The 57,109-nt window shown below is 61.8% G+C and carries 49 protein-coding genes and 1 pseudogene (1 of these 50 cut by a window edge); 23 read left to right on the top strand and 27 right to left on the bottom strand.

The features are described from left to right. Together NCN05_RS04330 and NCN05_RS04325 are read left to right on the top strand one after the other, a co-directional pair. On the top strand, nt 1-15 hold the final stretch of the coding sequence (locus tag NCN05_RS04330; protein ID WP_186496441.1) for a protein phosphatase. It extends 438 nt beyond the left edge of the window; 15 of the gene's 453 nt are visible here — the last part of the coding sequence; the start codon falls outside the window, past its left edge; the stop codon is at nt 13-15. After that, complete coding sequence (locus tag NCN05_RS04325) at nt 12-635, top strand: 2OG-Fe(II) oxygenase (RefSeq protein WP_114987741.1); 624 nt, start codon at nt 12-14, stop codon at nt 633-635. Before NCN05_RS04330 ends, NCN05_RS04325 begins: the two co-directional genes overlap by 4 nt. Here NCN05_RS04325 and NCN05_RS04320 read toward each other — a convergent pair. After that, nucleotides 615-919 (bottom strand): annotated as a pseudogene (locus NCN05_RS04320) (mechanosensitive ion channel family protein); the annotation flags it as partial. The gene NCN05_RS04325 and the pseudogene NCN05_RS04320 sit on opposite strands and share 21 nt — an antisense overlap. A 35-nt stretch (nt 920-954) precedes the next feature. Between NCN05_RS04320 and NCN05_RS04315 the strand changes: the two are divergent. Genes NCN05_RS04315 through NCN05_RS04295 form a run of 5 tightly spaced genes read left to right on the top strand, consistent with a single transcriptional unit; the run spans nt 955 to nt 6,921 of the window. Beyond that, nucleotides 955-3,699 (top strand): valine--tRNA ligase, encoded by a 2,745-nt coding sequence (locus NCN05_RS04315; protein WP_250397148.1) that lies wholly within the window; start codon nt 955-957, stop codon nt 3,697-3,699. Between the two features lie 4 nt (nt 3,700-3,703). Then, on the top strand, nt 3,704-4,678 hold the full coding sequence (locus NCN05_RS04310; protein ID WP_250397147.1) for an ABC transporter ATP-binding protein: 975 nt from the start codon (nt 3,704-3,706) through the stop codon (nt 4,676-4,678). Beyond that, nucleotides 4,678-5,475 (top strand): ABC transporter permease, encoded by a 798-nt coding sequence (locus NCN05_RS04305; RefSeq protein ID WP_250397146.1) that lies wholly within the window; start codon nt 4,678-4,680, stop codon nt 5,473-5,475. Before NCN05_RS04310 ends, NCN05_RS04305 begins: the two co-directional genes overlap by 1 nt. Next, nucleotides 5,475-6,263, top strand: a complete 789-nt coding sequence (locus tag NCN05_RS04300; protein ID WP_250397145.1) for an ABC transporter permease — start codon at nt 5,475-5,477, stop codon at nt 6,261-6,263. Before NCN05_RS04305 ends, NCN05_RS04300 begins: the two co-directional genes overlap by 1 nt. Before the next feature lie 34 nt (nt 6,264-6,297). Further along, nucleotides 6,298-6,921: a TVP38/TMEM64 family protein gene (locus NCN05_RS04295; protein WP_250397144.1), complete on the top strand. Its 624-nt coding sequence runs from the start codon at nt 6,298-6,300 to the stop codon at nt 6,919-6,921. Here the strand turns inward: NCN05_RS04295 and NCN05_RS04290 are convergent. The 3 genes from NCN05_RS04290 to NCN05_RS04280 are packed head-to-tail and all read right to left on the bottom strand — an operon-like array spanning nt 6,897 to nt 9,533. Then, the gene (locus NCN05_RS04290; protein WP_114987736.1) at nt 6,897-7,082 is read right to left on the bottom strand and encodes a hypothetical protein; all 186 of its coding nucleotides are present in this window, start codon (nt 7,080-7,082) and stop codon (nt 6,897-6,899) included. The two genes, NCN05_RS04295 and NCN05_RS04290, sit on opposite strands and share 25 nt — an antisense overlap. Continuing rightward, nucleotides 7,079-9,121 (bottom strand): NAD-dependent DNA ligase LigA, encoded by a 2,043-nt coding sequence (ligA, locus tag NCN05_RS04285; RefSeq protein ID WP_250397143.1) that lies wholly within the window; start codon nt 9,119-9,121, stop codon nt 7,079-7,081. Before ligA ends, NCN05_RS04290 begins: the two co-directional genes overlap by 4 nt. Continuing rightward, nucleotides 9,114-9,533, bottom strand: coding sequence for a hypothetical protein (locus tag NCN05_RS04280; RefSeq protein ID WP_114987734.1), 420 nt, complete (start codon nt 9,531-9,533; stop codon nt 9,114-9,116). The genes ligA and NCN05_RS04280 overlap by 8 nt, the downstream gene beginning before the upstream one ends. Nucleotides 9,534-9,612: 79 nt before the next feature. Between NCN05_RS04280 and NCN05_RS04275 the strand changes: the two genes are divergently transcribed. After that, nucleotides 9,613-10,155, top strand: coding sequence for a SprT family zinc-dependent metalloprotease (locus tag NCN05_RS04275; protein WP_115009846.1), 543 nt, complete (start codon nt 9,613-9,615; stop codon nt 10,153-10,155). Nucleotides 10,156-10,260: 105 nt separating this feature from the next. After that, nucleotides 10,261-10,797 (top strand): hypothetical protein, encoded by a 537-nt coding sequence (locus NCN05_RS04270; protein ID WP_186541508.1) that lies wholly within the window; start codon nt 10,261-10,263, stop codon nt 10,795-10,797. Here the strand turns inward: NCN05_RS04270 and NCN05_RS04265 are convergent. From NCN05_RS04265 to NCN05_RS04235, 7 genes are all read right to left on the bottom strand, one after another. Next, a complete protein-coding gene (locus tag NCN05_RS04265) occupies nt 10,794-11,231 on the bottom strand; it encodes a hypothetical protein (protein ID WP_250397142.1) in 438 nt (145 codons plus the stop codon). The genes NCN05_RS04270 and NCN05_RS04265 overlap by 4 nt on opposite strands. A 90-nt stretch (nt 11,232-11,321) precedes the next feature. After that, a complete protein-coding gene (locus NCN05_RS04260; protein ID WP_284500287.1) occupies nt 11,322-11,921 on the bottom strand; it encodes a chorismate lyase in 600 nt (199 codons plus the stop codon). Continuing rightward, nucleotides 11,918-12,595, bottom strand: a complete 678-nt coding sequence (locus NCN05_RS04255) for a pilus assembly protein PilZ (protein WP_250397140.1) — start codon at nt 12,593-12,595, stop codon at nt 11,918-11,920. Before NCN05_RS04255 ends, NCN05_RS04260 begins: the two co-directional genes overlap by 4 nt. 24 nt (nt 12,596-12,619) lie before the next feature. Further along, nucleotides 12,620-14,551: a tRNA uridine-5-carboxymethylaminomethyl(34) synthesis enzyme MnmG gene (gene mnmG, locus NCN05_RS04250; RefSeq protein ID WP_250397139.1), complete on the bottom strand. Its 1,932-nt coding sequence runs from the start codon at nt 14,549-14,551 to the stop codon at nt 12,620-12,622. A 21-nt stretch (nt 14,552-14,572) separates the two neighbouring features. Continuing rightward, on the bottom strand, nt 14,573-15,976 hold the full coding sequence (gene dnaB / locus NCN05_RS04245; RefSeq protein WP_250397138.1) for a replicative DNA helicase: 1,404 nt from the start codon (nt 15,974-15,976) through the stop codon (nt 14,573-14,575). A 71-nt stretch (nt 15,977-16,047) separates the two neighbouring features. Then, complete coding sequence (gene rplI / locus NCN05_RS04240) at nt 16,048-16,506, bottom strand: 50S ribosomal protein L9 (protein ID WP_115081280.1); 459 nt, start codon at nt 16,504-16,506, stop codon at nt 16,048-16,050. Nucleotides 16,507-16,584: 78 nt separating this feature from the next. Further along, complete coding sequence (locus tag NCN05_RS04235) at nt 16,585-17,442, bottom strand: acyl-CoA desaturase (protein ID WP_369792014.1); 858 nt, start codon at nt 17,440-17,442, stop codon at nt 16,585-16,587. Between the two features lie 201 nt (nt 17,443-17,643). On the opposite strand from NCN05_RS04235, the gene NCN05_RS04230 reads away from it, so the two are divergent. From NCN05_RS04230 to NCN05_RS04215, 4 genes are all read left to right on the top strand, one after another. Then, complete coding sequence (locus tag NCN05_RS04230; RefSeq protein ID WP_250397137.1) at nt 17,644-18,936, top strand: methionine gamma-lyase family protein; 1,293 nt, start codon at nt 17,644-17,646, stop codon at nt 18,934-18,936. Nucleotides 18,937-18,946: 10 nt separating this feature from the next. Then, on the top strand, nt 18,947-19,336 hold the full coding sequence (gene gcvH, locus NCN05_RS04225; RefSeq protein WP_115081278.1) for a glycine cleavage system protein GcvH: 390 nt from the start codon (nt 18,947-18,949) through the stop codon (nt 19,334-19,336). A gap of 70 nt (nt 19,337-19,406) precedes the next feature. Continuing rightward, nucleotides 19,407-22,277, top strand: coding sequence for an aminomethyl-transferring glycine dehydrogenase (gene gcvP / locus NCN05_RS04220; protein WP_250397136.1), 2,871 nt, complete (start codon nt 19,407-19,409; stop codon nt 22,275-22,277). A 129-nt stretch (nt 22,278-22,406) separates the two neighbouring features. Beyond that, a complete protein-coding gene (locus tag NCN05_RS04215) occupies nt 22,407-22,661 on the top strand; it encodes a hypothetical protein (protein ID WP_250397135.1) in 255 nt (84 codons plus the stop codon). A 2-nt stretch (nt 22,662-22,663) separates the two neighbouring features. On the opposite strand, the gene NCN05_RS04210 is transcribed toward NCN05_RS04215, so the two are convergent. The 6 genes from NCN05_RS04210 to NCN05_RS04180 form a co-directional block, all read right to left on the bottom strand. Continuing rightward, the gene (locus NCN05_RS04210; protein WP_250397134.1) at nt 22,664-22,870 is read right to left on the bottom strand and encodes a hypothetical protein; all 207 of its coding nucleotides are present in this window, start codon (nt 22,868-22,870) and stop codon (nt 22,664-22,666) included. Between the two features lie 89 nt (nt 22,871-22,959). After that, nucleotides 22,960-23,715: a pirin family protein gene (locus NCN05_RS04205; RefSeq protein ID WP_250397133.1), complete on the bottom strand. Its 756-nt coding sequence runs from the start codon at nt 23,713-23,715 to the stop codon at nt 22,960-22,962. A gap of 8 nt (nt 23,716-23,723) precedes the next feature. Further along, the gene (locus NCN05_RS04200) at nt 23,724-24,239 is read right to left on the bottom strand and encodes an NADPH-dependent FMN reductase (RefSeq protein ID WP_114987710.1); all 516 of its coding nucleotides are present in this window, start codon (nt 24,237-24,239) and stop codon (nt 23,724-23,726) included. Between the two features lie 36 nt (nt 24,240-24,275). Further along, nucleotides 24,276-24,989, bottom strand: coding sequence for a rubrerythrin family protein (locus NCN05_RS12500; protein ID WP_284500275.1), 714 nt, complete (start codon nt 24,987-24,989; stop codon nt 24,276-24,278). A gap of 92 nt (nt 24,990-25,081) precedes the next feature. Beyond that, nucleotides 25,082-26,884, bottom strand: a complete 1,803-nt coding sequence (locus NCN05_RS04185; protein ID WP_250397132.1) for a diflavin flavoprotein — start codon at nt 26,882-26,884, stop codon at nt 25,082-25,084. Next, entirely contained in the window at nt 26,884-28,632 is a 1,749-nt protein-coding gene (locus tag NCN05_RS04180; protein ID WP_250397131.1) for a diflavin flavoprotein, read from the bottom strand. Before NCN05_RS04180 ends, NCN05_RS04185 begins: the two co-directional genes overlap by 1 nt. Before the next feature lie 82 nt (nt 28,633-28,714). On the opposite strand from NCN05_RS04180, the gene NCN05_RS04175 reads away from it, so the two are divergent. Continuing rightward, nucleotides 28,715-30,010 carry an NRAMP family divalent metal transporter gene (locus tag NCN05_RS04175; protein ID WP_250397237.1) on the top strand — a complete coding sequence of 432 codons (1,296 nt, stop codon included), beginning with the start codon at nt 28,715-28,717 and terminating at the stop codon, nt 30,008-30,010. 127 nt (nt 30,011-30,137) lie between these two features. On the opposite strand, the gene NCN05_RS04170 is transcribed toward NCN05_RS04175, so the two are convergent. From NCN05_RS04170 to NCN05_RS04150, 5 genes are all read right to left on the bottom strand, one after another. Further along, a complete protein-coding gene (locus NCN05_RS04170; RefSeq protein WP_250397130.1) occupies nt 30,138-30,530 on the bottom strand; it encodes an Hsp20/alpha crystallin family protein in 393 nt (130 codons plus the stop codon). 166 nt (nt 30,531-30,696) lie between these two features. Then, entirely contained in the window at nt 30,697-31,176 is a 480-nt protein-coding gene (locus NCN05_RS04165; protein ID WP_250397129.1) for an MEKHLA domain-containing protein, read from the bottom strand. Between the two features lie 14 nt (nt 31,177-31,190). Beyond that, a complete protein-coding gene (locus NCN05_RS04160) occupies nt 31,191-32,078 on the bottom strand; it encodes an SWIM zinc finger family protein (protein WP_250397128.1) in 888 nt (295 codons plus the stop codon). A 2-nt stretch (nt 32,079-32,080) separates the two neighbouring features. Beyond that, the gene (locus NCN05_RS04155; protein ID WP_250397127.1) at nt 32,081-35,278 is read right to left on the bottom strand and encodes a DEAD/DEAH box helicase; all 3,198 of its coding nucleotides are present in this window, start codon (nt 35,276-35,278) and stop codon (nt 32,081-32,083) included. Next, a complete protein-coding gene (locus NCN05_RS04150; protein ID WP_250397126.1) occupies nt 35,275-35,691 on the bottom strand; it encodes a hypothetical protein in 417 nt (138 codons plus the stop codon). The genes NCN05_RS04155 and NCN05_RS04150 overlap by 4 nt, the downstream gene beginning before the upstream one ends. A gap of 25 nt (nt 35,692-35,716) precedes the next feature. On the opposite strand from NCN05_RS04150, the gene alaS reads away from it, so the two are divergent. Together alaS and NCN05_RS04140 are read left to right on the top strand one after the other, a co-directional pair. After that, the gene (gene alaS, locus NCN05_RS04145; protein ID WP_250397125.1) at nt 35,717-38,386 is read left to right on the top strand and encodes an alanine--tRNA ligase; all 2,670 of its coding nucleotides are present in this window, start codon (nt 35,717-35,719) and stop codon (nt 38,384-38,386) included. Between the two features lie 485 nt (nt 38,387-38,871). Then, the gene (locus tag NCN05_RS04140) at nt 38,872-39,525 is read left to right on the top strand and encodes a hypothetical protein (protein WP_250397124.1); all 654 of its coding nucleotides are present in this window, start codon (nt 38,872-38,874) and stop codon (nt 39,523-39,525) included. On the opposite strand, the gene NCN05_RS04135 is transcribed toward NCN05_RS04140, so the two are convergent. Continuing rightward, the gene (locus tag NCN05_RS04135) at nt 39,479-41,314 is read right to left on the bottom strand and encodes a CHASE2 domain-containing protein (protein ID WP_250397123.1); all 1,836 of its coding nucleotides are present in this window, start codon (nt 41,312-41,314) and stop codon (nt 39,479-39,481) included. The genes NCN05_RS04140 and NCN05_RS04135 overlap by 47 nt on opposite strands. A 53-nt stretch (nt 41,315-41,367) precedes the next feature. Continuing rightward, nucleotides 41,368-43,308, bottom strand: a complete 1,941-nt coding sequence (gene speA / locus NCN05_RS04130) for a biosynthetic arginine decarboxylase (RefSeq protein WP_250397122.1) — start codon at nt 43,306-43,308, stop codon at nt 41,368-41,370. 106 nt (nt 43,309-43,414) lie between these two features. Here speA and ndk point away from each other — a divergent pair, with 106 nt between their 5' ends. Continuing rightward, the gene (ndk, locus tag NCN05_RS04125; RefSeq protein WP_250397121.1) at nt 43,415-43,873 is read left to right on the top strand and encodes a nucleoside-diphosphate kinase; all 459 of its coding nucleotides are present in this window, start codon (nt 43,415-43,417) and stop codon (nt 43,871-43,873) included. Nucleotides 43,874-43,887: 14 nt separating this feature from the next. On the opposite strand, the gene NCN05_RS04120 is transcribed toward ndk, so the two are convergent. Continuing rightward, the gene (locus NCN05_RS04120) at nt 43,888-45,579 is read right to left on the bottom strand and encodes a ShlB/FhaC/HecB family hemolysin secretion/activation protein (RefSeq protein ID WP_250397120.1); all 1,692 of its coding nucleotides are present in this window, start codon (nt 45,577-45,579) and stop codon (nt 43,888-43,890) included. Between the two features lie 179 nt (nt 45,580-45,758). Between NCN05_RS04120 and NCN05_RS04115 the strand changes: the two genes are divergently transcribed. Next, complete coding sequence (locus NCN05_RS04115; protein WP_250397119.1) at nt 45,759-48,953, top strand: autotransporter-associated beta strand repeat-containing protein; 3,195 nt, start codon at nt 45,759-45,761, stop codon at nt 48,951-48,953. Between the two features lie 105 nt (nt 48,954-49,058). Then, a complete protein-coding gene (locus NCN05_RS04110) occupies nt 49,059-50,288 on the top strand; it encodes a CHAT domain-containing protein (protein WP_250397118.1) in 1,230 nt (409 codons plus the stop codon). Between the two features lie 616 nt (nt 50,289-50,904). Here the strand turns inward: NCN05_RS04110 and NCN05_RS04105 are convergent. Then, entirely contained in the window at nt 50,905-52,023 is a 1,119-nt protein-coding gene (locus NCN05_RS04105; RefSeq protein WP_250397117.1) for an NAD(P)/FAD-dependent oxidoreductase, read from the bottom strand. Between the two features lie 91 nt (nt 52,024-52,114). Here NCN05_RS04105 and gatB point away from each other — a divergent pair, with 91 nt between their 5' ends. Then, nucleotides 52,115-53,596: an Asp-tRNA(Asn)/Glu-tRNA(Gln) amidotransferase subunit GatB gene (gene gatB / locus NCN05_RS04100; protein ID WP_250397116.1), complete on the top strand. Its 1,482-nt coding sequence runs from the start codon at nt 52,115-52,117 to the stop codon at nt 53,594-53,596. Further along, on the top strand, nt 53,596-54,417 hold the full coding sequence (locus NCN05_RS04095; protein ID WP_250397115.1) for a prolyl hydroxylase family protein: 822 nt from the start codon (nt 53,596-53,598) through the stop codon (nt 54,415-54,417). The genes gatB and NCN05_RS04095 overlap by 1 nt, the downstream gene beginning before the upstream one ends. Here NCN05_RS04095 and coaE read toward each other — a convergent pair. Beyond that, nucleotides 54,414-55,040, bottom strand: coding sequence for a dephospho-CoA kinase (gene coaE, locus NCN05_RS04090; RefSeq protein ID WP_250397114.1), 627 nt, complete (start codon nt 55,038-55,040; stop codon nt 54,414-54,416). The two genes, NCN05_RS04095 and coaE, sit on opposite strands and share 4 nt — an antisense overlap. 50 nt (nt 55,041-55,090) lie before the next feature. Between coaE and argJ the strand changes: the two genes are divergently transcribed. Both argJ and NCN05_RS04080 read left to right on the top strand, forming a co-directional pair. Next, nucleotides 55,091-56,293 (top strand): bifunctional glutamate N-acetyltransferase/amino-acid acetyltransferase ArgJ, encoded by a 1,203-nt coding sequence (gene argJ, locus NCN05_RS04085; RefSeq protein WP_250397113.1) that lies wholly within the window; start codon nt 55,091-55,093, stop codon nt 56,291-56,293. Between the two features lie 504 nt (nt 56,294-56,797). Then, on the top strand, nt 56,798-57,109 hold a 312-nt coding region (locus NCN05_RS04080), incomplete at its 3' end, for a hypothetical protein (RefSeq protein WP_250397112.1).

Genomic DNA, 57,109 nt, shown 5'->3' with positions numbered 1-57,109 from the left:
GAGGCCGCGGCATGAACCTGATCGGGCGCTACAGCAATCCCGGTTACGCCTCGGTGGCCGATGCGGTGCGTGAGTTCTTCGAGCGCCGGGTGGACTTACAGCGGCCTGGCGTGGCCTTCGGGCCCGAGGGTGAGGGGGAACCGGCGAAACAGAGCACCGACATCAGCCTGGTGGCGATTGATCGCTCGGAACCCGAATCCTTTGCCCTCTCGCAACTGATCCTGCGGGGGGTGACGGCCGGCTTGGAGCGCTATCTGCAGGAGCGGCCGTTGTTCCGGCAGTGCTGCCCGCAGCAGAGCCTGTTTGTGAATCCGATCTTCAACCTCCAGCACTACGCCCCGGGGGAAGGGTTCAAGCGATGGCACTGCGATTGGACCATCAGCGATGAGGCCACCGAACCGGTGCACCGGGTGCTGGCCTGGATTCTTTATTGCAACGACGTGGATGAGGCTGGCACCGAGTTCCATTGGCAGGACCACCACGAACCGGCGGAGCGGGGCAAGTTGGTGATCTTTCCGGCTGGTCCGTCCCACATTCACCGCGGACGGGTGAATGAGAGCGCCAGCAAGTTGATCGCCACCGGTTGGATCAACGCCGGACGCCAGGAGGACTACCTACGGCGTCTCGCCAGCTGAGTCGTTGGCAGGATCGCTGTCTGCTTCGGCCTGGAGCTGATTGGTGGGGCTGCCGATCCGGTGGGTTTGTTCCTTGGAGGGGGGCCATTCCATCGGATACACCTGGCGCTGGGGGAAGGTAATGCCGATGCCGTTCTTGTCGAACGCCGTCCAGATCGCCTGGCGGAGGTCGCTGCCGACCGCAAAAGCTTCCAGGGGATTGCGCACCCAGAACAGCAGTAGTTGATCGAGGAGTCGGCGAAATCCACCGTGAACGCCTGTGGTGGTGGGTACTGCAGCACCTTTTGCGACCATGGCTTGACTGAACTCCCTGCCTCCTGTGCCCGAACTGGCCAAGACCTACGACCCGGCTGGCACGGAGGCCCGCTGGCAGCAGGCCTGGGAGGACCAGGGAGCGTTCCATCCCGACCCGAAGGCCCCCGGTGAACCGTTCTCTGTGGTGATCCCGCCGCCGAACGTCACCGGCAGCCTGCACATGGGCCACGCCTTCAACACGGCCCTGATCGACACGATCGTGCGCTATCAGCGCCTGGCGGGAAAGAACGTTCTTTGCTTGCCCGGCACCGATCACGCCTCGATCGCGGTGCAGACGATCCTTGAGAAGCAGCTCAAAGAGGAGGGCAAGACCCGCCACGACCTCGGCCGTGAGGCGTTCCTCGAGCGGGCCTGGCAGTGGAAGGCAGAGAGCGGTGGCCGGATCGTGGGTCAGCTGCGGCGCCTGGGCTATTCCGTGGATTGGAAGCGCCAGCGCTTCACCCTCGATGAGGGCCTGAGTGAGGCGGTGAAGGAGGCCTTCGTGCGGCTGCACGAGCAGGGGCTGATCTACCGCGGCGAATACCTGGTGAACTGGTGTCCCGCCTCCGGTTCGGCGGTGAGTGATCTGGAGGTGGAGATGAAGGAGGTGGACGGCCACCTCTGGCATTTCCGCTATCCGCTCAGCAGCGGCGACGGCAACCTGGAGGTGGCCACCACCCGGCCCGAAACGATGCTGGGCGATACAGCGGTGGCGGTGAATCCCACCGATGAGCGCTATGCCCACCTGGTGGGCCAGACTCTCACCCTGCCGTTCGTGGGGCGGGAGATTCCGATCGTGGCCGATGACCACGTGGAGAAGGACTTCGGCACTGGCTGCGTCAAGGTGACGCCGGCCCACGACCCCAATGATTTCGCCATCGGCCAGCGCCACGGTCTGCCCCAGATCACAGTGATGCGCAAGAACGGCACGATGAACAAGGAGGCCGGCCAGTTCGAGGGGCTGGATCGCTTCGAGGCCCGCAAGGCTGTGGTGGCCGGCCTGGAGGAGCTGGGGCTGCTGGTGAAGGTGGAGGACTACCGCCACAGCGTTCCCTATTCCGACCGCGGCAAGGTGCCGGTGGAGCCGCTGCTCTCCACCCAGTGGTTTGTCAAAACCGAGCCCCTGGCGGCCCGCTGCCGTGAGGCCCTCGAGAAGCAGGATCCCCGCTTCATCCCCGAGCGCTGGGAGAAGGTTTACCGCGACTGGCTCACGGACATCCGCGACTGGTGCATCAGCCGCCAGCTCTGGTGGGGCCATCGCATCCCCGCCTGGTTCGTGATCAGCGAGACCGGTGGTAAGTACACCGACACCACGCCCTACGTGGTGGCCCGCAACGAAACTGAAGCCCTGGAAAAGGCCAAGGCGGAGTATGGCGCCGCGGCGGAGATCGAGCAGGACGAAGACGTGCTCGACACCTGGTTCTCCAGCGGCCTCTGGCCCTTCTCCACCCTGGGCTGGCCCGATGCTGACAGCGCCGACCTGCAGCGCTGGTACCCCACCAGCACCCTGGTGACGGGCTTCGACATCATCTTTTTCTGGGTGGCCCGGATGACGATGATGGCCGGCGCCTTCACCGGCGAGATGCCCTTCCAGGACGTCTACATCCACGGCCTGGTGCGGGACGAGCAGAACCGCAAGATGAGCAAGAGCGCCGGAAACGGCATCGATCCGCTGCTGCTGATCGACCGTTACGGCACCGATGCCCTGCGCTTCGCCCTGGTGCGGGAAGTGGCCGGTGCCGGTCAGGACATTCGTCTGGACTACGACCGCAAGAAGGACACCTCCGCCACGGTGGAGGCGTCGCGCAACTTCGCCAACAAGCTCTGGAACGCCACCCGCTTCGCCCTGATGAACCTGGGCGGCGAAACGCCGGCCCAACTCGGTGACCCCGATCCCGCTGCCCTGCAGCTGGCGGACCGCTGGATCCTCTCCCGCCTGGCCCGGGTGAACCGGGAGACGGCCGAGCGCTACAGCAGCTATGGCCTGGGTGAAGCCGCCAAGGGGCTTTACGAGTTCGCTTGGAACGACGTCTGCGACTGGTATCTGGAGCTGAGCAAGCGCCGGCTCAACCCCGGTGAGAACCCCTCAGCCGAGGCCCTCGCCGATCAGCGGGTGGCTAAGCAGGTGCTGGCCAAGGTGATCAGTCAGATGCACTTGATTCTGCATCCGCTGATGCCCCACCTCACCGAGGAGCTCTGGCACAGCGTCACCGGCGAGCCGGAGACCACCTTCCTGGCCCTGCAGCCCTGGCCGGAGCTGGATGAAAGTGCTTTGGATGATGCGTTGGAAGCCTCGTTCGCTGAGCTGATCGGTGCCATCCGTGTGGTGCGCAACCTGCGTGCGGTGGCGGGCCTCAAGCCCTCGCAACCGGTACCGGTGCGCTTCGTCACCGGCCGCGGTGAGCTGGCGGCTGTGCTCAGCAAGGGCACGGCCGACATCAGGGCGTTAACGCGAGCCGAGTCGGTGGCGGTGATGGCGCCGGCGGAGGCTGATGCGGCTCCGGTGGCCAAGGCCCTGGCGGGGGTGAGCGGTGAGCTGCAGGTGCTGCTGCCGATCGAAGGCCTTGTGGACCTCGATGCGCTGAAAGGGCGCCTCGAGAAAGACATCGCCAAGGCGGAGAAGGAGATCAAGGGCCTGGCGGGCCGGTTGGGCAACCCCAACTTCGCCGACAAAGCCCCGCCGGAGGTGGTGGCGGAATGCCAAGCCAACCTCGATGAGAAGCAGGCCCAGGCCGATCTGGCGCGCAAGCGCCTGGCGGATCTGAGTTGAGTTTGTGATTCAGGTTGAGGAGCTGAGCAAGATTTATCGGGTTGCCGAGAAGCAGCCCGGCTTGGCCGGCACCCTGTGCCATTTCATTCGCCGCCGCACCCGGGACGTCACCGCGGTGCAGGACGTTTCCTTCCGGATTGAACCTGGGGAGATGGTGGGCTTTCTCGGTGCCAACGGCGCCGGCAAAACCACCACCTTGAAGATGCTCTGCGGCTTGATCCACCCCAGCGCCGGCGAGGTGCAGGTGGCGGGGCACCGGCCCCAGCGCCGTCAGGCGGAGTTTCTGCGCCGGATCACCCTGGTGATGGGGCAGAAGCAGCAGCTGCTCTGGGACCTGCCGCCCATGGATTCGCTGCGGGTGAATGCAGCGGTCTACGGCATCCCTGATGCTGTGGCCCGGCGGCGGATCAAGGAGCTGGCCGATCTGCTGGAGCTGGGGGAGGAACTCACCCGGCCGGTGCGCAAGCTTTCCCTGGGCCAGCGGATGAAGGCCGAACTGTTGGCGGCGCTGCTGCACGAGCCGGAGGTGTTGTTCCTCGATGAACCGACCCTGGGGCTGGATGTGAATGCCCAGGCCCGGGTGCGGCAGTTCCTGGCCGAGTACAACCGCCGCACGGGGGCAACGGTGCTGCTCACCAGCCACTACATGGCTGATATCACGGCCCTCTGCCCCCGGGTGCTGTTGATCCACCAGGGGCGGTTGTTCCACGACGGCCCTCTGGAAGCGCTGGCTGATCAGTTGGCACCGGAGCGGGAGGTGCGGCTCGAGTTGGAGTCGCCCGTTGCAGCCGATGCCTTGGCGGGGTTGGGGCGTTTGGAGCAGCTGGAGGGCTGTGATGTGCGGCTGCTGGTGCCCCGCGATCAGCTCACCGCCGTGGTGGCGCAACTGCTGGACCGCTTCCCCGTGCGTGATCTGGATGTCACCGATCCACCGATCGAAGAGCTGATCGGTGGGTTGTTCCGGCAGGGGCGTGTCTGATGCGGATCTTCGGGCTGAACCGGCGGATCATCCGGGTGCTGCTGGGCTCCCAGTACGCCCACATGCTCGAGTACCGCGCCGAGATCGCCCTCTGGGCCTTGTCCGGGGTGCTGCCGTTCATCATGCTCAGCGTCTGGAGCGGCAGCGACGCGCGCTCAGGGCTGGGGCTGGATGGTGTGGCCCTGGATCGCTATTTCCTCAGCGCTTTTCTGGTGCGCCAGTTCTCGGTGGTGTGGGTGGTCTACGCCTTCGAGGAAGACGCCCTGCTGGGCCGGCTCTCTCCTTACCTGCTGCAACCGCTGCATCCGCTCTGGCGTTACGTGGCGGCCCACCTCGGCGAGCAGCTCACCCGTCTGCCCTTCGCGGCTCTGATCGCAGCGGTGTTTTTTGCGGTGCGGCCCCAGGCCTTCTGGTTGCCGTCGTTGGGGGGCTTCTTACTGGCCTGGCTGGCCACCTGGCTGGCCTTCGCCATCGCTTTTCTGTTCCAGAGCCTGATTGCGGCCCTCTGCTTCTGGAGTGAGAAGGCCAGTGCCTTGGAGCGTCTGCAGTTCATTCCCTTCCTGTTCCTGTCCGGTCTGCTGGCACCGCTCACGGCCTTTCCGACGGCGGTGCGGGCCCTGGCCCAGTGGACGCCCTTCCCGTATTTGATCGACTTCCCGGCCCGGGTGCTGGCAGGCCAGCCGGTGGATCTGTTGGCGGGCTTCGGGGCGCAACTGGCCTGGATCGCTCTGCTGTTGCCGCTGGTGCTGCTGCTCTGGCGGGCCGGCGTGCGGCGCTACAGCGCCATGGGGGCCTGATGGGGCGCTACTGGCGAACCCTGCGTCGCTTCTGGGGCACGGCCGTGGCCGTGCAGCTGGAGTATCAGGCCAACGTGTTGATCGAGCTGCTGGCGGTGGCGATGAGCCTCAGCGGCAGCCTGTTCCTGCTCTCGCTGTTCTATGGCCCCGATCAGACGTTGGGGGGCTGGAGCTGGGCCCAGGCCCTGATGGTGCAGGGGCTCTACACGGTGTTCGATGGCATGGCCACCACCTGGTTGCGCCCCAACCTCGGGGCGATCGTCACCCATGTGCGTGAGGGCACCCTGGATTTCGTGCTGCTCAAACCGATCGACAGCCAGTTCTGGTTGTCGCTGCGCACGCTCTCGCCGGCGGGGCTGCCGGAGATCGGCCTGGGGCTTGGGCTTCTGGCCTGGGGCAGCCATCAGGCCGGTGTGGTGTTCACTCTGCCCTCCTTCTTTACCGTGCTGGTGATGCTGCTGGCCGGTGGCTTGATCCTCTATTCGCTGTGGTTTCTGATCGCCGCCACCAGCATCTGGTTCGTCAAAACCTGGAATGCCACTGAGGTGTTGCGGGCCCTGCTGGCCTCCGGCCGTTATCCCCTCAACGCCTACCCGCCTGCCCTGCGCCTGCTGTTCACCCTGGTGCTGCCGGTGGCCTTTCTCACCACGGTTCCGGCCCAGGTGTTGTTGGGTGAGGCCGCCGCACCGATGCTGCTGGCGGGCTTGGCTCTTGCGGTGCTGTTCTTTGCGGCGGCGCGGGCCTTCTGGCTCTTTGCCCTGCGCTTCTACACCTCAGCATCGAGTTAGTGCAATGCTCCACGCCATGCGTGGGTGATTTCGCTTGATCTCCTTGGTTCAGCACTGGCTGCCGGATGTGTTGGAGCTGCTGCGCTCCCCCGCTGGGGCTCTGCTGTTCATGCCGCTCTATGCCCTCTGGGTGACGCTGCTGCTGCCGGGGGTTTGGGCGTCGATGCTGGCCGGGGTGCTCTACGGCACCTGGCTTGGCAGTGGCCTGGTGTTTGTTGGGGCCTGCCTCGGGGCGGTGGTGGTGTTTCTGCTGGGGCGGTCGGTGCTGCGCGACTGGGCCCGGCGCCGGTTGGAGCAGCTCCCCAAGTTACAGGCGGTGGAGCGTGCCGTGAGCAAGGAGGGCCTGAAGTTGGTGTTGCTGACGCGCCTCTCGCCCGCCTTCCCCTTCTCGCTGCTCAACCTGGCTTACGGCCTCAGTGAGGTGAGCCTGCGGGATTACAGCATCGGTTTGATCGGCATCCTCCCTGGCACGGTGCTGTTCTGCGGTTTGGGGGCACTGGCCGGCGATGTGGCCCGTTTCGGTGAGGTGCTGGGGGGTGAGGCCGATGCTGGAACCTGGGTGCTGCGGGTGGTGGGGGTGCTTGCCACGTTGGCCGTGGTTTGGCTGGTGAGCCGAGCGGCTCGGCGGGCGCTTCAGGATGTGGAGACGTCGCTCTGATCGGGATTGGGCAGACGCCAGTCCCGCAGGGCAGCGATCAGGATGAACCAGGCCAGACGTGCGCGGTTGGCGGGGCCGGTGCGCTGCTGCAGCTCAGCCAACTTGGCCCGTCCGCAGTCGGTCTTGATCCAGCGGTGCAGGGCAGGGGTGGATGGGCTCATGGCTGCAGCAGGGCGGTGAGGTCGGCTTCGCTGAGCACCGCCACCCCGAGGCTTTCGGCTTTGGTCAGTTTGCTGCCGGCAGCTTCGCCCGCCACCAGGTAGTCGGTCTTCTTGCTGACGCTGCCGCTCACCTTGCCGCCGGCCGCTTCGATCAGCGCTTTGGCTTCGCTGCGGCTGAGGTTGGGGAGTGTGCCTGTGAGCACCAGGATTTTGCCCTGCAGCACGCCGTCGGCGTCAGCTCCGGCTTGGCTGGCGGCCTGCTGTTCGGAGGCACTCGCCTCCAGGGAGAGCCCAACGCTGCGCAAGTCCTGCAGCAGCTGTTGGTTGGCGGGAGTGCGCAGCCATTGGCCAAGGCTGGCGCTGATTTCCGGGCCGATGCCATGCAGTTCTGCGATCTGCTCCGGGGCCTCCAGTGCTGCTGCTGCCAGGCTGTCGATGCTGAAGAAAGCGGCCGCGAGGGCTTTGGCGTTGACCTCGCCGATGTGGCGGATGCCCAGGCCATAGAGCTGGCGATGCCAGGGCTGCTGTTTGGAGGCCTCCAGGGCCTCCACCAGGTTGGTGGCCGACTTGTCGCCCATCCGATCCAGGCTGGCGAGCAGGGCCGCATCCAAGCGGTAGAGATCGGCCAGCGAGCCCACCAGGCCGCGGTCCACCAGCTGTTCGATCAACTTGCTGCCGAGCCCATCCACATCCAGGGCACCCTTGCTCACCCAGTGCCGCAGGCCACCCCGCAGGATCGCCGGGCAGCTGCTGTTCACGCAGCGGGTGGCGGCTTCATCTCCCTCCCGCACCAGGTTGGAGCCACATTCGGGGCAGTGCTGCGGCAGTTGCACTGGGGTGGCGTCACTGGGCCTGAGCTCCGGCAGCACCCGCACCACTTCGGGAATGATCTCCCCGGCTTTGCGCACCACGATGGTGTCGCCCAGGTGCAGATCCAGTTCTGCGATTCGATCGGCGTTGTGGAGGGTGGCGCGGCTGACGCTGGTGCCGGCCAGCGCGACTGCTTCGAATTCAGCCACGGGGGTGATGGCACCGGTGCGGCCCACCTGAGCACCAACGCGGAGCAGACGGGTGGGGGCTTCTTCGGCTGGGTATTTGAGGGCGATGGCCCAGCGCGGGGCCTTCTGGGTGAAGCCGGCTTCGTCCTGCAGCTGCAGGTCGTCCAGCTTCACCACCACGCCGTCGGTGGCATAGGGGAGGTCATGACGTCCCTGCTCCCAGTGGTCGCAGAAGCGCTGGATGGCGGCCAGGTCTTCGCAGCGTTCCCGGTTCGGGTTCACGCGGAAACCGGCCGTCTTCAGCCACTCCAGAGCCGCCCATTGGCCGGGGGGTTGGGCGTCACCCGGCAGGTGCAGGGTGTAAGCGAAGAAGTCGAGCCGGCGGGCGGCCACCACCTTCGGATCCAGTTGGCGCAGGGTTCCGGCGCAGGCGTTGCGGGGATTGGCGAACAGCGCTTCACCCCGTTGCTCCCGTTCGGCATTGATCGCCGCGAAGGTGGCATCAGGGATGAAGGCCTCCCCTCGCACTTCCACCCATTCCGGTGGGTTCTCGATCTGCAGCCGCAGCGGAATGGAACTGATCGTGCGCACGTTGGCGGTGATCTCTTCACCGCGGCTGCCATCGCCCCGGGTGGTGGCCCGCTCCAGCACCCCATTGCGGTAGCTCAGGGCCAGGGCGTTGCCGTCAATTTTCAGTTCCCCCACCAGGGGCAGGCGGGTGTCGCTGGGACGGTCCAGCACCTTGAGCAGCCGCTCGTGCCAGGCCTGCAAGTCGTCGCGGTTGAAGGCGTTGTCGAGGCTGAGCATGCCCAAGCGGTGCTCAACGCTGGTGAACCCCTCCGCCGGAGCTCCGCCCACCCGCTGGGTGGGGCTGTCGGACCGCTGCAGGCCCGGATCGTTCTGTTCTAGTTCGAGCAGCTCGCGGTAGAGGCGGTCGTAGACCGCGTCCTCCATCACTGGCGCATCGAGAACGTAATAGGCGTGGCCGGCACGGTTGAGCAGCTGCCGCAGTTCCGCGGCCCGCTCGTGCGGATCAGCCATTGACCTGGTTGATGCGGGCAATGCGCCAGTTGTCGTCCACCTTGGTGAAGGTGAAGTCGAGGGGGAGCTCTTCGTCGCCTTCGGACTTCAGCTTCACGGTGAGGATCAAGTTGCCTTCCTGCACGCGGGGGCGGCCGGACTTGAGATTGCGGAACTTGTTCAGCTTCAGGCCCGCCAGGAAGCGGATGAACTGCTGGCGGCTCACGTGCTGGCGGTAGGCCTTGGTGGTGAGCAGGTAGGCGGCATCAATGCGGCCGGCAGCCACCTGGGTGAAGAACTGCTTGATCAGGGGATTGATGCCGCGGGCGTCGAGCACCAGCTTCACGGCGTTGTAGATCCAGTACCCCAGCAGGGTGAGACCCCCGGCCAGCAGAGCTTTGCTGCCGATCTCCCGCACCAGTCCCAGTTCCATCACCAGCTGTCAAAGCAGGGCCGAGTCTGACTGACCACGGCAGGATGGCGCTGATTCGGATCTCCTCCCCCCCCATTCTGTGCCTTTGCAGCCCCTGCTGCCGCTGTTTCACCGCCTCAACCGGGAGCATTTCGGCGGTGCTTTGGTGGATGGGGGTCAGCCGCTGACGGCGGTGCGCTGGAGCGATGGCCGGATGAGCCGCACGGCGGGGTTCTACCGCCGTGGCCCCGGTGTGGGTGAGGGCCGCGGCAGCGAGATCGTGCTGTCGCGGCCGGTGCTTGAGCCCTTACCGCAGATCGCCACGGAAAGCACGCTCTGCCACGAGATGATCCACGCCTGGGTTGATCTGGTGCAGCGTCGCCGCGAAAGCCACGGGCCGCTGTTCCGGGCCCGGATGGCCGCCATCAATGCGGCCCAGAGCCGGTTTCAGGTGAGCATTCGCCACAGCTATCCCGTGCCGCCCCGGCCGCCCCGTTGGCTGGCGGTCTGTCCCCGTTGCGGCCGTCGCACCCCATGCCGAAGGCGCACACGCAATGCCGCGTGCCGGGCCTGTTGCGTCGAGCATTTCCATGGACGATGGGATGCCAGCTGCGTGCTCAGTTATGTGGAGGCGGAGGGCTAGATGGAGGTGTTCTGGCTCGCCCTGGAGTGCGGTGGTGTGGTGATTGTGTTGCTGGGATTACGGCGGGAACAGTGGTTGCGCCGCCGCCGTCGGTAACGTCAGGGGATGGAGGAGCGTTTCGATCGGTTGGACCGGTTCCGTGATCAGCGGGATCGCCGTCTTGACCAGTTCTTGGAAACCGGCCGTCAGCTCGTCGATGGGGTGTCCGGTCGGCGACCAGGACAACGGCCTGGAGGGCGGCGCTCCGGTTTGGATCTCGATTCGGTGGGCCGCTGGGTCGGCGAAAAGGTCGAGTGGCTGTTGGAGGAGGACGACGACTGGCAGGAGCCCTGGCAAGAGGCTGGCCGTGGTCGGCCAGAGCCTGCACGTTCGATGCGTTCCGCCCGTCGCCCCCTTGATGCGATCTCCCGCCGCAGCCGCCGCGGAGCAGCAGCGCAGACTCCAGCGCCCCCATCAACGCCACCTGTGGCTCAGGAGTTCAATGCAGCAGAACAGGGCGAGTGGCCGGAGGACGACAGCTTCCGGGTGCAGCGCTGGTCGCGCTCTGCCCAGCCGGCAGCTCGTCCGGAACCCGAAGCCGCGCCCAATCCCACCGGCTCCCGCCGGGCCTTGCCGCGCTCCAGCCGCCGCCGGATCGACTAATGCCTCGCGTGCAATGAGCGCGGGCTGACCCGGTAGCGGCAGCCCCGTGCAGCGAGCTGATGGTTCACATCGTCGAGCAGCTCTCCGGGCATCTCTTCCGCCATCTGGTCCGCTGTGGCGGTGATCGATGGGGATCCCACCTGCAGCGCTTCCAGCAGTTGGGTCCACTGCTCCACTTGCAGGCTGCGGCTCATCGGCTCATAGCCCTTCTGTTCCAGCAGCTGGCTGCAGACCGTGCGGTTCCAGAGCACGGTGCGTCCCTGGCCATGGGGGCCGGTCTGCATGGCGGCATTGGCGTCAAGGGCGCTTTGGGTGGGGCGACCTCGCCTGTCACGCCAGCCTTGATGCTCGAGGGTCTTGCCGCAGTGAATCGCCGAAATGCCGTAGATCCGACCGAGGTCGGTGAGGCTGAGCCAGGAGGTGGTGGCAGCCATGACACGGTGAGCCGAATTGGCCACATCTTCCTGTGAGCACAACCAATGGCAAGTTGTCAAGAGCAAATCCCAACAAACCCGCAGGTTTGTTCATGAATTTTGTTGAAACTCCTGGCGCAGCGTGGGCCCGAGCCAGGTTTCGAGTTGCGGGCTGAACACTTCGCGAATCACGGTGAGGGCCTTGCCCTGGCGGAAGAAGCGGTAATGGCGGCTCCAGTAGGGGCCGCGATGGCCAAAGGTGTGGTCGAGCCAGTCCCCCTCCACCAGCGCTAAGCCATCCACCTCACGGAACAGCTCGGAACGCCCTTCGGTGAGGCTTTTCCAGATCGGCTGGTTGCGGTCGCGCAGGTGCCAATCCGCTGCGGCCTGGTTCCACCAGCTTTCGGCCCAGGCCAGCGGGGTGCCGCCGCAGGTGAGCCACACCTGGCGGCGCAGCAGTGGTGCCATCAATTCCTTCACCTCTTCAGGTGCCCCGGGGTGGTCGGTCTGGTCGGCCTCCATGGCGATCAGATCCACGGCAACGGGCGAACCGGTGAGCAGGCGCAGGTGGCGGGTGGGGCTGCCATCGCCCAGCAGCATCAGCCGCCAGGGGCCGGGCAGTTGACGCGGTCCCTCCGCTGAGAGCACCGCATCGGTGGGGGCTTGCCAGAGCTGGTGCGGCGATGGATGAAGACGGGGGGTGGGGTTCAGAACAGTCCTCCCACCGAGAGGGTTTGGCGTTGGCCGTTGCGGCTGATCACGGCACCGCTGTCGGTGACCTCGCTGAGCACCCAGCCGCTGCTGCCGATTCCTTCGCCGATGCCGGCGGACACCGATCGCTGCCCCAGTTGAAAAATGGCGGAACTGCTGCCACCGGGGCCCTTCACCACACCGGTGAGTTGCGGGATCGGTCCCATCGGCTCCAATGACTTATCGCTGCCCAGCGGCTCAACCGTCAAGGGTTGTTGGATCGGCACGGTCAGCGGTTCGAGGCTTTGGATCGCGAGGGCGGCGTCCTCGGGCGTTGCCGTCTCTTCGGCGCGGCTTTCTTGGGCAGCCACTTGCTCGCGCAGCTGCTCGATCAGGGCGGCGTTTTGCTTCCGTTCCAGCTCCAGGCGGGAGCGTTGCAGGCTGCTCACCAGCCAGGCGCTGCAGATCACTCCGGCAACGGCGATGCCACTGATCAGCGGCAGCAGCCAGATGGAGGGGGAGCGGCGTTCGCTGGGTTCGTTTGGTTTGGTGGTTGGTTCGTGCACATCCACATCCACCGGTACCAGGTGCGGCTGGCTTGGGGCGGTGACCGTCTCGCGGTCGAACACGTTGTCCATCACCTGCTCAGCCCGCAGGTTCCAATAGGCAGGTGAGGTGGGAACCCGGGCTGGCACTGCAGAGGTTTCAGGAGTCCAACGCTATCGAGCTTCTGCGGTGGGGGCGAGGGGTTGGCGTTCCCTTTGCTGCAGTTCCAGCCACATCAGCAGGGCGGTGATGTCGGCTTTGCTAACGCCAGGGATGCGGCTGGCCTGCCCCAGGGTGCTGGGTTGAATGGCCGTGAGCTTTTCCCGGGCTTCGTTGGAAAGAGTGCCGATGCCGGCGTAGTTGAGATCGGCCGGCAGCTTGCGCTGGCTCTGGCGTTTCACCTGATCGATCTGCTGCTGCTGGCGTTGCAGGTAGCCGCTGTATTTGATGTCGATCTCAGCCCCCTCGCGCACGGGCAGGGGCAGATCGGCATCGGCCAGGCCATGGCGCACCAGATCGGCGGCGTGCATGCCGGGGCGGCGCAGCAGGTCGGCCAGGGTGATCGAGCCTTTGATCGCTGCACCGGTTTCCTGTTCCACCGCCGGCGCTACTGGATCGCTTACCTTGAGCCGCACGCTTTCCAGCCGCTGCTTTTCCCCCTCCATCGCCTGGAGTTTGTCTTCGAACAGCTGCCAGCGCCGGTCGTCGATCAGGCCCAGCTCACGGCCTAATGGTGTGAGACGGCGGTCGGCGTTGTCACCCCGCAGGATCAGGCGGTATTCGCTGCGGCTGGTGAGCACCCGGTAGGGCTCGCGTAGGTCCTTGCTCACCAGATCGTCGATCATCGTGCCGATGTAGCTGCCCTCACGGGGGAAGTGCACCGGCTCCTGGCCGCCGATCAGCCGGGCGGCGTTGACGCCGGCCACCAGGCCTTGGGCGGCGGCTTCCTCATAGCCCGTGGTGCCATTGAGCTGGCCGGCACTGAACAGGCCGCGCACCCGCTTGGTTTCCAGGGAAGGCTTGAGCTGGGTGGCGGGCAGATAGTCGTAATCCACCGAGTAAGCCGGCCGCAGCATCACGGCCTGCTCCAGCCCCGGCAGGCTGCGCAGCAGTTGCAGCTGGATCGGTTCCGGCAAGCCGGTGGAGAAGCCCTGCACATAGATCTCCGGGGTGTCGCGCCCCTCCGGTTCGAGGAAGATCTGGTGGCTGTCCTTGTCCGAGAAGCGAACGATCTTGTCTTCGATCGAGGGGCAGTAGCGCGGGCCCTTGCTGTCGATCACGCCCCCGTAGATGGCAGTGAGGTGCAGGTTGTCGCGGATCAGTTGATGGGTTGCTGCGGTGGTGCGGGTGATGTGGCAGCTCATCTGCTCACCGCTTACCCAGGCGGCCGGGTCAAAGGAGAAGAAGCGATCGGCCGCATCGCTGGGCTGCTCCTCCAGTTGATCGAGGGCGATGCTGCGCCGGTCCACCCGGGCGGGGGTGCCGGTTTTGAGCCGGTCGCTCTGGAAGCCGAGCTGCTGCAGTGCTTCGGTGAGTCCTTCGGCGGCCTGTTCTCCGGCGCGGCCGGCGGCCATCGATTGATGCCCCACCCAGATGCGGCCGCCTAGGAAGGTGCCGGCAGTGAGGATCACGGCCTCAGCGCCGTAGACGCTGCCGAAATAGGTGCGGATGCCGCTGATGCGTTGCTGGTCGCCTTCACCGCTGGTTTCCAGGCCGGTCACCATCGCTTCGCGCAGGGCGAGATTGGGGGTGTGCTGCAGCAGTTGCAGCATTTGGCGGGAATAGAGGCGTTTGTCGGTTTGGGCGCGCAGTGCCCACACCGCTGGGCCGCGGCTGGCATTGAGGATGCGCTTCTGGATGGCGGTGGCATCGGCCAGGCGACCGATCACCCCGCCGAGGGCATCCACTTCATGGACGAGCTGGCTTTTGGCGGGACCACCGACGGCTGGGTTGCAAGGCTGCCAGGCGATGCGATCGAGATTGAGGCTGAAGAGGGCCGTGTTCAGGCCCAGCCGGGCTGCGGTGATGGCCGCTTCACAACCGGCGTGACCGCCGCCGACCACGATCACGTCGAAGGATTCGGTGGGGGCGGCGCTGAAGCTCATGGCTCCATTATCTGAGTTGCCTCAGGCCGCCAGGTTGCGGAAGCGGGTGAACTGCGGTTCGAATAGCAGCTTCACCGTGCCCACCGGACCGTTGCGGTGCTTGGTCACGATCACTTCGGTGATGCCGCGGTCGGGGGTTTCCGGGTTGTAGTACTCGTCGCGGTAGATCATCAGCACCAGGTCGGCGTCCTGCTCGATTGAGCCCGATTCCCGCAGGTCGCTCAGCATCGGTCGCTTGTTGGTGCGTGCCTCCACACCCCGGCTCAGCTGGGAGAGGGCAATCACCGGCACGTTCAGTTCCCGGGCCATCTGCTTCAGGCCCCGGGTGATGCGCGAGAGCTCCTGCACGCGGTTGTCCGAGCCCGAGCCTTCCATCAGCTGCAGATAGTCGATCATCACCAGCCCCAGCTCCTTGCCCTGTTCGGCCATCAGCCGCCTGCAGAGCGAGCGCATCTCCAGCACACCGGAGTTCGGTTTGTCGTCGATAAAGATCGGCAGTTGACCCAGGCTGTTGATGCCCTGGCCCAGCAGCGGCCATTCCTCCTGTTGCAGGCGGCCGGTGCGCAGCCGGCCCGCTTCGATGCCCACCTCCATCGAGAGCAGGCGGTAGGTGAGCTGCTCCTTGCTCATCTCCAGGGAGAACAGGCACACCGGCATGTCGTGCAGCTGTGCCACGTTTTTGGCCAGGTTCAGCGCAATCGAGGTTTTGCCCATGGCTGGCCGGCCCGCCACGATGATCAGGTCGCTGCGCTGCAGGCCCTGGGTCATCGCATCCAGGTCGTAGAAGTTCACCGGGATGCCGGCCACCGAGGTGCCCAGCGAGCGGCTTTCGATCTCCTCAAAGGTCTGGGTGAGGATTTCGGCCGTGGGGGTGAGCCCCTTGGAGGGTTTCTCCTGGCTGATGGCAAAGATCTTCTGCTCCGCCTGGTCCAGCACCTGCTCCATCGGCAGGCTCTGATCAAAGCCCAGCTGGATCACTTCATTGCCGGAGCGGATCAGCTGGCGGCGCAGGAACTTGTCCATCACCAGCCGGGCCACCTGCTCGATCGAGGCGGTGGACGGCACCCGCTCCACCAGCTCCACCAGTCGGTTGTTGCCGCCAACCTTCTCCAGGGCGCCGGTGTCGGCCAGCCAGGCGCTCATGGCGGTGAGATCCGTAGGCTTGCCCTGGCCGTGCAGCATCAGGGCGGTGCGGAAGATCTCCCGGTGGGCGTTCAGATAAAACGCGTCCGGCTGCAGCACATCGGCCACGCGCCCGATTGCATCGGGATCGAGCAGGATGCCGCCCAGCACCGCTTCCTCCGCCTCCAGGTTCTGGGGCGGAAGCGAATCGGGCAGAGCCTCGAAATTGGGCTCATCGTCGCGGCCTTTGCCAAAACCTCGGCGTCCCCCATCATTGTTCTCTGGCAGGGGGACGCTCACCATGGCGGCAGGGCGTGAAGCGAAGGGATCACACTTTGGCTCGAATGAGCCGTTTGAGTGTCAATTGACAGCGATCAGTAGCCGACCACTTCCAGGTTGATCTCAGCGGTGACTTCGCTGTGCAGCTTCACCGTCACGGTGTACTTGCCGGTGCGGTGGATCTCAGGCACCACGATGTCGCGGCGGTCGATCTCCTTCTTGGTGGCGGTTTCGATGGCTTCTGCCACGTCACCGTTGGTGACGGTGCCGAACAGCACGTTGTCTTCACCGGTCTGCTTCTTCACGGTGAAGCGACCAATGGTGGAGAGGGCAGTCTTGAAGTCGATGGCTTCTTGCTTAAGAGCGGCCTGACGCTCAGCTTCCTTGGCACGGCGGTGCTCCACCTGCTTCATCACAGCAGGGGTGAGGGGCACTGCTTTGCCGAAGGGCAGCAGGAAGTTACGGGCGTAACCAGGAGCCACTTCCACCAGGTCTCCGTCCTTGCCGAGGCTGAGGACGTCCTCATTCAGAACGACTTGTACACGCTTAGGCATGGGACCGGTATGAAGGATGGAGACGGGTGCGATCGACCACGTTACGACGTGGCCGGTTGTTGAAGGTTGCTTTGAGCCTCAGGAGGCTCCGGGGACGTAGCGGGCCGTGCGAATCCGGCTGGCCAGTCCGAGGCGCTTGAGCAAGCGCACGTGCTGCCAGGTGAGATCGAACTCGAACCAGCGCAAACCGTGGCGTGCACTGGCCGGATGGGCGTGGTGGTTGTTGTGCCAACCCTCACCGAAGGAGAGCAGTGCCACCCACCAGCAGTTGCGGGAGAGGTCGGGGCAATCGAAATTGCGGTAGCCGAAGGCGTGGGTGGCGGAGTTCACCAGCCAGGTCACGTGATACACGACCACGAGGCGTAGAGGAATGGCCCAGAGCACCAGGCCAAGGCCACCGCCGTGCACCTGGGCGGCTTCACCGAACCAGTAGAGCCCAAGGCCCAGGGGGATCTGCAGCAGCAGGAACCAGCGGTCGAGCCAGCGGTAGAAGGGGTCGCACTGCAGGTCGCCGGCGTAGCGGTCGAGTTCCTTCAGGGCCGGGATGTCATGCAACATCCATTCGCTGTGGGCCCACCACAGGCCACGGCCAGCGTCGTGGTGATCCGTGGGCTGATCCGAAAAACGGTGGTGATGGCGGTGCAGACCCACCCATTCGATCGGGCCGCTCTGGCAGGCCAGGGTGCCCATCAGCACCAGGATGCGCTCAACCCACACCGGCACCACCAGGCTGCGGTGCGCCACCAAACGGTGCAGGCCCAGGGTGACGCCCAGCACCGTCATCCAATAGAGAACGCCGAAGGCCACAACGCCCTGCCAGCTCCAGAAGCGCGGCAGCAGCGCCACGGTGGCGAGCACGTGCATCACCAGCATGAAGCTGGTGGTTCCCATCTTGAATTTGCGCTGACGCGCGGGAAGTCGGTCGCGCGGTGCCATCACCGCGGCCCGCTGCCGAAGCTCGCGGGTGTCAGCTGTTTGCGAGGAAACCAAGCGGATTCTCCTTGGATTGACAGAGCCGCTCAGACAGGAAAACCAGGGAGCGGATGGTGCCGTTAGTCACAGAAATCTAAAGGAGTTGCCGCATGGCAGCGGCTTCCCGCGTTGTGAATTCTGGCGTTGGCCAGGGTTTAGGAAGGCATGACATCCGTCAGGCAAGTGGTGATCAGTGCGTTTGCAGAGGACCTGATCAACGCGGTGGCGCGGGAGCAGGCCGACCTGGCTGCAGCGAGGACGGCGGCGGTGGGGCAACGCCTGCAGCGCGTGTTGGAGGCCCTGGCGGCGGAGCGCGTCGGCACCCAGCACTTTGCGTCGCTCAGCGGTTACGGCCACGGGGATCAGGGGCGCGAGGTGGTGGATCGGGTTTTTGCCCGGGTGCTGGGGGCCGAAGCCGCCGCGGTGCGCTTGCAATTCGTCAGCGGCACCCACGCCATCGCCGCTGCACTGTTTGGCGTGCTGCGGCCCGGAGATCGTCTGCTTTCGATCACGGGTCGTCCCTACGACACCCTTGAGGAGGTGATCGGTCTGCGCGGCAAGGGCCAGGGTTCCCTGGCGGAATTCGGAGTTGCCTACGACGAAATCGATCTGCAGCCGGATGGGGCGGTGGATGAGGCGGCCTTGAACCAGGCCTTGGAGCAGCCCTGCCGGATGGTGCTGATCCAGCGCAGCTGCGGCTACAGCTGGCGTCCGTCGGTCACGGTTGAGCAGATCGCAGGGCTGTGTGAGCGCATCCATGCCCGCCAGCCCGACTGCGTTGTCTTTGTCGACAACTGTTACGGCGAGTTGGTGCAGGAGCTGGAACCGACGGCGGTTGGGGCGGATCTGATCGCTGGATCGTTGATCAAGAACCTCGGCGGCACCATCGCCCCCACCGGCGGCTACATTGCTGGACGGGCCGATCTGGTGGAGCAGGCCTGCTGCCGGCTCACGGCGCCGGGCATCGGCAGTGAGGGCGGCACGGGATTTGATCTGCAGCGGCTGGTGCTCCAGGGGCTGTTCCTGGCACCGCAGATGGTGTCGGAGGCCTTGATTGGTGCCGATCTGGTGGCGGGGGTGTTTGAGCGGCTGGGCTTCCCCGTCAATCCAGCACCCGGGGCCGTGCGCAGCGATTTGATTCAGGCGGTGCGGCTGGGCAGTCCCGATGCCCTCAAGGTGGTGTGCCGTGCCTTCCAGGCGATGTCGCCGATCGGGGCCTACCTCGATCCAGTGCCGGCCTCGATGCCAGGCTATGCCTCGGATCTGGTGATGGCCGGGGGGACCTTCATCGACGGTTCCACCAGTGAATTTTCGGCCGATGCGCCGCTGCGGGAACCGTTCAACCTCTATGTGCAGGGCGGCACCCATCGCGCCCACATTCGCCTGGCCCTCTCGCGTGCGTTGTGTGACCTCAATGCGGCAGGACTGATCAATCTCCCGCAGACTGGGACCACCTGAAACAGCCTCGATGGCGTTCGCGTTCCCCGACTCTTTTCGCTTCGCCGACAGCCACGAGTACGCCAATGCCGATGGCGAGCTGGTGCGGGTGGGCATCAGTGCCTTCGCCGTTGATCAGCTGGGCGACATCGTGTTCGTGGATCTGCCGGATGTGGGCGCCAGCCTGGCGAAGGGCACCAGCTTTGGCTCTGTGGAGTCGGTGAAGGCCGTGGAAGACATGTACGCACCGATTGCCGGCGAGGTGGTGCAACGCAATGAAGCGGTGCTGGCCAGTCCGGAGGAACTGCAGAACGACCCCCACGGTGAGGGCTGGCTGCTGGTGCTGCGTCCGTCGGATCCCTCCGAGCTCGACAGCCTGATGACCGCCGAGGCCTACGGCGCCAAGGTCAACGCCGGCTGACATCGACGCCGCCTCTCATCAGCGCCGGGGCTTCGCTCTTACGATCGTCCGGCGGGCTGTGCATTCGACGTTGACTTCTCCTTTTGCGCAGCGGCACATCGGCCCGAGTGAGGCGGAACAACTCCGCATGCTCAATGCCCTGGGCTACAGCGATCTGCAGGAGTTCATCGCTGATGTCGTGCCCGCCGACATCCTTGATCCCAAGCCGCCGGTTGATGCCTTGCCCGAGGGTTGCGGGGAGGCGGAGGCCCTCCAGCAGCTGAAGCAGTTGAGTGAAACCAACACGCTGCGTCGCTCCCTGATCGGGCTGGGTTACTACGGCACGGCAACCCCGGCCCTGATCCAGCGCCACGTTTTTGAGAATCCGGCCTGGTACACCGCCTACACCCCCTACCAGGCGGAAATCGCTCAGGGTCGTCTGGAGGCTCTGCTCAACTTTCAAACCCTGATCAGTGAGCTCACGGGCTTGCCGATCGCCAACGCGTCGCTGCTTGATGAAGCCACCGCTGCCGCCGAGGCGATGAGCCTCAGCTTCGGGGTGTGCCGTCGCCCTGAAGCGACACGGTTCCTGGTGGACGCCAATGTGCTGCCTCAGACCTGGGCGGTGCTGCAGACCCGCGCCGAACCCCTCGGCATCAGCCTTGAGCGGATCGACCCGGCCACAGCGCCGATCGATGCCTCGGTGTTTGGTGTTCTGCTGCAGTTGCCCGGCGCTGATGGATGCCTCTGGGATCCAACCGCCGTGATCGAAGCGGCCCATGCCGCCGGTGCCTTGGTCACCGTGGCGATCGACCCCCTGGCGCAGACCCTGATGGCGCCCGTGGGATCCCTCGGGGCCGACATTGCCGTGGGCAGCGCCCAACGCCTGGGGGTGCCGATGGGATTTGGTGGTCCTCACGCCGCCTTCTTCTCCACCGTTGAGGCCTACAAGCGCCAGATCCCGGGCCGTCTTGTGGGGCAGTCCAAGGATGCGGAAGGCCGTTCGGCCCTGCGCTTGGCGCTGCAAACCCGTGAGCAGCACATCCGTCGCGACAAGGCCACCAGCAACATCTGCACGGCCCAGGTGCTGCTGGCCGTGATGGCCTCGTTTTATGCGGTGCACCATGGCCCTGATGGTCTGCAGGCCATCGCCCAGCGCATCGCTGGCCTGCGCAGTCAGTTGGAGCAGGGCCTGCGGGTCCTTGGTTATCCGCTGGAGCTGGCTGACCGCTTCGACACCGTCACCGTGCACTGTGCGTCGGCACCGGCTGTGCACCGCGCTGCCGCCGTTGCTGGTTTCAATCTGCGGGTGCTGCCTGATGGTGCAGCGCCGGCGGACGCCACCGGATTCGGTATCAGCCTCGATGAGCTCTCGGACCAACAGGAGCTGCAAGCCCTGCTCGCTCTGCTGGCGGAGGCCTGCGGTCAGGCCACCCCGCAGCTCGAGGCTGAGCAGGCCCCGTCCCTTTCCCTGCCGCAGCGCAGCCAGCCCTGGCTGAGCCAGCCGGTTTTTCATCAGTACCGCAGCGAATCAGAGCTGTTGCGCTACATCCAGCGGTTGGTGAGCCGTGATCTGTCGCTGGTGCACGGGATGATCCCGTTGGGCAGCTGCACCATGAAGCTCAACGCCGCCGCTGAGCTGCAGCCGGTGAGCTGGCCTGCGTTTGCGGCCTTGCATCCCTTTGCCCCAGCCGATCAGGCCCAGGCCTATCGCCGTCTTGCCGACGATTTGGAGCAATGGCTGGCCGCCCTGACGGGCTTCGCCGCCGTGTCGTTGCAGCCCAATGCCGGTTCCCAGGGGGAATACGCCGGGCTGCTGGTGATCCGCGCCTGGCACCGCTCCCGCGGTGAAGCCCATCGCGACATCTGTCTGATCCCCACCAGCGCCCACGGCACCAATCCAGCCAGTGCCGTGATGGCCGGCCTGAAGGTGGTGGCCGTCGCCTGTGATGACGAGGGCAACATCGATCAGCAGGATCTGGCGGCGAAGGCGGCTGAGCACGCGGACCGGCTGGCGGCGCTGATGGTCACCTACCCCTCCACCCACGGCGTGTTTGAAACCGGTATCCGTGAGATCTGCTCGGTGGTGCATCGGAACGGCGGGCAGGTGTACCTCGATGGGGCCAACCTCAATGCCCAGGTGGGGCTGTGCCGTCCCGGTGCTTTCGGTGCCGATGTCTGTCACCTCAACTTGCACAAGACCTTCTGCATCCCCCATGGGGGCGGTGGCCCAGGCGTGGGGCCCATTGGTGTTGCGGCGCATCTGGCGCCCTACCTGCCGGGGCACCCTTTGCAGGCCGGCGCCGCATCGGCCATCGGTCCGGTGTCCGCAGCTGCGCTCGGCAGCGCCAGCATCTTGCCGATCAGCTGGATGTACCTGCGGATGATGGGGGCGGAGGCCCTAAGGCAGGCCAGTGCTGTGGCGCTGTTGTCGGCCAACTACCTGGCCCATCGGCTCGACGCCTCGTACCCCGTGCTGTTTCGCGGCAGCACCGGCCGGGTGGCCCATGAATGCATCCTTGACCTGCGCCCGCTCAAGCGGGATGCGGGGATCGATGTGGATGACATCGCCAAGCGTTTGATGGACTACGGCTTCCATGCGCCCACCGTCAGCTGGCCGGTGGCCGGCACGGTGATGGTGGAGCCCACCGAAAGCGAAAGCCTGGCGGAGTTGGATCGTTTCGCCGATGCCCTGGTGGCGATCCGCCAGGAGATTCGCGCCATTGAAGCCGGCAGCAGCGACCCTCGGAACAACCCGCTCAAGCGGGCTCCGCACACCCTCGCTGCCGTCACAGCGGATGACTGGGATCGTCCCTACAGCCGTCAGCAGGCCGCCTTCCCGATGGAGGGCCAGCAGGCGAACAAGGTCTGGCCCGCGGTGGCACGGATTGATAACGCCTTTGGTGATCGCAACCTGGTGTGCACCTGTCCGTCGGTGGAAGCGGTGGCTGTGGCGGCTTGAAGCCCTGGTGCAAGGGGTTCAGAGCATGTAAATTTTCACTGAAAGTGGAAAAATTGGTTTGATTCCGTTCATCGCCCTTGCGAGTTCGGTCAAACTGTTCGACAACTGATTCGTCTGTCGGGGGACACCATGGATCGGGACAACAACAAGAAATCTGCGCTCAGCAGCGTTGAAGGGCCTGCCCTTCCTCAACTTCCTGAGGGTCTGGAATCGGCCTTCAATCACGGCCATACCTTGTCAATTGAAGGAACCAATGTGATTCGGGTTCCCTTTGGCACGCGCCGTTCTCGTCGCAGCCGCCCCGAGCGGCCCGATCACTGGGCCACTCTGGTGATTCCTTTTCAACCGGTGGGCGATCCCACTCCACCGCCGGCGGCGGCCTGAGTTCAGGCCACGCCGATTTCCGATTCTTCCTGGGCCAGACGCCAGTCCAGCAGGGCTTTGACGTCGGCCAATGAGCAGGTTGGTGTGCGGAAGGGCAGCAATCGCATCGGGCTGCGTTCCGGCCTCACCAGCCAGCTCCGGTTGGTTTGAGGCATCAAAAGAAAGCCGCGGTACCGAACCGAGGGCTCCTGACCGTTCATGAATCCCATCGCTCTAGGGATTGTTTGGAAGTGACTTCGTCATTTCAGGGCACAAGATCTGGTGTCACGCACTTGCACCAGATCTTTTCCGGATTGCTTCACGCCAGGGCAAACAGCAGCACGTCGGCGCGTTCACTGAGGCCGATCAGCTCGCCTTGTGTTGCTGCGTCTTGGATCAGGCCCAGCCCATCGCCCCGCCGCAGCGCCTGCGTGGGGGAGCCTTCACGGTTGAGCGTCAGCTCCCCATCAATCATCTGAAGCCAGAGCCATCGCTCCTTGGCGGCGGGCAATGGCAACTGCTGTTGGCGTTGCGGTTGTGCACGCCAGAGGCGCACGGGACGTTCGATGGCCATCGCATCTCCGGTGGCGTCGGGCTCAATCAGGGGCGTCCAGCCCTCGCCGATGGCGAAGGGTTTCTGCTCGTAGGCGGGCTGGATGCCCAGCTGTGCAGGCTCAATCCAGATCTGCAGCAGCCTGCAGGGCGCGCCGGTTTGATTGATTTCGCTGTGAACGATGCCGCTGCCGGCACTCATCCGTTGCACCTCGCCGGCATGCAGCACCGCGCTGTTGCCCATCGAGTCGGCATGGCTCAGGGCCCCCTCCACCATCACCGTGATGATTTCCATGTCCCGGTGGGGGTGCATGCCGAACCCCTGGCCTGCAGCAATGGTGTCGTCGTTGATCACCCGCAAGGGGCCGAAGCCCATCCAGTTCGGATCCTGATGGCTGCCGAAGCTGAAGCTGTGCCAGGAATCGAGCCAGTCCAGCTGGCTGTGGAAGCGCTGGTCTGCGGGTCGCAGGATCACGTTTGAGGTGGTGGCGTGTTGGCCTGTTGGCGTGGCCATCCGGGACATCGAGGTGTTCAGAGTTGGAGAGGTTGCATCTGCAGAAGCCGCTGCACCAGGTCGTTGATGCTGTCGTCCTGGGCGGGTTTGGCGTGGTTGCTCAGCAGCTGACGCCCCACCACCTGGGCCCCGAGGTGGGTGAGCTGGATGCGCAGCGACACCAGCAGTTCCATGCCGCCACCGCCGGAGAAGGTTGCCATGGCGATTGGCCGCCCGTTGAACAGGGATCGGAAGTCGTCGTCGGTTACGGAGAGCCAGGCAATGGCATTGGTGAGCGACGGCGGAATCGAGCCGTTGTATTCCGGGGCGCAGATCACCCAGCGTGGGGTTGCGTGCAGCTGGTCGTGCAGGGCGACAAGGTCAGGGCCGGCCCCTGCTGCTTGGACCCGTGGCGTGAACAGGGGCAGGTCGAGTTGAGTGAGATCGATCAGTTCGGCGCTGGCGTTCTGAGCTGCGGCGGCCTGCACGAAGCGTTCCGCCAGCTTCCGGTTTTCGCCATTGCTCGCCGTCAGAACGATGAGGTCGGAGGGCATGGAGACGAAGGCTCTTGATGGAATCGTGCAAGGGCGTCAGGCCGTTTTCAATTCGGCTTCGCGGTAAGGAACAAAGCTGGCTTTGCGGGCGCCGCAGATCGGGCAGTGCCAATCGTCGGGAATCGCCTCAAACGGCGTGCCTGGGGTGATGCCGGAATCGGGATCCCCCTCGGCGGGGTCGTAGATCATCGAGCACACCTTGCAGATCCACTTGCCCGGGATCGGTTGATCGGCCTGGCCTGCGGTGCCCTTGCCTTGCAGGGCCTCGAGGGCAACGCCATAGGTTTCGGCGTGATGCTGCTCGATCGGGGTCAGCAGGCCGAAGTTCTTGGCGGCGGTGCGGAACAGGCCCGCATGCTCCTTGGATTCGCTGCTTTGCTCGGCGAATTCCGCTGCGGCTCCGCTGTCCCGGTCCTGCCGGGCCTGGGCGGCGAACTCCGGATACATCGTTGTGTACTCGTAGGTTTCGCCTTCAATCGCCAGCTCCAGGCAGCGGCTCAGGATGGCCTGCTTCTCCTCGTCGCTGAGCTGCTCGGGATCGTTCACCACCAACTCAGGGTGCAGCAGGCGGAAGTGGGCGAAGGCGTGTTCCGTTTCCTGCGCTGCGGTGTCACGAAACAACTTGGCCAGGTCCTTGTGGCCCAGCTGTTTGGCCACCTCTGAAAAGAACAGGTATTTGCGGTTGGCCATGCTCTCGCCACCGAAAGCGGCCTCGAGATTGGCGTGGGTGGAAGGCTTGGAAAGGTCCATCGATGGCCCCGGGATCGTTCCATCAGCCTAGTGCTAACTCATAGTGAGTATGAGTTAGCAGGAAGTTCGGTTGGCCGGCTCAGGCTGCCGGCTCAGTAGTTGGCGCCGCTGCGGCGTTGGTGCACCGCGGTGCTGCCCTCCGCATCCAGCACCCCGCCGCGATCCACTTCGGCATAGATCAGCCAGTGGTCGCCGCATTCCATCCGCTGGCTCACCTTGCCGTCCAGCCAGGCCAGAGCATCCGGCAGTAAGGGCTGTTCGGCGGGGCTGGTGTCCAGCTCGAGGCCTGCAAAGCGATCGGCACCGGGTTCGAACGGTTGCAGGAACTGCTTCATCAGGGCGGTTTCGCGGCCTTCGGCCAGCACGTTCAAGGCGAAGCGATCGCCCTTGTGCAGCAGCGCTTCCACGGCGCGGTCCTTGGCCACGGCCACGGTGATGCCGGGGGGACTGAAGCTGGCCTGGCTCACCCAGCTGGCCACCATGGCGCCGCTCAGCTCCGCTTTGCGGGTGGTGAGCACGCAGAGGGAGCCGATCACACGGCCCAGGGCCAGCACCGCTGGATCGCTGCGGCTTTCGCTCAAGCCCCCTGCACTGCGACGTTGCGCCCGTTTCTGGCTCTGCAGCAGCTGGCGGGCGAAAAGGGTGCCGGTTTCCTCCAGCTCCTTCACCCGGGCGGCATCCGGACTGAACTTCACCCGGATCGGCTCGAAACCAAAGCTGAAGCCGCCATCCCGCAGCTTCGTTTCCAGCAGGTCCACCGCCTCGCCGCTCCAGCCGAAGCTGCCGAACACCCCCACGGGCTTGCTGCGATCCCCCTCCGCCAACAGGGTTCCCAGGGCCGAGACGATCGGTGTGGGGGCATGGCCCCCCAGGGTGGGTGAGCCGATCAACACGGCGTCGGCCTGCTGGATCGTGCTCACCAGTTCATCGGCGGGGGTGAATTCGCAGTTCAAACTGCTCACCCGGATGCCGGTGCGGCTGACCCCGCGGGCCAGGGCATCGGCAATGGCTGCGGTGTTGCCGTAGGCGCTGGCAAACAGCAAAGCCACCGTCAGGCTGGCGTTCTCCTGGCCTTCGCCCCAGCGGCGGTAGTCATTCAGCAGGCTGCGCCAACTGGCTTCGATGGCCGGGCCATGGCCCGGCGCGATGGTGCGGATGTCGAGTTCTTCGAGTCGTTCCACCAGGGCATCCACCTGACGGGCCATGGGGGCCATCAGGCAGTCGTAGAAGTGCCGGCGTTCCTCTTCGGTGCTGCTGCGGTTGCTTTCGGACCAGCTGTCCGTGCAGAGGTGGGCACTGAAGAACTTGTCGCTCATCAGCAGGCCCAGGCTTTCCTCGAAGGCCAGCAATCCGCCGGGCCAGCGGGGGGTTGGGGCCGGCAGCAGCATCAAGCTGCGCTGGTGGCTGAGCGGAAGTGTTTGCTCCTGGCGGATCACCCGTAGGGGCGGCAGATCGGGCAGTGGTGGTTGCTCGCTCGTCTCACCGGGAGGGGCCGGCTTGCGCTGGCTCCACAGCTCTTCGATCAGCTTGGCGCCGGGGTTGGAGACGATCAGTTCAAGGCCGGCGTAGGCCTCCGCCAGATCCCGCAGCAGGGCAACGCGGTTGGGGTTGACGTGGCCCACCACCACCAGCAGCGGTGCGTCGCTGCTGGGCAGGGCTTCGGCAAGCACCGGAAGAAAGGCCCTGCTGTAGGCCACCCCCGGGGGATGGACCAGCACAGCAGGTGCACCATCACCGGCCTCGAACAAAACACTGTTGGCGGTGCTGCCCCGCTCCAGGGCGTATTCCAGTTCGAAACGGTGCCGTTGAGGGCTCAGACCGCGCAGACCAACGACCCCATCGTCGATCGGCAGCTGGATCGTGCGACGCGTGGTTGCGGTGCTGGTCACGCTCATCAGTAGTGGTTCCCCACTTTGCGGTGGTGCACCGCCGTGCTGGCCTCGGCATCGGCCACATTGCCCTGCTCCACTACGGCATAGATGATCCAGTGATCGGGGCCCTCCATCCGTTGCTCCACCCGGCAGCCCAGAAAGGCCAGGGCATCGGCGAGCACCGGGCCGCCATCAGCGGTTCCCTCCAGCACGTTCACCCCAGCGAAACGATCGGCACCGGGGGGGAAGCGCTTGAGGAAATGGCGCATCAGTTGTTGATGATTGTCCTGCCGTAGAACGTTCAGCACGAAGCGGTCGCCCACCTGCATCAGGGCTTCGATCGCACGGTCTTTGGCGACGGCGATGGTGAGGCCCGGTGGGGTGAAGCTGGCCTGGCTCACCCAGCTGGCCACCATGGCGCTGCGGCGTTGCGATTCGCCCTCCCCCTGGCTGGCGGTCACCACATAAAGGCCACCGCTGATGCGACCCAGGGCCTTGTCGAGGTCGCCATCGAGGCTTTTCATCGCCGCGATTGTCTTTTCTTTGGTCAGCAGCTGGCCGAGGTCGGTGCCCGACTCCTCACAGCGTTGGTAGTCGCTGCCCTGGGGCAGCTGTTTGATCCGCAATGGGCTGAAGGCTTGCTTCTGCCCCTGGCTGCGCAGTTGATCGGCGACGGCGTCGATCGGTTCATCGTTGCCGCCGAAGGCGTCGTACACCCCCACCAGTTGTTTGGGATGCAGGGCCGCCAGCAGGGTTCCGATCGAGGCCTGGAGATCCGGTTCCGGTTCCGCGGGCCAGGTCGGCACCACAACAGCCTTGGCATCGCCCACCAGGGCGGTGAGTTCCTGGGGGTCGGTGGCCCGCAGGTCCACCAGCTGCACCTGGGCATCCGCCTTGCCGATGCCGTGGGCAATGGCCTGGCTGATCCGATCGGAGAAGCCGTATTGGCTCAGATAACAAACGGCGGCATAGCTCTCGCCTTTGCTGCGCTGGCCGCTCCACTCGCGGTAGTCGCTGATCCAGTGGCTGAGGTGATGCCGCAACAGCGGCCCGTGGCCCACCGCGATGGTGTTGATCTCCGGCAGGCCATCCATGCGCTTGAGGGCCTGCAGCACGCTGCGGGCATTCGGGCCCATCAGGCAGTCGTAGTAGAAGCGGAAATCAGGGGCGATGGCGCCGGGGTCGGCGTCGAAGACGTCGTCAGAGCAGTAATGCAGACCAAAGGCATCGCAGGTGTAAAGGATGCCGGTGCCGTGATCGAAGGAAAAGATCGTGTCCGGCCAGTGCAGGTTCGGAGCACTGAGGAATTCGAAGCGGTGCTGGATGCCGCTCTCGGGGTTGGTGCCGAGATCCAATTCCTCGCCCGACTTCACCGCACGGGATTTGAACGGCCTGTGCACCTGGTCCTTGAGGAACTGCAGGGCCACCTTCGATCCCACGATTTCAATCTCAGGATTGAGATCGATCAGGTCACCGATCAATCCGGAGTGGTCGGGTTCGGTGTGGCTCACGATCAACACATCGATCGCAGTTGGATCGATCTGCTGCTTGAGCAGGGGGATCCAGGTGTCGCGGAACTTGGCGTGGCTGGTGTCGATCAGGGCGGTGCGTTCCCCCCGCACCAGGAAGGCGTTGTAGGTCGTGCCGTTGCGCAGGCCGAATTCAATGTCGAAGCGGCTGCGGTCCCAGTCGAGGGAGCGGATCGTGGTGGTGTCGGCGGCGATGGCCTCGCACTGCAGCGACAGCTTCGGAGCAGCGGGAGCAACGACCATGAAACCGACCGTGACGGAAGTCGACTCTACGGAGATTCAGCGGGGCAAGGCGGCGGAGACTGGTATCAACTGCAACCTTGTGATGGCGTCATCGACGCTGCGACGCAGCATTGGACCCGGGATCCTTTTGGCCGGTGCCTGCATCGGTGGATCCCACTTGATGTCGTCCACCACGGCGGGTGCCCGATTCGGCTTTGCGCTGGTGGGCCTGATCTTGCTCACCAATCTGATCAAGTACCCGTTCCTGCGCGTGGGTACCCGCTTCACAGCGGCCACCGGACTGTCGCTGCTGGAGGGTTTCCAGAAACGCAATCCCCTCTACCTGCCGCTGTACTTGGTGGTGAGCCTGGTCACCGGCACCTTCACCATCGCGGCGGTGAGTTTTGTGGCGGGGCTGCTGCTCACCAACATCCCTCTGCTGGCGGGGTTGGACCCCTACGGACTGTCCATCGCCGTGCTGGCGGTAAGTGGCCTGGTGCTGCTGCTGGGGCATTACCGGGCGCTCGACCGTCTCTCCAAGTTGTTGGTGGTGCTGCTAACCCTGCTCACGGGGATTGCGGCTGCATCGCTGCTGATCCGCGGCCCCGTCGGGGATGTGGCGGCCAGTTGGGTCAGCACGGATCCCAGCCCCTGGACCCTGGCCAACCTGGCCTTCCTGATTCCCCTGATGGGCTGGATGCCCGGACCGGTGGAGATGTGCGTGTGGCCATCGTTGTGGATGTTCTCCCGGGCGCGCGACACCGAGCACACCGCAACGCCGAAGGAGGCCGAGTTCGATTTCAACCTCGGCTATTGCGTCACCGTGGTGACGGCCATGTTCTTTGTGATCCTGGGCGCCTACACGATGTACGGCAGCGGAGACGGAATGCTGGCCGGCAGTGGCGTGTCCTTCGCCCAGAAGCTGATCAAGCTCTACACCGCCGCCATGGGTGGTTGGGCGGCCTGGGTGATCATCCCGGCGGCCTTTTCCGCCATGTTCAGCACCACCCTCGCCTGCCTGGATGCCTATCCCCGCAGCATTGCGGCGATTCAGGGGCTGCTGCGTCATCACGACAGTGGAGATTCAGCGCCGGGGCCCATGCAGCGTCGCTTCGACATCTGGGTGATCGTGCATTTCCTGGCCGCTGTGCTGGCGCTGGTGGTGGCCAAGAGCGGCGGAATCGGCGTGAAGGATTTCGTCTTCGGGGCGATGACCGGCAGCTTCCTCACCGCTCCTCTGTTCGCCTGGATGGCCATGGACACGATCAACAGCCCCTTGGTTCCAGTGGAGCACCGTTATGGGCGGCTCACCCAGGCCTTCTGCTGGTTCGGTCTGGTGTTTTTCAGTGGCTTCAGCCTGCTGTTCATCGGCCGTTTCTTCCTCGGCCTCGGCGGCTGATTTCGCCCTTGCTTCAACAAAAAACCCCTGCCGTTGGCAGGGGTTGGGCTTCCGTTCTTCTTGTCTTGGTGTGTTGGGCTCGTCCAGCCCAAGGCTTTCAGTGCTCAGGTTCTGATTCAGGACCTGATCAGCTCTCCACCTTCACCGAAACGCTGGTGTGTTCCACCGCTTTGCCGGCGTTGATTTCAAGAATGCCGTCCCGATAGCTGGCCTTGAGCTGGTCGCGATCGAGGCTCTGGGGGAAACGGAAGCTGCGGCTCCAGGTGCCGCTGCGGAATTCGCTCAGCAGCGGTGCGTTGCTGTCATCGCTGCCTGTGGCTAGGCGTTCAGCGCTGATCACCAGGTTGCGATCGGTGGCCTTGACGTCGATCGAGTCGCGGTCCACCCCGGGCAGTTCCAGTTGCACGGTGTAGCTGGTCTCGGTTTCGCGGATTTCGGCGTTGGGAACGCGCTCAGCGGTGGCCAGTTGTTGTTCGAGACGCTCGAACAGATCAAAGGGGGATTGGCGCAGGGTCAGCATGATGGTGGCTCCGAAGAATGAACATCTGCGGACTGGGTTGATCGCCCGCCATCACAATCTGCGCCGCTTGGATGAGAACCAGAAGCGTGAGAACCGTCCGTTTTGATTCGGTCTGTACCACCAGGTTCGGCTGGCACCACAGGGATGGTGTTGAAACCGAATCTCCTTAAAGCCACCACCAGTCGCTGAAGCAGGCCGCCTGGCCGCAGACCTGCTCTTCCGCATCCCAGAGGGTCCAGATCCGGGCCTTGTTGATCATGAATCGCCGCCCTTTGCGGCTGATGCGAATGCCGCGATAGTTCTGCACGGCATCGAGGCGTTTGGCCTGGCCCAGGGCGCTGCTGCGTTCCGCCCGTTCGCTGTCCGGGGCGGTGAGCCGTGAGGGCATGCCAATCAGCCCATCCCAGTGGCTGTCCCACAGCTGCAGGGCCGCAGCGTTGGCGTAACTGAGTGAGGGATCCTGCTCAGTGCCGTGAGCCAGCACCGGAAAGCCGCAGGCGAACAGGTTCTGGCAAAGCAGCCGCTTCGGCTGGCCCGGTTGGGCGGAGGCGATCAGCGGCCTGCTGAAGGCCCGTTGATGCGATTGCAGCAGCACTGCGGCGAGCCTTTGTTTGTCGGCGGTGAGCCAGGCGGCTTCACGGGCCATGGCTCTGCTCCGCGTCAGCTGCCGGCTGCCATGGCCTGCAGCATCGCCTTCTGGGCACTGGCGTGGCCATGGGCCTTGAGGTTGTTCAGGAAGGTGCTGCGCGAATCGGCGAAGCGTGGGTCTTCGGCCAGCGGCAGCTCTCCGGCGGCATCGAGGCCCGTGTCGCCCTCCATGGCTGGGGTGATCACCACCAGGTCGCCATCGAGGCTGCGGTTGTAGCGCCACCACAGGGCCGGGTCCTGCACCGCCGCATGGGGCGGCAGCGGTGTTGCCTCTTCAGATGTGCTGGCTTTGTTCTCCTCCTTGGCTGCCGCCGCCCGCTCGGCCAGGGCCTTGCGCCGGTGCTCTGCCAGGTCTTCCAGCAGCCGAGCCCGGTTGCGGCCCCGCAGTTGGAACAGCACGAAGGGGTCTTCACTGAAGCGATCCCCCATCAGGAAATACACCGCGCTGATGTGTTTGCAGGGGTTGGCTTTGTCGGGGCAGCTGCACTCGCTGCGCACCTCCTGCAACTTGAACGGGAACAGGCGTTTGCCGCTGGCGGCAAAGGCCCGTTCGATGTCGGAGGGCATGATCCCCGCCAGCAGCTGGGCCGACCAGCGGGCTTTCTGGGTCAGCGCTTCCAGCACATAGCCCCAGTCCTCATCGTTGAGCACATCCAGCCAGAGCTTCACCTTGTAGGGCGCTTCATCGGTGCCCTGAACGCGGGCATGCACGCGGCGGCCTTCGAAGCGGATCGAGGTCACATGGCCTTCACGGGCGTAGCCCCAGGCCCGCTCCAACCGTTTCTTGAAGCGGTAGCCGTTGATCAGCTCCATCCACTGCTCCACCCACCAGGGCTGTTGGCCCAGGCCGTCGTCGCCGATGGCGGTGATGCCGTTGCTGCTGCCGTTGCTGAGAGTCATGGTCAGGTGTCCTCCAAGGCGACGAGATCGCGCAATTGATCGCCACCGAGGCTTCCCAGCCAATCCTCGCCGGAGCCGATCACATCCTCAGCCAGGCGTGATTTTTCGCGGATCATGCGATCGATCTTTTCCTCCACCGAGCCGCTGGTGATGAATTTGTGCACCATCACCCGGTTGGTCTGGCCGATCCGATAGGCCCGGTCGGTGGCCTGGTTCTCCACAGCTGGGTTCCACCAGCGGTCGATGTGGAACACGTGGCTGGCCCGGGTGAGGTTGAGGCCCACACCACCTGCTTTCAACGAGAGCAAGAACAACTGCGGACCGCGGGGATCCTCCTGGAAGCGATCCACCATCGCCTGGCGCTCGCTCTTGCGGGTGCCGCCGTGCAGGAAGGGCACCTCTGATTTCCAGCGCTGCTGCATCCAGGCCTGCAGCAGATGCCCCCATTCGGCGAACTGGGTGAACAGCAGGGCCCGATCGCCCGCTTCGATCACCTCATCGAGGATTTCCTCAAGCCGCTGCAGCTTGGCCGAACGGCCCAGGAAGCCATCGTCCACGGCCCCTTCGCTCAGGGCCAGGGCGGGGTGGTTGCAGATCTGTTTCAACCGGGTGAGCAGGGCCAGCACCTGCCCGTGGCGCTGCCCGCGCGGTGCCCGTGCAATGGCATCGAGGGTGTCTTCCACGGTCTTGCTGTACAGGGATTTCTGCTCCTTGCTCAGCCCCACCCATTCGCTCAGCTCCACCTTCTCCGGCAGATCGGAAATGATCGTTTTGTCGGTTTTCAGCCGGCGCAGGATGAACGGACCCACGCGGCCTTTGAGGTCCCGCAGGGACGACATGTCCCCATACCGCTCGATCGGCATCCGGTAGCGCTGGCGGAAGAAGTCCTCTTCCCCCAGCACCTTGGGGTTGAGGAAGTCCATCAAGGCCCACAGTTCGCTCACCCGGTTCTCCACGGGGGTGCCGGTGAGGGCGATGCGGAAGCGGTTGCTTTTGCTGCGGCCGGGTCGGGCCAGATCCCGGGCGGCCTGGCTCTGTTTGGCGCCGGGGTTCTTGATCGCCTGGGCTTCGTCAATCACCACCCCCTGCCAGTCCTGGGTTTCCAGCAGTTCGCTGTCCCGTTGCAGGAGTCCGTAACTGGTGAGCACCAGATCCACCTCCTTCAACACTTTCTTGAGTTCGGCCGGTGTGGAGGGGCGGCGGGGGCCGTAATGCTCGGTGACCCTCAACTCCGGGGTGAACGATTCCGCCTCCCGTCGCCAGTTGGTGAGCACCGAGGTGGGGGCCACCAGCAGCACCGGGCGCTTCAGTTCCTGCTCTGCTTTGAGGTGCTGCAGAAACGCCAGCAGCTGGATGGTTTTGCCCAAGCCCATGTCGTCAGCCAGGCAGGCCCCCTGGTCGAAGCGGTGCAGGAAGGCGAGCCAGCCGAGGCCCCGCTCCTGATAGGGCCGCAGCTGACCGCTGAATCCCTCAGGAGCCGGCAGGGGATCGGGCGCCTTCTGCTGGTGGTATTGCTCCAGCACCGACTGGAGTCTTGGGCCGGCGTCGAAGCGATGCACCGGCATCCGCATCAGCAGTTCCCCTTCCGTTCCTGTCAGCCGCAGCGCGTCATCGAGGCTCAGTTCCGGTTTCGCGCCACAGAAGCGTTCGGCGTTCTTGAGGTCGTTGGGCCGCAGTTCGATCCAGGCCCCCTTGTGGCGCACCAAGGGGCTGCGCTTGCCGCTCAGACGCTCCAGTTCCCGCAGGGTGAGCGTCACCCCGCCGATCATCAGATCCCACTCCCAGTCCAGACATTCGCCCAGGGTGAAGCCGCGGGAGCGTTCCGGGAGTTCGGCCTTGATCGACAGGCCCAGCCGGCTGGCCAGGCCGCCGGAGAGGCTCGGCGGCAGCTCCACCCCCACGCCGGCATCCCGCAGCTGACGGGCCGCTGTGCGCACCAGCACGAAGGCTTCGGCCGGGGTCAGCTGCATTGTGTCCGGCGTGGCGCTCTCCAGCCCCCGTTCGATCGGTGGGAACACCGTCAGGGCCCGTCCCAAGCCCTCCAGCAGCACTTCGCCCGGTTGATCCACCTGGATCTCCCCCAGTTGCAGCATCTCGGCACCGGAGGCCCAGGCTGCGGCGGCCGGGAGCTTCAGGCTGGGGTCGGCTTCCGCCTGCAGTCCGAAGCGCAGCTCCCAGAGATCCTCCCCATCCGGTGGGGTGTGCAGTTCAAGGCAGGTGCGGGCCGCGGCAAATCCGCCGGCGATGCCCTCCCTCCAGTGATGACTGGCGGTGGCCAGGCGTTCGGCTTCTTCATCACCGATCTCGATCACCCCGGTCTCCGACCCCAGGGCCTCCTGCCAGAGCGTCAGCAGGGGATCAAGCCCATCGGTGGATGGTTCAAAGTCCTTGCGCAGCTGCGCGTCCACCAGGTCTTCCAGCAGCGTGGCCACCCGCAGGCGTCCGCTGCGGGGCCGGCAGCTGGCCACAGGGTTGGCGGCCCGCATGGCCTCCGGTCGTAACCGGGTGGTGCGGTTGCTGCGGCGCCCCAGGGGTTCCCGCCAGGGCAAGGCGCAGGTGGCCACCAGGGGCAGGCTGGCCGCCAGATCCTCGAGCCGGCGCCGGTCTTCTTCCCGGTTGAGCAGCGGCACCCAACGGGCCCGATGCGGATAGCCCTCCCCTTTGCTGAGCTCCATCTGGGGAATCCAGCGGCCCCGGGCCACCAGGCTCAGGGCCCAGCGCTGCAGATGGCTCCACCAGCGCAGTTCGTCAGCCAGGTCTGGATTGGTGCCGGAGAGGGGCAATCGGGACAGCCACTCCGTGGCCGCCGATGGTTCCACCGCGAGCCCTTGCACCTGCCAGGGCCACCATTCGGTTTGCTTGGGGATCGGTTCGCCGGCCTGCATCGGTAGCCCGGTCCAGCCCGGTGGTTCCGGCGTTGGCTCCTCTTTTTTGCTGCGGCTTTTGCGCGGCTTCACCGTGCGGCTCGGCAGGGTGAGACAGGCCGTGGCATCAATGCAGCCGCCCGGCAAAAGGTCGCGTTCGCTCAGCCAGGCCCTGAGGTCGTCATGGCTGAGGGTGAAGGGGTGCAGCGCGGGGGTGAGGCCGGGGCCTTCCGGTGTGGCCACCCGCCAGGTGTCAGCCCAAACGAGCAGTGCCGGTTGACCGGAACTGCTGGAGGTGCGGATGGCGGGAAGCCAGGTGGCGTGCAGCAGGCTCATGGCCGCGACGCGGGCAGGAAGCGGAGGGTGCCGTGGAGCAGGAGAGCACCGCCGATCAACGGCAGCCAGGCCTGAAGTAGCTCCAATAGTAATGATGCCAGGCCATCGACCTGCCAGTTGTCAAGGGGTAGGGGCATGCCGAGGCTGCGCAACCCGCAGACCGCCCCCACCAGACCCGCCTGCAAATGCCCGTCATCAGGGTCCACCCGTTGCAGGTGGAAGGCCAGCAGGCCGTAAAAGAGGCCACAACCGCCCGAACGCACCGCAGCTTCCAGACCCCAGGGCAAGCTCAGCAGCCCGGCGCTGATGCCGGCAGCCAGTGCCCAACCGATCGACTGCAGCCGCAGTCGCTGGCGAATCTCGGGATCACTGGGTGGAACGGCCACGGGCGCCGGCGGTTCAAAGGCGATCATGACGGCAGGATCCCCCTTTCCTGTCATGGTTGCCGCCGCATCGTCGTCTTCTGCAGCGTCTGCACCGCGCAGTGGGGAGGAGATCCGTGAGGCTTTTCTCAACTTCTATGCAGAGCGCGGCCACAAGCGGATGGCCAGCGCCTCATTGATTCCCGAAGACCCAACGGTGCTGCTCACCATTGCGGGAATGCTGCCGTTCAAGCCGGTTTTTCTGGGCCAGCAGGAGCGACCCGCGCCCCGGGCCACCAGTTCGCAGAAGTGCATCCGCACCAACGACATCGAGAACGTGGGGCGCACGGCCCGGCATCACACCTTTTTCGAGATGCTCGGCAACTTCTCCTTTGGGGACTACTTCAAGCAGCAGGCGATTGAGTGGGCCTGGGAGCTCAGCACCGGCGTCTACGGCATCGACCCCAAGAACCTGGTGGTGAGCGTCTTCCGGGACGACGACGAAGCCGAGCAGATCTGGCGTGATGTGGTGGGGGTGAACCCCAAGCGGATCATCCGCATGGATGAGGCCGACAACTTCTGGGCCTCCGGCCCCACCGGCCCCTGTGGCCCCTGCTCGGAGATCTATTACGACTTCAAGCCCGAGCTCGGGGATGAGGGCATCGATCTCGAGGACGACGACCGTTTCATCGAGTTCTACAACTTGGTGTTCATGCAGTACAACCGCGACGCGGAGGGCACCCTCACGCCGCTGGCCAACCGCAATATCGACACCGGCATGGGCCTTGAGCGGATGGCCCAGATCCTGCAGAAGGTTCCCAACAACTACGAAACCGATCTGATCTTTCCGCTGATCCAAGCGGCCGCCGATCTGGCGGGGGTCGATTACCACCAGCTCAACGACAAGGGCAAGACGTCGTTGAAGGTGATCGGCGACCACAGCCGTGCGGTAACGCAGCTGATCTGCGATGGCGTCACCGCCAGCAACCTGGGCCGCGGCTACATCCTGCGGCGCCTGCTGCGCCGGGTGGTGCGCCATGGCCGCCTGCTGGGCATCGACAAACCCTTCCTCGTCACCATGGGTGAGGCGGCGATTGCCCTGCTGAAGGGGGCCCACCCCAGCGTGATTGAGCGCCAGGAGGTGATCCTGGCTGAGCTCCAGCGCGAGGAAGCCCGCTTCCTCGAGACCCTCGAGCGCGGCGAGAAGTTGCTGGCGGAGGTGCTGGCCTCCAAGCCGAAGCAGATCAGCGGTGCCCAGGCCTTTGAGCTGTACGACACCTATGGATTCCCGCTTGAGCTCACCCAGGAAATCGCCGAGGAGCAGGGTCTGGCCGTTGACCTCGATGGGTTCGAGGCAGCGATGGAGGAACAGCGTCAGCGCGCCAAGGCGGCCGCGGTGAGTATTGATCTCACCCTGCAGGATGCGATCGACCAGGTGGTGGCGGATCAGGCGGCCACCTGTTTCGAGGGCTATGAAGTCCTCGATCATGCCTCCTGCGTGCAGGCGTTGGTGGTGAATGGTGAACCAGCCAGCACCGCCAAGGCGGGTGATGCGGTTCAGGTGGTGCTCGACACCACGCCGTTCTATGGAGAAGGCGGCGGTCAGGTGGGCGATCGCGGCGTGCTGGCGGGCAGCGATTTGATCGTTCGGATTGAGTCGGTGAGCCGCAGCCGCGATGTCTTCGTCCATGCCGGGCGGGTGGAACGCGGCGAGCTCGCCTTGGGCGACACCGTGAAGGCTCAGGTGGACCGCGCCTGCCGGCGCCGGGCTCAGGCCAATCACACCGCCACCCACCTGCTGCAGGCTGCGCTCAAGCAGGTGGTGGATCCAGGCATCGGCCAGGCCGGTTCACTGGTGGATTTCGATCGCCTGCGCTTCGACTTCCACTGCCCCACGGCGGTGACGGCGGATCAGTTGCAGCAGGTTGAAACCCTGATCAACGGCTGGATCAACGAGGCCCATGCGCTGCAGGTGCAGGAGATGGCGATCGATCAGGCCAAGGCGGCCGGTGCTGTGGCGATGTTCGGCGAGAAGTACGCCGATGTGGTGCGGGTGGTCGACGTGCCCGGTGTGTCGATGGAGCTCTGCGGCGGCACCCACGTGGCCAACACCGCTGAGATCGGCCTGTTCAAGATCGTGGCGGAGAGTGGCGTCGCCGCCGGCATCCGCCGGATTGAAGCCGTCGCAGGTCCTGCCGTGCTCGCCTATCTGAACGAGCGCGATGCGGTGGTAAAGCAGCTGGGGGATCGCTTCAAGGCCCAGCCGGCCGAGATCGTGGATCGTGTGGCGGCCCTTCAGGAGGAGCTCAAGGCCACCGGCAAGGCGCTGGCCGCGGCTCAGGCGGAACTGGCGGTGGCGAAAGCCGGCGCTCTGGCCACTAAGGCCGAGGCCGTGGGCGACTTCCAACTGCTGGTGGAACGCCTCGACGGCGTGGATGGCGCTGGTTTGCAGGGTGCAGCCCAGAGCCTGGCGGATCAGCTGGGGGATGGTGCGGCCGTGGTGATCGGCGGTCTGCCGGATCCCGGCGACATGGGCAAGGTGATCCTGGTGGCGGCCTTCGGCAAGCAGGTGATCGCTGCCAAACTCCAGGCCGGCAAGTTCATTGGCGGCATCGCCAAACAGTGCGGTGGTGGCGGCGGTGGACGCCCGAACCTGGCCCAGGCCGGGGGACGCGATGGTGCTGCCCTCCCTGCTGCTCTTGAGTCCGCTCGCTCAGAGTTGGATCTTGCTCTTTCGACGGTCTGAGGGTTGGGGACTGAGCAGCTAGCTGCAGTAACGATTATTGGGCTTTTTGTTTAGGCATTGAGAACCTGATCTGCGGTCGTTGATTAATTGCCTTTGCCTTTCAAATGGTCACTCTGTTGTCATGAGGCGAACTGATCTAGCCATAAGCATCTGAGCCAAGTTTGTAAGCTCGCTTCTTTATATGAAATTCCTGCCGATGCTGTGCTTTTGCACGGATATCGCTGTGCAGATCGAGTGAATTGCTGGGACGGTGACTCATGGCTCACGATGCCATTCACGGCTAATGCTCTCTGTGTTGCCTGGTGTTCCCCTGCTTTGCCCAGCGGAGATGGGAGCCTGCCTGATAAGTGGTTAGGGCGAAACGTGGATGGGGCTACTCCCTGTGGCTGTATCCGATGTTGCGTCTGATTTGAAAGTTCGTTTTGACGGCTTGCCTGGTCCTTGTGGTTTGGACAGGGTTGGTAACAAGCTCATGCTTTGTAGAGATGCCCTTTGCTACCCAACGTGCTCAAGGCCTGCTGATCTCAGGCTTGCTGGTGATCAGTTCAGCACTGCTTGTAAATGTCGCCTATGCCCAAAAGGACCTGCGAAGTGCTTTCCCGGGACGTCGGGTTGGTGGTGGAACTCGCGGGGAGTGCAGTGCCCGCATCGTTGCTCATCTGGTTCCGTCTCAGAGTGTTTTTGCGCCGGATGGATATCTATCTGTGCTGATAGGGCCAACGGCCAACCCGGTGCCGCTTCATGTGACTTTCCAGCCAGAACAACGGGGTGCTTCTGCGCTGACCTCCGTCCCTCTGTCGCGCACCCTGCCGGCTGCTTCTGCGGGTCTTTCGTTAATACCAGTTTCCCAACTCGCTCAGGCCACCGTCTGGGAGTCGTCGTTTGATTGTTCGGCTGACGATGTCGATAGTTCTAAAGCTGGTTCCTTGGCTTTTGTTGATAGCTCCTCGCCTCCAGCGGTGAGTTTGCTGGTGCCCTCGCCTGTAAAGGATGATGCCTCAATCCAGGAGGCCTTAGCTCGTTTGCATTCCGCCTGTGGAAGACATGTTCCCACGATCCAAACACTGGCTGAATTTGAGCTGGCTGATCTCGCTACGTCGGACTGGCCTGAGTCGTTACCGGTCCGTTGTCCATTTTGAGTTCGCTCACTTCTAGAGGCTCATCTCTTCCTTTTACGTGTATGGATCCCCATGCCTCCAACACCAGCTGTTTACGGAAGTTGGGTTCGAGGATTTCCAAAGTGTTGTTGGAAACCAAAACACGCATTACGCCTTGATGGCGGTGTTTCTCCAAATTTTCCAGCCGCGAGGCGCAATTGACGGTGTCGCCGATGACTGCGTACTCGATGCGCTCGGGGCTGCCCATTGAGCCCACCAGTGCTTCCCCGGAGTGGATGCCGGCCCGTATGTGCATTGCAGGTTGAGCCTGTTTGAGGAACTCGGCATTGAGCTCTTTCAGTCCTGCCTGAATCTCCCGTGCTGCTTCGAGCGCTGCTGCGGCCTCAGCGGCGGGATCTTGGAGGACGGGCACTCCAAACACTGCAAGCATGCCGTCACCGGTGAATTTGTTCACCATTCCTCCCCTGCGGGTCACGGCTGGAACACAGATCGCCATGCCTCGGTTCAGCCAGTCCATTAACTCGCGCGGGCTGAGACACTCGGAGACTGTTGTGAATGAGGCAATATCGGTGAACAGCACAGTGATGGGTAGCTGCTGGCCTTCAAAGCGGCCATTGCTGAGTAGTTCCTCGCGTTGATCCCAGAGTTTCTGGGCCACCGCCGGTGAGGTGGCTTGGCCGAGTAATAGCCGTATTTGTTGCGAATGCAGTTGGCTAATGGCTCCTCGCCGCAGCCAAGCTGCCCCGGCCATGCTGAGCATGCTGGTCAGCGGCAGGGCCGTACCGACCCAGACCTGGGACCACAGCAGTAGACCTAGCAAGCCAGCAGTGCCGGCACCGGCAACGCCAGCCACCACCAGCACGCTGCGGCGCAACGTTTGAAATGCCTCTCCCAGTACCAGGCCTGCAAGCAAGCTAATCAGGACCAGAATCCGGTTGCCCCAACCCGGCATAGTCCAAATCACTTGGGCGTTGTTACGGCGTTGGTCGAGCAGGGTGGCGATGCGATTTGCGTGGATTTCCACTCCAGGGATTTGAAACATCTCTGCACCGTGGTGAAACCGGCTGAAGGGCACCTCAAACAAATCTCGTAGGGAAGGGGCTGTGCTGCCGATCAGGACGATCTGATTGCGGATCGCATCCGAGGGAAGATCACCATTCAGCCATTGCTCCAGGGTGTAACGGCGATAACTACCTGGTTGGCGATAAACCAGCATGCGTTGCAATCCCAAGCCAGCGTCGGCTTCGTGGTGGTACCCACCCGCATCCGCCGTTAACCAGTGGTCGTCATCGGTTCCGGCATCGATCGACTCACGCATAGAGCGGTCACCCGTGGCCACCTCCGTCACCCGCATCGCGAATGAAACGGTTGCTTCGTCCTGCCCGGTGACATGGACGAGGTCACGACGTAGAACCCCGTCAGCATCCAGGCTTAGATCGTTGTACGACTGCCTCTGCGCTGGAGTGCCAGGTACTGCTGAGATGCCAGATGCCAAATTGAAAATCGACACCAATGTGGGTGTGTCTCGGAACCGATTTCTCAGGCACTGCTGTTCCGGGCCGACGCCCTGATCACGGTAGAGATCGAAGCCAATGGCAATGGCACCACCGCTTTGCAGGCTGTCGATGCCACGGCAGAAAAGGCCATCGTCGATCGGCCAGCCATACCTCTGGATATCGCTTTCCTCGATCCCGATCACGGTGATTGGGCTGTCGAGACCGGAGGGAGCCTCCTTGTGACTGACGACTAGGTCGTAAATGGTCAAATCAACCATCTGGGCCAGGCCGCTTTGCCGCAGCACGGCAAGCACGACAAGAGCGATGACATAAGGCCCAGTTCGAAGCAGCAGCTGGGCTGGACGCTTCATTCCTGCAGGTATGTGGTTTGGCGGAGGCTGGTTTTCAGATGGTCCATCAAACGGCGTGCATCAGCAATTCCCAGGGCCTTGGACTGAATGGCTTGCTCGGTGGCCTGGCGAAATCGTTCGAGCATCAGATCCGGATCGTGTTCCATCACCTGAAGTACATCGGCGTTGGTGTCGCCATGAACCACATGGTCGAGCACGTAGCCACTGCCAATGGGGTTGAGGCGTACATGCACCGCGTTGGTGCTGCCGAACAGGTTGTGCAGATTGCCCATCACCTCCTGATAAGCCCCAGCGAGAAAGATGCCTATTCGATAGGGCTCGCCATCGCGCAGGGGGTGTAACTCGAGCAACGACTTGGTCTTTCCGGCATCAATGAATTGATCCAACTTGCCGTCAGAATCACACGTGAGATCGGCGAATTGGCCCAGTTCCGTAGGTTGTTCATCCAGGCGATGAATGGGCATTACTGGGAAGAGCTGATCGATGGCCCAGGTGTCTGGGGCCGAACGGAACACAGAAAGGTTGGCGTAGTACGTGCAGGCCAGAGCCCGCTGTAGACCGCGTAGGTCCTCGTGGATCGGTTTGGAGCCTGGAAGCAGCGCATTGATCGCCTGGGCGCAGGCCCAGCTGAGTTGTTCGGCCATCGCTCGCTGATCGAGACGGATGTAGCCGAGGCGAAAGGCGGCGAGGGCGTCATCGCGAAACTTCACCGCATCGTTCCACGCCTCCTGCAACAGGCTGATGTCGACCTCTGGCTGATCCTTCACCTGTCGGATCTGGAACAGGGTCTCGCGCAGGTTGCGCACAGGCAGCGGTTCATCGGGTTGGGGAGCTGGCTCCTGTTCGGGCGGTTGACCGCAGCCGAGCACGTTGAATACGAGCACAGAGAAATGACTAGCGATGGCCCTCCCGCTTTCGCTCACCAGGGTGGGAACAGGGATGTTGTGGGGCATGCAGCATTCCTTCACGGTCGCCACCACGTCGTTTGCATAGTTCTGCAGGGAGTAGTTGGTGGACGCCGACGATGCGGTTCGGCTTCCGTCGTAATCGACTCCCAGGCCACCCCCCACATCCAGTAAGCCCATCGGTGCACCGAGGCGGGTCAGCTCCACATAGATCTGCCCGGCTTCCTGCAGGGCGTCCTTGAGCACTGCGATGTCATTGATTTGGCTGCCAATGTGGAAATGGAGCAGCCGCAGCTCGTCCAGCAGTCCAGCGGCCTTCAGCGCCTCCACTGTTTTCAAAACCTCGGTGAGGTTGAGGCCAAATTTGGCCCGCTCGCCCACGGAGCTTCCCCATCGGCCGGTGCTGCGGCTGGAAAGACGAGCCCTTAAGCCTAGGAATGGTGATGCCCCTAGCACCTTGCTGGCCTTGATGATCCGGGGCACTTCATCAGCCTGTTCGATCACCACCACCGGCTGGTGTCCGAGTTTGCGAGCCAGGATGGCCGTCTCGATGTAGCGATGATCTTTGTAGCCATTGCAGATCAGCAAGGCATGGGGGTTCTGGGTAAGGGAGAGTGCGATCAAGAGTTCGGCTTTGCTCCCGGCTTCCAAGCCGAAGTTCCAGCGCCGGCCGCTTTCCACCAGGTGTTCCACTACGTGGCGCTGTTGATTGCACTTGATCGGGAACACCCCCTGATAACAACCGCTGTAGTCGTAGTGGGAAATTGCTCGCTCGAAGGCAGCATGCAGGCGTTCGAGCCGGTCGTCGAGGATGTCGTCGAAGCGAACTAGCAGCGGGCTGGAAAGGTCGCGCTCTTCCAGACCGCTGAGCAGTTCCATCAAATCGATCGAGCCACCGCGATCACCACGGGGTTGCACCACCACGTGGCCGCGGGAATTGATTGAGAAATAGGGTTCACCCCAGCGGTTTAGGCCGTAGAGGTCCCCGCTGCGGGCGATAGACCAAGGGTGTTCGGTTCCGCCTTGCGGCACGGGAGAGCTGGTATTTGAGTCAACGATAGGAATGATGGGGGTGGGCGCTTTGCTTGCCAACAGGGCGGGCTGCCACGGACGATGACTCGGTTTCTTAATTCATGTCATGGCCGCTGAACGCACTTTCATCGCCATCAAGCCGGATGGTGTACAGCGTGGACTAGTGGGTGAGATCCTCGGCCGCTTCGAGCGCAAGGGCTTCAAGCTCATCGGCTTGAAGCAGATCACCCCTAGCCGTGCTCTGGCTGAGCAGCATTACGGCGTGCACAAAGAGCGCCCTTTCTTCGCTGGCTTGGTTGATTTCATTACTTCTGGACCTGTCGTCGCCATGGTGTGGGAAGGCGATGGCGTGATCGCAAGTGCTCGTAAGCTGATCGGTGCCACCAAGCCCCTGGAGGCTGAGCCTGGGACGATTCGTGGCGACTTGGCTGTCAATATTGGCCGCAACGTTATCCATGGATCAGATGCCCCTGAGACAGCCTCTTTTGAGATTGGCTTGTGGTTCAGCTCTGATGAGTTGAACGAATGGGTTCCTTCTGACCAGGCCTGGCGCGTGGAAAGCTGATCTGTTTGTAGCTGTCAGAACGTAAAGCGGAGCTTGGTGTGAAGCCCATGGCCCACCACCCAGTGGTTCCAAAGCCCAGGGTTGTCATCCGTCATGAAGGTGTCAACCCAGCCAAGCTCTACTTGCCAAGGACCTTTGACATAACGAGCAATTACTCCGCTGGATCCAATGTTGTCTTCGAACACGAAATCCAGGGCATTGGTTTGGATCCCTCCGATACCTATAAATGGAACGATTTGCAGCGCTTGCTGGCCATCGCTCCAGGCGGTCCAAACTAACTCTGAGACACCTAGCCATCCGTTGTCACCGCTGACGAGACTTCCGGGTAATCCTCGAAGTCCCACATCACTTCCCACGCCAAAGGTCATGCTGCTCGGTAGAGGAGTAAGAGCATGTTGACCAGCGGCACGGCCAGAAAGTGACAGGTTTGGTGTAAGCATTAAGGAGACATCAAGTAGCCCACCTATGGCACGGGCTTTGCCAAGATCCACTCCTTGCAGTTCAAAATTCTTTCGATGACGGGTTTTTGTGATTCCTGCTATTCCCTGAAGAAAATATAGGTTGGCACTCCATGTTGAGCGGTCCGATTGGTGCATAATATTGGTATTTAATTTTAAATTTCCGCTGGTTAAGTATCCGTCGGGGCCGCCACCCAGAACAAGTGGGATGCTGCTGTTGCCGTCAAAGCTTGAGGTTTGACTTATGCTGATTCCCATGGAATTTGTCCACCGCCAGGAAGGATGATTGATGAGTTCTTGCTCGAGTTTTAGTAAACCTTGGGTTGTTCGGAAGTTGAAATTAAATGCCGGCTGTTGGAACTCAACAAAACGGCGGTAGCTGTAGCCAATGGATCCTGTTAGTGAAAGTGTCTCATTGAGGGGATAGCCGTAGGTCAGTGATGTGATTCCAGTGCCCATTTCAAGTTCTCCATCCGAATCCAACTCGAAATAGATCAGTGCGAGATCTCCATGCTTTATTAAATCTTGCTTGAGCAGGGTGGCGCTGCTTCTCCACTCACCGCTTCCGATGTTGCCGTTATTGCTTAGTGCTACTTCGCCTTTAAGGGGTGTTGGTGGTGTTGGCTCCACCGTCAGTTGAATCGAGGCACGGGTTGGATCGCTGCCCAACCGTTGCATTCCTCCCTTGATCTGGCCAGAGCCGCGCTTTCTCAATCGCAACAGCATTTTTTCCAGGGTTGGCAGATGGAGAACCTCGCCGACCAGCTGGTTTAATTCTTTTTCAACTTGGGCTTTTAGTTCGGGGTCTGAACTGGTGATATTCACTTCACTTATGCGTCCAAGAACAACCTCAAGGGCTCCTGGTTCAGGGGTTCGTACTACATAAATACGACTATTAATATAGCCTTTGCTTAGGAGGAGAGCGGTTAATTTGGCTGCGCAATTATTTAGGGTTTCGGCAACTGATGTTTGGCGGCATGTTTTGAAAGTATTTTTGAGCTGATCATCGGTAAAAAAGTCGTCACCAACAAGATCTGGGGTCCAGGTCGTGGGTTTCGATGACCAGGGCTTCGAGTATCTGTCTGTTTCAGGAGAGTCGCTATCGATACGGTTGGTTCGCTCAAAAATAGGGTTTCGAGCGGGTGTGGTTCGTTGCTTAATTGTTGTGCTGGGAAGTCGAACTGGTCCGGGTTGCAGGGGTGGAGCAACCTGTTGTGCCAAGAACAATATTGATCCCAGATCGATCATCAGGTCTTTTGCCTGCCCGCTCCATGTTTGGATGTTGGGCGTTCAGGAGGCATCTGTGCTTTCTTAGAATAGATCGTTATTCTGACAAGAGCTTTGTAGGAGTGGGGTAAGCCATGCTTTGCTCCTCATTAAGAGTTCGATTCAGCAATGGAGCTGCGTTCGGGCTGGGGCTTCTCATATTGGCCTCTTTCCCTGCGCACTCTGAAGTAGAGCCTGCTGTTACGAACAGTTTGTCAACCAAGGTGAATGGCAGTCTTCATGAGTCATGTCGCTCTGGAATTTGCAAAATTTCAGGCGGAACCCTATCGGGTAAAAACCTTTTCCATCGCTTTAAGGGGTTCGATACGCGAGGAGGTATTGAAGGTGTTGAGTTTGATTCTATTGGCAAAGAAAATCTCATAATCGCTGTTACATCATCCAAAGGTTCTTTCATTAATAAGCCAATTGCTCTTGGCTCATCATCCAACCTCTTTTGGTTATCGCCTGGTGGCATTCACCTCGGCCAGGGTTCGAGTTTCATCAATGTTCCTAATCTCATCCTGAGTACCGCGAATACGCTCCAATTTGGTAATGGAAGTTTTGATGTCTTCCGAAGCCAACCATCGGTCCTTTCTCCATTGACCGGCATGCCGTTGTCAGGTTCTGCAGGTTTGGTTGTCGATCCAGATTCTGATGAGGCTGCTGTAGTAAATCGTTCAGGGATTCATCTTGATGGCATTGATGTGGCAATCGATGAGTCTTTGTACATTGATGCGATGAATGACTCCCTAACACTTCTTGATAGTGCAGTGTCGCTGGATTCTTCTGATGGTGTTGCTGGCTCGATCACTTTGACGGGGAAATCTATTGATTTGATAGGTGAAACGCGGCTTTCTGCGCGCGGTATTCAGGGTGGTGGTCTAATTCAGGTTGGCGGCAGTTGGCAGAGAAGTGATCTAACTGTGCGTCAGGCTGCTACAGTCAATGTGGGCTCTCAAGTTGTCATTGATGCATCATCTAGTTTAATAGGTGATGGAGGTGAAATTGTCGTATGGAGTGATATTAATGATCCTGATTCTGTTACTTCGGTTGCTGGAAATCTGCGAGCTCGAGGGGGGGAGTATGGAGGCGACGGAGGTCGGATTGAAACTTCTGGTTTTAGTCTAGATGTTGTAGGTATTGAGATTGATTTGGCTGCTGAATTGCCATTTAAGAATGGCTACTGGTTGTTAGATCCATATGACTACACTCTAAGTGGCGGTGAAGTGACGGCAATTCAAGCGGCTCTTTCTGATGGTACAGATGTTACTGTTTCGACCTTGAATTCTTCTAATCCTCCGATTACGTATACCGATCCTGGTACTGGTAATACTGCTACCACATCAATAACAGCAGATAATGTTAGCGATCCTGCTGGGGGAACGATCACTCTTGATGATGGAATTATGGTCAGCGGCTCGGGGTCTGGAAATTTAACTTTTCGGGCAGATAAAAAAATTATTTTGAATAATGACATAACAAATATGACTGGAAGCGGCAACTTGACTTTAGAATCTACAGAGGGGATAGAGATGGGGTCTTACGTTTCTTTTGGCACGACCAACTATTCAAAAATCTCCTGGGATACGGATTCTGCTGGCACAGTTAAGTTAATCTCTAGTTCCTCTGGGGGTTTGGTTGGTGCTTCGCCAAGTAATCAGATCGATGTGTCTAATGGTTCTCTGATTCTTGATCAGGCGGGGGACACCACGTTCCCAGGTTTGATTAAAGACTCTTTTGGAAATGCCTCTTTGATCAAGAAGGGTTCTGGTTCACTGACTCTAACTGGCGCCAATACTTACTCTGGTCCAACTGTCATTGAGGCTGGAACTCTCTTGATATCTTCTATTGAGGATGGAGGTGTGGCGAGTGGGATCGGAGAGTCTTCTGATTTAGCTGCCAATCTCGTTTTGAATGGCGGTGCTTTGGAGTATGTGGGAGCAGGCAACAATACCAACCGTCTTTTCACACTTGGCGTAAATGGCGGTACATTGATTGCCTCGGGAACTGGACCGATCTCTTTTAACTCTACTGGGGATATTGTTATTGATGGGGTTGGATCTAGGACGTTGTTTATCGATGGTACAAGTACAGATAGCAATATATTGAGTCCTCGTTTGACAAATGACTCGTACGGTAACTTAACCAGTCTGACTAAACAAGGTGTCGGTAAATGGAGGCTGGCAAACACGAATTTGACCTTTACTGGCTCGGTCACTGTTTCTGCAGGTACCCTCACGGTTGATGGAACACATCCATCTTCGGCGACTTGTCTGAGTGGTGCGACTTCCAATATTTGCGTAGTCCCATCACCATCACCATCACCAACACCAACACCAACACCAGAACCGGAGTCAACACCAACACCAGAACCGGAGTCAACACCAACACCAGAGCCGGAGCCAACACCAACACCAGAGCCGGAGCCAACACCAACACCAGAGCCGGAGCCAACACCAACTCCAGAACCGGAACCGACTCCAACACCCACGCCGGAACCGACTCCAGAAGCAGATCTGGTCGATGCAGGTGTGGATGAAGCGACCGCAGCAGCTGTAGTAGACCTCATTAATGATTCCAGCATTTCTACGATTTCAGTGCCTTCTGAAGACGTCGGAATTGCACCACCTGCGGTCGTCGAAACAACCGATAGTGACCCTGCGTTAGCCAATGCCACTGCTGTTACTGATTCGCCTGATGCGGACGGTGGCCTTGTGACGGTTACTGAGACTCTTGCTCTTCCAACCAGCATCTCTGGTGAAGGCGTCACTGTGGAGCTCAGCACGGATTCGTCGTTTTCTTTGTCAAGTCCCGCAGACGACGTAACGTCATCCGCAGGGTTGGCTATAGCTACGACTAGTTCTCGGGAGGGCGTTAGCAGTGATGGCTCTGTGGCATCGAATGCGGTCAGTGCAAACCCCGCCGGAGAGGGCACAGAAGGTGCAACGGGTCGGGATATCGATGCCTTTTCAAGCGGAGGTAATGATTCTGATGTGGATGCTGTGGAGAGCGCAGGTGATGTTCAGGCTGAGGCTGAGGGTGATGAATCAACTACTGATCTTCAAACTGATAATGAGGATGTGGCTGCAGAGGGTGAAGCTGATGGGACTGCCGACAGTGATGATGCCGCGAACACAACATCCATCGACTCTGCTCAGCCGGGCTCTCCAGCCGTCGTTGTCACCCGCATAAGTGCTGAGCAGGCATCGCGCAATGTTGTTGCTGGTGATGCTGTCTCGACGCGACGAGCCATTCAGGGGCTGAATCTCCCTGAATTGTCTGGTCGTTCGACCCCGAGTGTGCAGCGTATTTCTGGCTTCCTTCAACAGCTCAAGCAGCAAGTTGCGAATCCTTAGGTTTGCATTGATGTTTTCATAAAAATTTTCCATATTGACTTCCTTCTTTTTTTTGGTCTTAATGAACCTGGCCAGTATTCAACCATTGATTGAGATCTGATAGTTGTGCATGTCTTCTTGGAAAAATGTCGGCGACTGAGCTTTTCATCCATAGCTTTTATCGCAATAAGTTTCAGTCTGGCTCCGGCCCGTGCTCAGCGACCATTCTTTGATTCGAGTCGATATAACCCAGCCGTTCTGCATATTTATTTTACGCCTGCTGAAGGACGGACGACTTCCGGTGATGTCGATGCCTTTCTAGATATAACGTTGATTCCTGCTTCTGGAGCAGTTGAGGGCTTCCGTGCAGAATTGTCGACGACTACATTCCGTGAGCAATTAAGAAAATTATATCGCCAGTTGTCCCGGCAGGAATCTCTCAATGTGGAGGACCCTTCGGCACCTTCGCGTCAGCTCTATGAGTTAATTTTTGGTGGTTTAGCCGATGTCCTGCTGCGTGACAAAATAACAACGTTGCTTATTTCGGCTGACCGTGGACTTCAGGCTGTTCCTTTTGCGGCGTTAAGTGATGGTCAGCGCTTTTTTGGTGATCGCTTTGCCTTCGCGATTACACCATCTCTAGCGCTGATGGATTTTAATAAGCAGGCGTTGAATCAAGATCGTTTGCTTGCTCTTGGTGCTTCAAAGTTTAAAGGTTTAGCCGAGTTGCCATTAGTTCCACAGGAAATCCGTCGGATAGGTGATCCTCGGAAAAAAGATCAATACCTCAACCAAGAGTTTACATTGGACGCGTTGTTGGATAAGGCTGGTGATGCTCGTTACGACAAAGTACATATTGCCACTCATGCCGAATTTAAACCAGGAGGGCCAGCTGCTTCTCGGTTGTATTCGGGTGTTGGTGCAATTTCGATGCAAGAACTTTCCCGCTTGCGTAAAAAGCGTCAAGGTGTGCCTTTGGATCTGGTTGTTTTTAGTGCTTGCCGTACTGCGCTTGGAGATGAGGTTGCGGAATTGGGATTTAGTGGGCTTGCATTGCAGGCTGGTGCTCGCAGCGCTATTGGAACGCTTTGGTATGTCGACGATGTCGCTACTTCGGCTTATTTCGTCTTGCTTTATCACTACCTCGAACAAGGTGTTCTTAAGGCCAATGCGATGCAGTTGACGCGACAGGCCTTCCTGCGTGGTCAGGTTCGGCTTGTTGCTGACCAGCTTCTCGGTCCTGAGGACCAACCTCTGCTGACTCAGCTCACTTTGGCTCAGCAGCGTAGGGTTTCTCAAGGGCTTGAGAATCCGTTTTATTGGTCTGGTATTTCCTTGCTTGGCGCCCCGTGGTGACTGCCGCCTGATCTTTTTAGTATTGCCTGTACTTTTTCTTTGCTTTTTGCAGTCTGCTTGTATTTCATGCTCTTGCTTAACTTGTCTGTGTGCCTTTTCTTCGTGATTGGCAATTGCAACCTTATTCTTGTCTAGCAATTGAATCTCCAGGGATAAAGGCTGGGTCTTTGGTATGTACAAATCCAGGGGGTCGGCCTGGGGAAATTCCCAAATTCATCGACTAGGATTCTTCACTGTGAATGTTATTAATGTTATTGCTTCTTCTGCTTTTTGCTAAACAAACTTGCACGAGGCTGGAGTGAGATAATTGGTGCGCTGACTTATTTGCGCTTTTGCCGAACCTCCACTTTTTGAATTATTTTTTGTAGTGTTAAAAAATTTTGAGCTCTTCGTTATGCGGAAGTTTTCGCAATTAAAGAACTTGTAACTATTTTAGCGGCTAAGATTTGAACTTAGCCAATGCTTTTGTGTGGTATCTGCGTGTTGCAAATTTTCTTCAGCATTGGAGTAATTTTCCTTGCATATGTGACCTTATCTGATTTTATTTTGTTTGCTTTTGTAGCATATGGCTTGCATTGCATTGCATTGATTGATCTTTTGCTCTGGTTGGTGGTTGCTAGGTGGATTCAAAACGATCCCAGCTAAATAACTCTAGAAGCTTTTGTTGCGTACTTGTTAGCGCTTCTGGTTTGGTAGCGCCATCGCTTATGAGCTCTGCCGTAATCGCCGCCAGTAGTACTCCATTGCGGTGATGTCCGCAGGCCAGCCACAGGCCGCGTATTGGGCCAGGGCCCAGTAAAGGGCCTTCGTCCGGAGTGCAGGGGCGGAATCCCGACCAACGCTCCATCGGGGGCCAGGTCGCCGCTATTGGCAGCAGATTGGCTATCCCCGCCTGCAGTTGTTTCTGGCCATCGGGCGTGAGGCCTTCGGCAAATCCGGCGTCCCGTTCGCTGGTGGCCCCCACCACGATCAATCCGTCTTCGCGTGGAACCAGATAGGTGCCGGGCCCGAAGATCACCCGCTTCAGTGCCTCCCTCGGACCCTGCAGCGAAAGCATCTGCCCTTTCACCGGGAACACGGGCAGCTGCGGCACCAGTTGTTGGCTCCAGGCGCCACTGCAGAGCACCGCTTGCTGGCAGCGCAGTTGCTGTTGTTCTCCTTCGGCGCTGCGCAGATGGATGCCGCAGAGCTGTCCGGCGGACTCCCGCTCCAGATCCAGCACTTCGGCCCCTTCCATGAACTGCACGCCCAGGGATACGCAGGCCCGCTCCAGGGCCCGCATTAACTGCCTGCGGTTGTCGATCTGGCCGTCTTGCTCGAACAGCAGCCCGGTGCTCCACTCCGGCCCCAAGCCTGGGACTTCCCGCTCAAGGCCGGTGCGGTCCAGGGTTTGTCCAAGGCTGACGGTGGGGTAAGCGTCCCGCTCGGTCGCTGTTCGGAACGGCACCACGATGCCGCTGGTGCGCAGGCCGCAGCTCAGGCCGCTGTCCGCCTCGATCTGCGCCACCCAGCGGGGGATCAGCGCGAGGCTGGCTTGACCCAGCACCAACAGGTTGCCGCTCAAGCCTTCGGCATGGGGCGCGAGCATCCCTGCAGCCACAAAGCCTGCAGCTTCGCTGCGGCGGCGGCTGATCACGGTCACGCGCTGATCGCGACGGGCCAGCTGATGGGCAACGGCTAAGCCCATCAGTCCCCCGCCCAAAACACAGACGGCTGAGGCAGAGGCGGCAGTCATGCGCAAGAAAGGCCCTTGCTGGTCATGGTGTCAGGAGAGGGCTTCATCCTGATTCCATAGGATCCCGGAATCTGCTTCACATCACGGGCGCATGGCCGACGCAGCAACCCAACCGGCCTGGGAGGCCGTGATCGGTCTCGAGACCCACGTGCAGCTGGGAACGGACAGCAAAATTTTCACGGCAGCGTCCACCACCTTTGGTGATGACCCCAACACCCACATCGACCCGGTGGTGTGCGGTCTGCCTGGCACATTGCCGGTGCTGAACCAGAAGGTGCTCGAGTACGCCGTGAAGGCAGCGATGGCGCTGAACCTCAACATCGCCGAACACAGCAAGTTCGACCGCAAGCAGTACTTCTATCCAGATCTGCCGAAGAACTACCAGATCTCCCAGTACGACCAGCCGATCGCCGAGGAGGGCTGGATCGAGGTGGAAGTGGCGGAGAAGGGAAAGGACACCTATCTCAAGAAAATCGGCATCGAACGACTGCACATGGAGGAGGACGCCGGCAAGTTGGTGCATGCCGGCAGTGACCGCCTGGCGGGTTCCACCCATTCGCTCGTGGACTACAACCGGGCCGGTGTGGCCTTGGCGGAAATCGTCAGCAAGCCGGACCTGCGCACCGGCCGTGAAGCGGCGGAGTACGCCTCGGAGATTCGCCGGATCATGCGGTATCTGGGGGTGAGTGACGGCAACATGCAGGAGGGATCCCTGCGTTGCGACGTCAACATCTCCGTGCGACGGGGGCCGGATGCGCCCTTCGGCACGAAGGTGGAGATCAAGAACATGAACTCGTTCTCGGCCATCCAAAAGGCCTGCGAGTACGAGATCAAGCGTCAGATCAAGGCCTACGAAACCGGTGAGCCGATTGTTCAGGAGACCCGCCTCTGGGATGAGGGCAAGCAGCTCACCAAGAGCATGCGCAGCAAGGAAGGCGCCAGCGATTACCGCTACTTCCCGGATCCTGACCTCGGCCCGATTGAGGTGAGCGCGGATCAGCGGGAGTCCTGGCGCGCTGAATTGCCTGAGCTTCCGGCTGCCAAGCGGCATCGCTATGCCGATGATCTGGGTCTCTCCCAATACGACGCACGAGTACTCACCGATGAGCGACCGATGGCCGACTTTTTCGAGGCCGTGGTGGGTGCCGGCGCTGACGCCAAGCTTGCGGCGAACTGGATTACCGGCGACATCGCCGCCCACGTGAACAGCAATCGGCTCAGCTATGCCGAACTGCCCTTCCGGCCGGAGCAGTTGGCCGAGATGGTCCAACTGATCGATGGCGGCAAGATCAGCGGCAAGATCGCCAAAGAGATCCTTCCGGAGCTGCTTGAGAAAGGCGGCTCACCCAAGGCGATTGTCGACGAGCGCGGTCTCGGCATGATCAGCGATCCGGCGGCGATCGAAGCCATTGTTGATGAGCTCTTGGGGGCCCACCCCGATGAGGTGGAGGCTTTCCGAGGCGGCAAGACCAAGCTGCAAGGCTTCTTCGTTGGACAGTTGATGAAGAAGACCGGCGGTAAGGCGGATCCCAAGCTCGCCAACCAGATTCTGAGCAAGAAGCTCAAGGGTTGATGAGCGGAGCGGCAGCCATTCCCGATGCCTGGAAGGAATGGCTGCTGCAGAACCGGGATCGCGGCTGTGATCCTGAAGGGTTGATGCAGCGGGCCCTCGACCAGGGGTTTGCGCAAGAGGCGATTGCGGCAGTTCTCGATTCGTCGTCCCTTGGGCTCACAACCCCGGACCCACCATCGCCCGATTGGCTTGCTTGGTTCGAGGCCCCCCTCACCCGGCCAGAGCACCGGCCTCGCGCCTGGCGGCTGGATACGTCGCTGGCCCAGGTCTATGAGCTGCCAGGGCTGCTCAGCCACGAGGAATGCGAGCAGGTGATCGACGCCATCAATGCGTCATTGCAGCCGTCAACGGTGACCCGCGGCAGCAGCGATTACCGCACCAGTCGCACCTGTCATTTGCGCCAAAACCATCCCCAGCTGGCGGCGCGCCTTGATCAGCGCTTTGCGGCCTTGTTTGGCGTGGATCCGCGCCTCTCGGAACCGATTCAGGGGCAGCGCTACGACCCCGGCGAATACTTCAAGGAACACACGGATTGGTTTACTCCGGGCACGGAGGAATACGCCACCCACACCGACAGTGGCGGGCAACGCACGTGGACGGTGATGGTTTATCTCAACCCTGTGGACCGGGGTGGAGAGACGTTGTTCCGCCGCCTGGGGCGCTCGTTCACGCCTGTGCCTGGAATGGCGTTGGCCTGGAACAACCTCCAGGCCGATGGCACTCCCAACCCCTTCACGCTGCACGAAGCCTTGCCCGTAGAGGCGGGGCACAAATGGGTGATCACCAAGTGGTTCCGTGCCGACTTCGGGAGGAACGGCTAACCGGGATCTGCTGTCCCCGTTGCGCTGAGCAGACCCAAGGCTTGGGCCTGCCATGCGCCGGGTTGGCCTCGATTGGCAAGAACGTGATCTGCCAAGCCACGTTTGCGGCTTAGGGGCCATTGGGCGGCAATGCGGGCTTGGGCGGCATCAGGGCTCAGCCCGTCCCGTTCGATCAAGCGCTCGAGCTGCTGGGATGCATCGCAGTCGACCAGCCAGATTTCGCTGCAGAGCGACTCCAGCCCCGCTTCGAACAACAGCGGAATCATCAGCACAACGGCTGGTGCCTTGGCATGGAGGCTGAGTTCTTGGTCGAAGCGCTCCCGCACGATCGGGTGTATCAGTTGCTCGAGCCACCGCCGTTCCGCGGGGTCCTCGAACACGATCCGACCCAGGGCAGCCCGGTCGACGGCTGTGCCCCCTTCAGCCTGGACTCCGGCGCCGTACCGATGCAGCACGGTTCTTGTGGCCGGGCGACCGGGTGCGAGGGCCTCTCGGGCGAATTGATCCGCATCCAACACTGGCAGACCTTGCTGCATCAACCAATGGCCCACGCTGCTCTTGCCGCTTGCAATCCCGCCCGTGAGTCCGATGCGTCGTTGCGAGGACGGCTCGCCAGGCGCCATGGTGTCGGAGCAGGATGCACCCAGTGTCTCGCGGCGGATCAGCGGTGGCGATGGCTTCTTCTTGGCAACCGATCAAGGGTGGTGTGACGGCACCGAATGGGTTCCAGGCGGCCGGCATCGTTGCCGGTCTCAAGCCCTCGGGTAAGCCTGATCTGGCGCTGGTTCTGGCCCCGGAGGCGGCGGTTTGTGCCGGCACCTTCACCACCTCTGTGGTGCGGGCGGCCTGTGTTGATCTCTGCCGTGATCGCCTCGTCAGTACTGCCGGCCAGGCCCGTGCCGTGTTGATCAATTCCGGTCAGGCCAATGCCTGCACCGGCGATCGCGGTCTGGTCGACAGCCTGCGCGCCACCCAGGGGCTAGCGGATCAGCTCGGCGTTGATGCGGAGTCGGTGTTGATCTGCTCCACCGGAGTGATCGGTGTGCCGATTCCGATGCCCACCCTTCTGGCTGGGTTGGCTTCTTTGGTGGAGGCCTTGGATGACGCGGGGGGTGATGCCGCGGCCAACGCCATCCTCACCACCGATCTGGTGGACAAGCAGGTGGCGCTTGAACTGGAACTGGAGGGGCGCCGGGTGCGCATCGGAGGGATGGCCAAAGGCTCGGGAATGATTCACCCCGACATGGCCACGATGCTCGGCTTTTTCAGTTGTGATGCCGGCGTCGATGCCGGCGTTTGGCAAGGGATGGTGCGCCGTGCGGTGCAGCGTTCCTTCAACGCCATCACCGTTGATGGAGACACCAGCACCAACGACACCGTGCTGGCCTTCGCGGCAGGCCCACCGCTGGCCCAACAACACCATGCCGTTCTGGAACAGGGCCTCACCCAGGCCATGCAGCAGCTGGCTCAGGCCATTGCCCGGGATGGCGAAGGGGCAACCTGTCTGATCGAGGTGAAGGTGGAGGGTGCGGTTGACGAGGCCGCGGCATTGCAAGTGGCGCGTACGGTCTGTGGTTCGTCTCTGGTGAAGACCGCGGTCCATGGCCGGGATCCGAACTGGGGGCGGATCGTTGCGGCCGCGGGTCGCTCTGGTGTGTCCTTCGATCCGGATGCGGTTGCTCTTTGGATTGGTCCCCATCAATTGATGGAGGCTGGTCAACCCGTGGCCTTTGATCGCGCTGCAGCCAGCAACGTTCTGCGGCAGGACCATGTTCCGATTCGCCTCGACCTGGGGCATGGTTCCGGCTCTGGTCAGGCCTGGGGATGTGACCTGTCGGATCAGTATGTGCGCATCAACGCCGATTATACTACGTAAGCCAAGAATCCTGTGGCCACGGCCTTTCTGAAGGACTAAATTTTGCGGGTAACACCCCGGTAACACCCTTCAACAACGTAACTGTTGCCTACTCCAGTGTACCGAAAGCGACAGGAACTGCAGCAGATATGGCTTCTAGCCATACAGATAGAGAGCCAATAATCTCCGCAAATGTTCATTGGGGTACAAAAGTCCTCGAGATAGTGCTTCGTTGCTGGGAATAGGTCCGGCAAAGTAATAGTTGCCAGGCATTATCCATTCCTAATTAACGCAATCCTGCGCAATTAAGTGCTTGGGTGTACCAGTATGGGGGCAATAGCATGGGAGATGTATATGTATTATGCCCTCTTAAATTTATGCGGTATCTATACCCTTCGGCCTTTCTTTTTTGTAAAGAATTTAAAGCCCATGAGCTTGCGTAAAAAGCTGCTAGAGATAAACTAACAACAAGCGCGTAATTCTCGCGCAACTTAATTCACTAAAAATTGAAAAATGCTAGAAAACGTGCAAGAGGTTCAGTGGGAATACCGAGTAATTCATATCAATGTGGTCAATAACAAAAGTTCGCAAACTCCCTCAAGTCCAGAAGAAGCCAGCCAAAAGCTTCACGGGTTATTAAGTCCTGAGTTTATAAAAAAAGAATTTCCAAGGTTATACGGAAAGCCTCGACTACCAAAACATCCAGCCGCTCAACTTCAATTTGTACTTAATCTTCTTGGCAGAGAACGTTGGGAATTGATTGAGACAAGCAAGCTCGGGGGATTGCTAATGTTTGTTTTCAAGAGGAAGCATATAGAACTTCCGAAAGATAAAAAT

Source organism: Synechococcus sp. MU1651 (assembly GCF_023630635.1).
Classification (GTDB): domain Bacteria; phylum Cyanobacteriota; class Cyanobacteriia; order PCC-6307; family Cyanobiaceae; genus Parasynechococcus.
Note: the sequence above shows the minus strand (reverse complement) of the source record. Positions and strands in the feature narration are given on the sequence as shown.

Excerpts from the sequence above, each read along its gene's own strand:
- NCN05_RS04325 (WP_114987741.1), top strand. The coding sequence starts at position 12 with ATGAACCTGATCGGGCGCTACAGCAATCCCGGTTACGCCTCGGTGGCC.
- NCN05_RS04305 (WP_250397146.1), top strand. The coding sequence starts at position 4,678 with ATGCGGATCTTCGGGCTGAACCGGCGGATCATCCGGGTGCTGCTGGGC.
- NCN05_RS04300 (WP_250397145.1), top strand. The coding sequence starts at position 5,475 with ATGGGGCGCTACTGGCGAACCCTGCGTCGCTTCTGGGGCACGGCCGTG.
- NCN05_RS04290 (WP_114987736.1), bottom strand. The coding sequence starts at position 7,082 with ATGAGCCCATCCACCCCTGCCCTGCACCGCTGGATCAAGACCGACTGC.
- ligA (WP_250397143.1), bottom strand. The coding sequence starts at position 9,121 with ATGGCTGATCCGCACGAGCGGGCCGCGGAACTGCGGCAGCTGCTCAAC.
- NCN05_RS04280 (WP_114987734.1), bottom strand. The coding sequence starts at position 9,533 with ATGGAACTGGGACTGGTGCGGGAGATCGGCAGCAAAGCTCTGCTGGCC.
- NCN05_RS04270 (WP_186541508.1), top strand. The coding sequence starts at position 10,261 with ATGGAGGAGCGTTTCGATCGGTTGGACCGGTTCCGTGATCAGCGGGAT.
- NCN05_RS04265 (WP_250397142.1), bottom strand. The coding sequence starts at position 11,231 with ATGGCTGCCACCACCTCCTGGCTCAGCCTCACCGACCTCGGTCGGATC.
- mnmG (WP_250397139.1), bottom strand. The coding sequence starts at position 14,551 with ATGAGCTTCAGCGCCGCCCCCACCGAATCCTTCGACGTGATCGTGGTC.
- dnaB (WP_250397138.1), bottom strand. The coding sequence starts at position 15,976 with ATGGTGAGCGTCCCCCTGCCAGAGAACAATGATGGGGGACGCCGAGGT.
- rplI (WP_115081280.1), bottom strand. The coding sequence starts at position 16,506 with ATGCCTAAGCGTGTACAAGTCGTTCTGAATGAGGACGTCCTCAGCCTC.
- NCN05_RS04235 (WP_369792014.1), bottom strand. The coding sequence starts at position 17,442 with ATGGCACCGCGCGACCGACTTCCCGCGCGTCAGCGCAAATTCAAGATG.
- NCN05_RS04230 (WP_250397137.1), top strand. The coding sequence starts at position 17,644 with ATGACATCCGTCAGGCAAGTGGTGATCAGTGCGTTTGCAGAGGACCTG.
- gcvH (WP_115081278.1), top strand. The coding sequence starts at position 18,947 with ATGGCGTTCGCGTTCCCCGACTCTTTTCGCTTCGCCGACAGCCACGAG.
- NCN05_RS04215 (WP_250397135.1), top strand. The coding sequence starts at position 22,407 with ATGGATCGGGACAACAACAAGAAATCTGCGCTCAGCAGCGTTGAAGGG.
- NCN05_RS04210 (WP_250397134.1), bottom strand. The coding sequence starts at position 22,870 with ATGGGATTCATGAACGGTCAGGAGCCCTCGGTTCGGTACCGCGGCTTT.
- NCN05_RS04205 (WP_250397133.1), bottom strand. The coding sequence starts at position 23,715 with ATGTCCCGGATGGCCACGCCAACAGGCCAACACGCCACCACCTCAAAC.
- NCN05_RS04200 (WP_114987710.1), bottom strand. The coding sequence starts at position 24,239 with ATGCCCTCCGACCTCATCGTTCTGACGGCGAGCAATGGCGAAAACCGG.
- NCN05_RS12500 (WP_284500275.1), bottom strand. The coding sequence starts at position 24,989 with ATGGACCTTTCCAAGCCTTCCACCCACGCCAATCTCGAGGCCGCTTTC.
- NCN05_RS04185 (WP_250397132.1), bottom strand. The coding sequence starts at position 26,884 with ATGAGCGTGACCAGCACCGCAACCACGCGTCGCACGATCCAGCTGCCG.
- NCN05_RS04180 (WP_250397131.1), bottom strand. The coding sequence starts at position 28,632 with ATGGTCGTTGCTCCCGCTGCTCCGAAGCTGTCGCTGCAGTGCGAGGCC.
- NCN05_RS04175 (WP_250397237.1), top strand. The coding sequence starts at position 28,715 with ATGGCGTCATCGACGCTGCGACGCAGCATTGGACCCGGGATCCTTTTG.
- NCN05_RS04170 (WP_250397130.1), bottom strand. The coding sequence starts at position 30,530 with ATGCTGACCCTGCGCCAATCCCCCTTTGATCTGTTCGAGCGTCTCGAA.
- NCN05_RS04165 (WP_250397129.1), bottom strand. The coding sequence starts at position 31,176 with ATGGCCCGTGAAGCCGCCTGGCTCACCGCCGACAAACAAAGGCTCGCC.
- NCN05_RS04160 (WP_250397128.1), bottom strand. The coding sequence starts at position 32,078 with ATGACTCTCAGCAACGGCAGCAGCAACGGCATCACCGCCATCGGCGAC.
- NCN05_RS04155 (WP_250397127.1), bottom strand. The coding sequence starts at position 35,278 with ATGAGCCTGCTGCACGCCACCTGGCTTCCCGCCATCCGCACCTCCAGC.
- NCN05_RS04150 (WP_250397126.1), bottom strand. The coding sequence starts at position 35,691 with ATGATCGCCTTTGAACCGCCGGCGCCCGTGGCCGTTCCACCCAGTGAT.
- alaS (WP_250397125.1), top strand. The coding sequence starts at position 35,717 with ATGGTTGCCGCCGCATCGTCGTCTTCTGCAGCGTCTGCACCGCGCAGT.
- NCN05_RS04140 (WP_250397124.1), top strand. The coding sequence starts at position 38,872 with ATGCCCTTTGCTACCCAACGTGCTCAAGGCCTGCTGATCTCAGGCTTG.
- ndk (WP_250397121.1), top strand. The coding sequence starts at position 43,415 with ATGGCCGCTGAACGCACTTTCATCGCCATCAAGCCGGATGGTGTACAG.
- NCN05_RS04120 (WP_250397120.1), bottom strand. The coding sequence starts at position 45,579 with ATGATCGATCTGGGATCAATATTGTTCTTGGCACAACAGGTTGCTCCA.
- NCN05_RS04105 (WP_250397117.1), bottom strand. The coding sequence starts at position 52,023 with ATGACTGCCGCCTCTGCCTCAGCCGTCTGTGTTTTGGGCGGGGGACTG.
- gatB (WP_250397116.1), top strand. The coding sequence starts at position 52,115 with ATGGCCGACGCAGCAACCCAACCGGCCTGGGAGGCCGTGATCGGTCTC.
- NCN05_RS04095 (WP_250397115.1), top strand. The coding sequence starts at position 53,596 with ATGAGCGGAGCGGCAGCCATTCCCGATGCCTGGAAGGAATGGCTGCTG.
- coaE (WP_250397114.1), bottom strand. The coding sequence starts at position 55,040 with ATGGCGCCTGGCGAGCCGTCCTCGCAACGACGCATCGGACTCACGGGC.
- argJ (WP_250397113.1), top strand. The coding sequence starts at position 55,091 with ATGGCTTCTTCTTGGCAACCGATCAAGGGTGGTGTGACGGCACCGAAT.